Below are 55914 nucleotides of genomic sequence, written 5' to 3' on the forward strand. Positions count from 1 at the left end.
CAGCTTGCCATCCACCCCTCTCACCCCAGAGTTTATTCCCTTACTCAGACACAAGCGGGCTTGCTCGCGAAGGCGGTGAGTCAGGCAACGGAGATGTTGGCTGACAGGACGCTTTCGCGAGCAAGCCCGCTCCCACAGGGGGTAATGCGGCGGCTTCGTAGAGATTTTTGCGACCGGACCTCATCGCTGCAAAAAGCTCCCACAAGATTTGCACACGCCACAAAACCTGTGGGAGCGGGCTTGCTCGCGAAGACGTCGGTCCGGCCAACATCTTCATCGACTGACACGACCTCTTCGCGAGCAAGCCCGCTCCCACACTTTTGGCGTGGTCACATCTGGTTGAGGCGTTCGCGCAGGAATTCGACCAGTGCCTGCACCGGGCGCGACGCCTGGCGGTGTTGCGGGTACACCGCCGACAGGGTCAGCGGTTCAGGGCGGTAGTCGTCGAGCACTGGCATCAGCCGCCCGTCCTTCAGCGCCGCGCCGACGATGAACGTCGGCAGATAAGTAATCCCCATCCCCTGCACCGCCGCATCGCGCAACAGCTCGCCATTGTTCACCCGCATGCGTCCGGTGACATTGACCAGCAGCGGCTTGCCCTGCCCCGCATTGAAGCGCCATTGCACCGAACGACCATGGCCGTACGGCAGGCAGTCGTGGCTGTGCAGGTCTTCGGGATTGAGCGGCGTGCCGCGTTCGGCCAGATATGCCGGGCTGGCGCAGTACACCCGTTCGATGGCGGCGATGCGCCGCGCAATCAACGTCGAGTCCTCCAGCACACCAATGCGCAGCGCCAGATCATAACCTTCGCCAAGCAGGTCCACCGGGCGGTCGCTCAAATCCACCTCCACGGTGACATCGCGATAGCGCTGCAGAAACAGCGGCAGCAGACAGCCCAGATGCGCCACGGCAAACGACAGCGGCGCACTGACGCGAATGGTCCCGCGCGGCTCGGCAGTCTGCCCGGCGATGCCCTGCTCGACCTGTTCCACTTCGCCCAGCAGACGCAGCGCCGACTCGTAGTAGCTCTGGCCCAGTGGCGTGACGTCGAGGCGTCGGGTGGAACGGTTCAACAGCCGCACACCGAGGCGCTCTTCGAGCTGCATCAAACGGCGGCTGACGAACTGCTTGGACAGGCCCAACTGATCGGCCGCAGCAGTGAAACTGCCGGAGTCCATGACCTGGCAAAAAATACGCATGTCTTCGAACGGGTTCATTGTCACTCTCTGGTAGACAGTCAAACGCTTTATAGCCGCTTTTTCACTTTTCGACAGCTCATTAATCTGTGCTCACGGTTTGAAAACAGCCCGACACAACACCAATAACTTTCGAAAATGGAATTGAGCATGAACATCAAAAAGACCCTGACCGCATCCCTCCTCGCCCTGTCCATCGGTAACGCATTCGCCGCCGGCAGCTCGGGTGTCGAACACAACACCCAGGCGTTCCTCGAAGCCCTCGCCGCCGGCGGCGGCAAACCGCTGGAGCAACTCAGCCCGAAGGATGCCCGTGCGGTGCTGGCCGGTGCGCAAGCGTCGGTAAAGGTTGACCTGTCCGGGGTTGAAGTCAGTGACAAGGCAATCAAGGTCGATGGCCAGACGATCAACCTCAAAGTGGTGCGGCCGGCCAAGGTCAAAGGTGAATTGCCGGTGTTCATGTTCTTCCACGGCGGCGGTTGGGTGTTGGGCGATTACCCGACGCACCAGCGCCTGATTCGCGATCTGGTGGTCGGCTCTGGAGCGGTCGCGGTGTACGTCGATTACACGCCGTCGCCGGAAGCGCAGTATCCGACAGCGATCAACCAGGCCTACGCGGCGACCAAATGGGTGGCAGAGCATGGCAAGGACATTGGCGTCGACGGCAAGCGCCTGGCGGTGGCCGGCAACAGCGTCGGCGGCAACATGGCGGCGGTCGTGGCGCTGATGGCCAAAGAAAAGCAGAGCCCGGCCCTGCGCTTCCAACTGCTGATGTGGCCGGTGACCAACGCACAGTTCGACGACGGCTCGTACCAGCAATTCGCCGAGGGCCACTTCCTCACCAAGGGCATGATGCAATGGTTCTGGGACAACTACACCACCAACCCGGCCGAGCGCGCACAGATCCACGCCTCGCCACTGAACGCCAGTGCCGAGCAGCTCAAGGGCTTGCCCGCCGCGCTGGTGCAGACCGCCGAGTTCGACGTGTTGCGTGATGAAGGCGAAGGCTATGCGCGGCATCTGGATGCGGCCGGTGTGCCGGTGACGTCGGTGCGTTACAACGGGATGATTCATGACTTTGGCTTGCTCAACCCACTGAGCCAGATTCCCGAAGTGAAAGCGGCCGTGCGCCAGGCCGCGGCTGAGCTGAAGACGCATCTGAACTGAGACCCCCTCACTCGCCACACCTGACGGTGTGGCGAGTTTTTTGCCTGACCACATTCTGTGGCGAGGGGGGTTGGTCCCCCTGGGGTGCGGCGCGGCCCCCAAGGTTGTGTGAGCGCTGCGCACTCAAGCGGGAGCAAGCTCCCTCGCCACAACAGCGCTCATCATCGTGGAGCACATCATGTCCATCCTCCTCACCCATCCACTGTCCTGGAGCGCCGCCCTGCTGCTGCTCGATGCGCTGCTCTGGCACCTCGCCCCGTTCAAGCATCGCGCACCGAGAGTCGGCATTCGCCTGGCGCTGTTTCTGGCGTTCAGCGCATTGATCATCAACGCCGAGATCAGCCCGTTGCAGGCGCCGCTGTTCGCCGATGACCGGGTGATGCAACTGGGCGCAACGGCGTTGGGGATTGTCTGGTGGCTGTACGCCGCGCGGGTGCTCACCGAGGTGATCGGTCTGGCACTGATGCGGCGCATCGGCCACAGCGGTCGGCTGTTGCAGGACGTGATCGGCGCGCTGGTGTTTCTGGCGGCGATCGTCGCGGCCGCCGGCTATGTGCTGGAACTGCCGGTCAAAGGTTTGCTGGCGACTTCCGGGGTGGTGGCGATCGTCGTCGGTCTGGCGTTGCAAAGCACCTTGAGCGACGTGTTCTCGGGGATCGTGCTCAACACCACCAAGCCGTATCAGGTCGACGATTTCGTGGTGATCGACGGCGTCGAGGGCAAGGTCATCGACATCGACTGGCGCGCCACGCATCTGTTGACCAGCACCGGAACCCTGGCCGTGGTGCCGAACTCGGTGGCGGCCAAGGCGAAGATCGTCAATCTCAGTCGCCCGACCAACCTGCACGGGGTGTCGATCAGCATCAAGGTGCCGAATCACATTCGCCCGCGGCGGGTGCTCGACGCCCTCGACCGCACGCTGCAAGGCAGCAGCAGTCTGCTGCTCAATCCGCCGCCCAAAGCCGTGTTGAAAGAGGCCGGTGAGGTGATGTCGGAGTATGTCGCCAGCGGTTTCATCAGTGAACTGAGCAAGAAAGGCGAGGTGCGCAATCAACTGTTCGACCTCGCCCATCGGCATCTCGAAGCCGCAGGAATTTCCCGGCACCCCGATGGCGTGATCGAGCCCTCGACCCGCGCCCGGGCGTTGCTCGATGAAGTGAAAGTTTTCCGCTCGCTGAGCCATGAGGAACGTGATCGCCTCGCCGAATCGATGGTCGCGCAGCAATACGCGGCCGGTCAGGTGGTGCTGGGGCTGGATGAAGTGCCCGACAGTCTGTTTGTCATCGCCACTGGTGTGGTCAGTGCGACCGTGCCCGATGGCAACGGCCAGACCGAAGCCGGACGCATGGGGCCGAGCGAGGTCATGGGCGAACAGAGCATACTCGCCGATACCCCGTCGCAAGCCACGTTCACCGCGCTGACGTCGAGCATCATCTATCGCCTCGACAAAGCGCTGACCCGCCAATGCATGGAGCAGCGCAGCGAAGTCGGCCAGGCGCTGAACAAATTGCAGGCCGTGCGACAGCAGAACAGCCGGCTGGCGTTGATGGCCAAACCGGTGGCGGTGCGCAAGGGTGGGTTTCTCGGCTGGTTGCAAAAGCGCTAGCCCTGACAAACAGGTGGACGCCATACCTTGTGGTGAGGGAGCTTGCTCCCGCTTGAGTGCGCAGCGCTCACAGATTTCGGGGACTGCTGCGCAGACCAGCGGGAGCAAGCTCCCTCGCCACAGGAGGTGGTGGGTTGCGCCTCTTTTTTACTGCACATGAAAATGCCCGCAATCAAGCGGGCACTTTCAGTTCAAGCAATCACTTGGCCGTGAACTTGGTGTAGCTGTTGATCAGGTTGCGGTAGTTCGGCAGGCGTTCGGACAGCAGATGCGCCAGACCTTCCATGTCGTTGCGCCAGTCACCTTGCAGCTCGCACGCCACCGAGAACCAGTTCAGCAGGTGTGCACCGGCGGCCGACATGCGCGCCCACGCGGCTTGTTGCACGGTGGTGTTGAAGGTGCCGGAAGAATCGGTGACCACGAACACTTCGAAACCTTCAGCAATGGCCGACAGGGTCGGGAATGCCACGCAAACGTCCGTCACCACACCGGCGATGATCAGTTGCTTGCGGCCGGTGGCCTTGATCGCCTTGACGAAGTCTTCGTTGTCCCAGGCATTGATCTGGCCAGGGCGCTGAATGAACGGTGCATCAGGGAATTGCTCGCGCAGCTCAGGCACGATCGGACCGTTCGGGCCGGCGTCGAAACTGGTGGTGAGGATGGTCGGCAGCTTGAAGAACTTGGCGATGTCGCCCAGCGCCAGCACGTTGTTCTTGAACTCGTTGGGGGTGAAATCCTGTACCAGCGAGATCAGACCGGTCTGGTGGTCGACCAGCAGCACGACCGCATCATCTTTGTTCAGACGCTTGTAGGGAACGCTCATGGGAAACTCCTCGGTGGATGGTTGTTGCGTGAGGCGCCGACCGGATGGCCGGCGCTTTTTTGTAGTGATCAGAAAGCGAAACAGGAACAGCCGAACGCGCCCCAGAAACCGGCGAAGTCGCTGACCGGTGCGTTGGACAATCGGGCTTTTTCATGGCTGTGCGCGTGCACTGCGCAGGCACCGACGCACTGGTGCACTTGCGCCTGCAACGGCGAGTTCGGGCGCCAGTGGCCCGGCACCTTGACCACCGGCGACCAGTCCGGCAGCACGGGGATCGAGCGTGGGCCGAGGTCTTCGAAATCGCCGGCGGCGTAAACGATCTTGCCGCCGACCACGGTCAATACCGACTCGATCCACTTGATCGCTTCTTCCTCGACGTGGAAGAAGTCCGCGCTCAGCGCCGCCAGATCCGCCAGTTGCCCGACCTTGATCTGGCCCTTCTTGCCCTGTTCCGACGAGAACCAGGCGCTGCCGTGGGTGAACAGTTCCAGTGCGGTAGTGCGTGGCAGACCTTCTTCGTACAAGGCCAGACCGCCGACGGTGCGACCGCTGACCATCCAGTACAGAGATGTCCACGGGTTGTAGCTGGAAACCCGCGTGGCATCGGTGCCGGCGCCGACCGGTATGCCTTCGACGAGCATGCGTTTGATCGGCGGCGTGGCTTCGGCGGCTTTCGCGCCGTAACGGTCGACGAAGTATTCACCCTGGAACGCCATGCGATCCTGAATCGCAATGCCGCCGCCCAGCGCCCTCACCCGCTCAATGTTCTGCGGTGTGATGGTTTCGGCGTGGTCGAAGAACCACGGCAGACCGTTGAACGGAATATCGCGATTGACCTTCTCGAACACGTCGAGCATGCGGCTGATCGATTCGTTGTAAGTGGCGTGCAGACGGAACGGCCAGCGCTGCTCGACCAGATGGCGCACCACCGGTTCCAGCTCCTGCTCCATGGTCTGCGGCAGGTCCGGGCGCGGTTCGAGAAAGTCTTCGAAGTCGGCGGCGGAGAACACCAGCATCTCGCCAGCGCCGTTGTGCCGCAGGTAATCGTCGCCCTGGTGCAACTTGACGCTGCTGGTCCAGTTCTGGAAATCAGTCAGCTCTTCTTTGGGCTTCTGGGTGAACAGGTTGTAGGCGATGCGCACGGTCAACTGATCATCCTTGGCCAGTTGCTCGATCACCTGATAGTCATCTGGATAGTTCTGGAAACCACCGCCGGCATCGATCGCGCTGGTCAGGCCGAGGCGATTGAGTTCGCGCATGAACTGCCGGGTCGAGTTGACCTGATAGTCCAGCGGCAGCTTCGGCCCCTTGGCCAGCGTCGAGTACAGAATCATCGCATTGGGTTTTGCCACCAGCATGCCGGTCGGGTTGCCGTTGGCATCGCGCACGATCTCGCCACCCGGTGGGTTCGGCGTGTCGCGGGTGTAACCGGCAACGCGCAGTGCGGCGCGGTTGAGCAGCGCGCGGTCGTACAGGTGCAGGACGAATACCGGAGTGTCCGGTGCGGCCTGGTTGAGTTCCTCAAGAGTCGGCATGCGTTTTTCGGCGAACTGGAATTCGTTCCAGCCACCAACCACGCGCACCCATTGCGGAGTCGGCGTACGGTCGGCCTGCTCCTTGAGCATGCGCAACGCATCGGCCAGCGACGGTACGCCTTCCCAACGCAGTTCGAGGTTGTAGTTGAGGCCGCCACGGATCAGGTGCAGGTGCGAGTCGTTGAGACCGGGGATCACGCAGCGCCCGTGCATGTCGATCACTTGCGTGGCCGAACCACGCAGGGCCATGGCCTGGGTGTCGTTGCCAACGACGACAAAGCGGCCGTCCTTGATCGCCACGGCACTGGCCAGCGGCTTGCTGCGGTCTACGGTATGAAATTGGCCATTGAACAGAATCAGATCGGCGTTCATCGCAGTTCCTTTCGAGTAGATGAATGGGTGTCAGCGTGACGGCTGTTTCGCCGGCTCGACGTGAGCATGGGCCTGACCGGCTTCCAGCCACGGCGCGAACAACCGGGTCACGCGGGGCATGAACACGTACACCACCGACAGGACGATGGTCAGGGTGATCAGGAACGTGGCGACCACGTAGTTGGAAAGCAGCGGATGCAGCTTGAGCAGCGGCCCCCAGATCAGCGGCACCAGCAGCGTGTGCGGCAGAATCACCAGCAGGGTGATCACCGCTTGCTTCCAGCGCGGCGGCGGCTTCGCGGCATCGGCCAGCGGCGCGAACCAGAATTCGTTGACCGGTGCGACTTCGGTCTGGTCGCCATCGGCGAGCATCGGCGCCGCTTCATCCACCAGCGCCTGACGCTGCGGCGACTCCAGCCACAGTTGCATGGCCTCGGTGGAGGAAAAGCGCAGGACGCAGGTGTAGGTGTCGAGACCGGCCAACTTGCCGCGCACCACGTCGACCCCGAGGTGACCGTCGCGCTGCCCGGCGACCCGGACGATGTTGCGCAACCACGCCTCGTATGGCTGTTCAAACCCGGCCTTGACCCGGTGCTTGACGATCAGGGTCACGGTTTCACCGACCCCCGGTGCTTTTGGACTCAGGGCTTCAGGCATAACGCAGCACTCCGGGCAGACGAACATTGAGCGCCAGGCGTCCCGGCCCGGCGATAAACACAGTGGCGAACAGGATCAACAGCAACCAGCCGAATTGCCCCTCGGCCACACTCCATTGCGGATGCACGACCAGCAGCGCCACCAGCAGAACAAAAAGAATAGGCAAGCAGGCCAATCGCGCCAGCACCCCGGCGACGATCAGTAGCGGACAGAGGACTTCAGCGAAAATCGCCAGGCAGAGTGTGAGGTGCGCGCCGAGGTGGAACGGATCTTCGATCTGCTGCAATTGCGCGTTGAAGTCCAGCAGCTTGGGCAAACCGTGGACCCACAGCAGGAACAGCCCGCCGCTGACCCGCAGAAACAGCAGACCGATATCCTGTGCCTGCTCATCGTGTTGTGATGCGCTCATGACCCTACCCTTAAATCCTTATCGGGTTGAATCATGCTCGGTGCGGGCGAGGGAAAATTGAATGGATGTGCTCTCTTTCAGGCGAGTCGGATTCCTGTGCGAGCGAGCCTGGTGCGGGCGGCGATCCGACAGTGGCGTCCGGTCAGCCAGCATCATTGTTGAATGACACACCGCTTTCGCGAGCAAGCCCGCTCCCACAGGGAAAGTTGGTGCGTCAGGAATGCGGGATATCCAGCGGCGCCGCCATGAACTGGCTGATCCGCGAGCGCAGCCAGCGCTCGGCCGGGTCGTTGTCGTGCACCCCGCTCCAGGCCATCGACAGCTGTGCGGCATCGATCGGGAACGGTGGATCTTCAGCGCGCAAGGCGCAGCCTTCGACCAGCGCACACGCGGCATAGTCCGGCACGGTAGCAATCATTTCAGTGCCGGCGAGCAACGCACGCAAACCGCTGAACTGCGGCACGCCGAGCACCACGCGCCGACGCCGGCCAACCTTGGCCAGGTCCAGGTCGATGTTGCCGCTCAGGTCACCGGAGAACGACACCATCGCGTGCGGGCGCTCGCAGTATTCGTCCAGCGTCAGCGGCCCCGGGCGATCATCGCCGCGTAGCACTTTGCAGGGAATGTCGCGCAGTTTCTTGCGCTTGGCGTTGGCCGGCAGATCGGTGGTGTAACTGACCCCGACCGAGATTTCCCCGGACGCCAGCAGCGCCGGCATCAACAGATAATTGGCACGGCGTACCACCACAACGATGCCCGGCGCCTCTTGCTGGAGCTGTCGCAGCAGCGGCGGAAACAGACCGAACTCGGCGTCGTCCGACAGGCCGATGCGGAACACGTCGCAACTGCTCGCCGGGTCGAACTCCTTGGCCCGGCTGACCGCGCCGGAGATCACGTCCATCGCCGGTTGCAGCTCCTGCAGAATCGCCAGCGCGCGGGCGGTCGGCTCCATGCTGCGGCCGTTGCGCAGCAGCAACGGATCATCGAACAGGTCGCGCAAACGCCCCAGCGCGGCACTCACCGCCGGTTGGCCCATGAACAGTTTTTCGGCGACGCGGGTCAGGTTCTTTTCGAACATCAGCGCTTCGAAAATCACCAGCAGGTTCATGTCGACGCGACGCAGATCGTTACGGTTCATGGGCTCGTGTTCCTTGCTTGAGAAGTCGTGTTCAGTCGGGTGCGATAGCGCCGTACTTTACTTGATCAACGGTACGCTGGCCGCACGTTTGTATGGGCCGTATTCCACCGGCAGCCATTGGAAGGTTTGTCGATGGCGGCGACTTGCAGCGATGTGCTGAGTTCAACGTTTTGCGGCGCAATTAACAACGTTTAACTCGTCAGTCTTCCGGCCCCGTCCAACAATGAAACCCTCTGCGAAACATTGTTTTTTTGACCAGAGGGAAACGTGCCGAGCGTGCGTTGCCCCCCGACACGGACATTGGCCATGGCTCACTTACAACAAACAGTCGCCCTCGCCCCCTCCAGCGAATCCCGCACACCGCGCATCGGCGGCCTCAGTCCGCAACGCGAACGGCGGGCCAAACAGTTGATCCTCGACCGCCTGGGTGAAAGCCTGGAAGTCACCGAACTGGCAGAGGCCTGTTCGTTGTCACGCAGTCATTTTTCCCGGGCGTTCAAATGCAGTACCGGACTCTCGCCACAGGACTGGATCCGCACCCAGCGCATCGCTCGTGCCAAGCAGTTGATCCGGCTCACCCACTTGAGCCTGACGCAGATCAGCCTGGAATGTGGCTTCTGCGATCAGGCACATTTCTGCCATATCTTCACCCGCAGCGAAGGGATCAGCCCTTTCGCCTGGCGGTGTCGTGAGGTGCCGGGCATGAAGGCCGAAAAGCCACCAGCGTCGGCCGCGCCTGTCGGCATACGCCTGGCGGTCTAGACGCTGTCGCGCGCCAAGCTCATTTCCCTGCGCTTCATTGCTGCCTCAAGCGCTGCGCCACTTGCGCCACCCGCTCGCCCAGGTGTGCCGCCGTGCGCCGGTCTTCGAGCGGCGGCGCCTGCTCGGGGGGCTGTTCGACATTGGATTGGGACATGGCCCCGAGCGCGCTGCCCAGACGATTCAACTGACCATCGAAGCAGCCCGCCACCGAGCGCGCCGGGAGCAGGTCGAGACCCACCCAGATCATCGAATGCTGCGCGGCGAACACCGCCATTTGCAGCAATGTATTGAGCTTGTCCCCGCACAGGCTTCCGGAATTGGTGAACCCGGCGGCAACCTTGTTGCGCCATGGTTTTGCCAGATAGAACGCCGCGCTGGCCTCCATGAAATGCTTGAAGCCCGCCGACGCGCTGCCCATGTAAGTCGGCGCACCGAAAATGATCGCGTCGGCGCGGTGCAACTCATCCCAATAGAACTCGACCTCTTCTACCGCCACCAACCGGCAGGTACTGCCCAAGTGCCGTTCGACGCCCTGCGCCACGGCTTCTGCCATGACGCGAGTGTGGCCATAGCCGCTGTGATAGACCACCACCACGTTGCTCATTGCGCCGTCCTCCGCACGCGTGCACTCCATTGCAGCCGTCAGGTCCAGGCCTGCTTCATCGGATTTTTGGGCTTGAAGCGAACACAGACGAGTTAATCGTTGTTAATTGTCCGCGAGACAAAGCGCTGGTCTGAACATTGCAGCGGGCAAAAATGCCGATCGCTGCATCACTTTCGAGCATTGCCGGCAATCTGCACGTTGCACTGACGCCAGAACCTGCGGAATATGTCGGCAAAACTGCGGATTAGAAGGCTTGCGTGCCGCTGACGCTGATCCGCACTGCCCTTCACGGAGGCTTCACACGCCGTGGGCAGGATTATAAAAATTTCGCAGGAGTGAGCTGTTGAGTCTTCCCCCGAATCAGGCCCTCGGTTTCGGCCCCTATCGGATTCAGCCCGGCAAACGGCTGCTGCTTGAGGGCGAGCAGCCGTTACGCCTGGGCCGACGTGCCATGGATATTCTGCTGATCCTGCTGGCGCATGCCGGCGATGTCGTGAGCAAGCAGCAACTGATTGCCGGCGTGTGGCCGGACAGCGTCGTCGAAGACATCAATCTGCGGGTGCACATGGCGGCGTTGCGCAAAGCCCTGGGCGATGGTCAGGGCGGGCAGCGATACATCGTCACGGTGGCGCAGCGCGGCTACAGCTTTGTCGCACCGATCAGGCTGCAATCGATCGAACAGCACACCTGCGCAGAGACCGGCACCCGGCATAACCTGCCACTGCGCCGCACGCGAATGATCGGCCGCCAGCCGCTGGTCGACAGCCTGATCAGGCAGTTGCCACGCCAGCGCTGCATCACGCTGGTCGGCCCCGGCGGCATCGGCAAAACCACCGTGGCCCTGCGCGTTGCCGAGCAGATGATCGGCCACTATCGGGACGGTATCCGGCTGCTGGATCTTTCGCCGATCAACGACGCACGAATGATCTGCTCGCACTTGGCGGCCCTGCTGGACGTGGTGCCGCATGACAACGATCCGCTGACCCACCTCGTCAATGCGCTGCGCGAGCGCCAGATGCTGCTGGTAATCGACAATTGCGAACACCTGATCGACGCCATGGCACTGCTCAGCGAGAGCATTTTGCGCGGTGCGCCGCAGGTTCACATTCTGGCCACCAGCCGCGAGAGCCTGCGTGCCGAAGGCGAGTATGTGCAACGTCTCGAATCCCTCGATTACCCGCCGCCGATTGCCGTGCTTGATCGTGCGCAGGCGTTGAGTTTTTCGGCACTGCAACTGTTTGCCGAACGCGCCCTGGCCGCGCACGAGGGCTTTGAATTGAGCGACGCCGAGTTGCCCGATGCGCTTGAAATCTGTCGGCGTCTGGATGGCATTCCACTGGCGCTGGAGCTGGCGGCGGCGCAGGTCGGAGAACTCGGCCTGCAGGGTTTGCTCAGCCAGCTGCAAGGGCGTCTGCCGGTATCGGCTGCCGGCAATCAGAGCAGCGTGGAGCGCCACCAGACGCTGCGTGCCACGCTGGACTGGAGCTTCAACCTGCTGACCGATTGCGAACAGACCTGCCTGCGTCGACTCGGTGTGTTTCGGGGTGGCTTCACGCTGGAGTCCGCCGCTGCGGTGATCGGTGGACAGCACATCCAGCCCGGCGAGGTGTTCGGTTCAATCACACAACTGGTCGCCAAATCGTTGCTCAACGTCGAAGTCGGTGACGAAGAAGTGTTCTATCGGTTGCTCGACACCACGCGTCGCTATGCCCTGGAAAAACTCGAGCAAGGCGCCGAACTCGCCGAAACCCGCGAACGCCACGCTGAACGTTGTCTGGCGCTGATGTATCAGGCGCAGACCGATTGGGAAACGACCTCAACCGCCCTGTGGATCGAACGCTACGCACGCGGTCTGGAAGACCTGCGCGCGGCGCTCGACTGGAGTCTGAACGGTGCAGGCCCCAATGATGTGGGGATTTATCTGGCCGCGACCTCGGCGCCCCTGTGGCAAGAGTTGTCGCTGCTCAAGGAATACGGCGGTTACGTGCGTCAGGCGCTGGCCCTGCTGGAAAACGCTGCCGAACCTTGCCCTCGGGTGAAGATCTCGCTGAAACTGGCGCTCGGCAGCGCCTGCTACCACACCTGGGGTGGTACCCCGGAAACCATCGCCGCATTCGTCGATGCCCATGCGCTGGCGCAAGAGTACGACGACGTGGCCGGCCAGCTGCGTGCGGTGTCCGGGCACATGGCGGTCAACCTCAGCTGTGGCCACTATCGGTCGGCGCTGGAACAGAGCGAACAGTTCGATCGACTCGGCCTGCACGGCGACCCGCAGTTGTCGCTGAGTACACATCGCCTGCGGGTGTTGGCGCTGCATTACGCCGGCGACCAGCAGCAGGCACGCCTGCATGCCGAGCAAGTGATTCAGCACATGGCGCAAAACGGCAATCCCAACCGTTTCACCCATGGCTTCGGCGTGCAGTACGACCAGAGCGTCGCCTCGCTGACGGTGCTGGCCCGGGTGTTGTGGCTGCAAGGTTTCCCTGAACAGGCCTGGCGTACGGCCAGGCAGGCACTGGACATCGCCGTGCAAATCAACCACGGCACCTCGATCTGCTACACCCTGGCGCTGGCCAGTTGCCTGATTGCTCATTACAACGGTGACGCGCAAAACGCCCGTGCTTTGCTGCAGCTGTTGCTGGAGCAGGCGCAGAAGCATTCCGTATTGCTGTTCTATCGCTGGGCATGCCAGTACGCGCAGGTTCTCGACGCCGATGCCGCCGTGCCGATAGCGACCGAAGACAGCGGCCTGATCAGGGAAATCATGGTCACCCTGGACAGCAGTTTTGTTGATGACGCGTTGCTTGAGCGGGCACACAACGGAGCGGCAGGCTGGAGCACGGCGGAGATTCTGCGGGCTCGGGCCGATCAGATGTTGATTAAAGATTCGGCTTGCCCCGACAGCAACACCCGGCAAGCCGAAAAGGTCTTGCTCCAGGCACTGTCGATTGCGCAAACCCAAGGCGCCCTGGCCTGGGAACTGCGCAGCGCCACTTCGCTGGCGCAGTTGTGGCAACGGCAGAACCGCTACCGCGAAGCGCTGGAATTATTGAGCCCGATCTATCAACGCTTCACTGAGGGCTACGCCACCCCGGACTTGCGCAAGGTGCGCTGGTTACTCGACGAGTTGAGCCGCCAACTGCGAGCCTGACACCCAACGACTGCGGCTGACGAACCGCGCATGCCGACGCTCGTACTCGTTGTATTCACCGCTGCGTTCCAGTTGTTCGCGGGCGTAACGACGGGTGGTGTTGAGCATGCGATAGCGCAACCCGGCACTGCCCCGCTCCACCGCCAGCAAAGACTTCTGCGCCAACCGATCAATCATCAGGGCCAACGTCGACGGGGGTAATAGCGCGCAACTGATGACACCCATCGCCGCATCGATGGCAAACGCCGTTTTGAAGACCGACAGGCGTTGCAGCACCCGCTGTTCCTGCTCACTCAGGTGCTGATAGCTCCAGTCCAGCGCGGCTTTCAGGGTTTGATGGCGTGGCACGGCAGTACGCCGACCATGGCTGAGCAGCTGCAAACAATTGTCGAGTTGAGACTGCAAGCCGACCAACGCCAGCGCATCAATGTGCGCCGCCGCCAGTTCAATCGCCAGTGGCAGCCCATCGAGCCGCCGACAGATGTCGCGCACAGCATTGAGATCCTGTTCACGCAGGGTAAAACCCTGCTGCCGGGCTCGGGCACGACTGACAAACAATTGCACGGCCGAATAGCTCATGGTCTCTTCGACACTGCCCAACGCTGAGGACTTGGGAATGGCCAGTGGCGGCAGGGTTTGCACGGTCTCCAGACTGGCCTGCAATGCTTCGCGACTGGTCGCAAGAATCGACAACCGTGGCGCGGCCTCCAGTAAACGTTCAACCAGAGCCTTGCAGGCTTCACGCAGATGCTCGCAGTTATCCAGCACCAGCAAGCTGTGACGCGCTGCCAGCGTGACGAGATCGGTTTCGAGGGTGTGCAACAGATAATCGAGCAGTGGCGTGGCGTCGTTGACTACCGCCAGGTCCACCAGCCAGACCCCGTCGCGAAAATGCTGTAACAGCAACTCTGCAGCACGCAACGCCACCGTGGTTTTGCCGACACCCGCAGGCCCCGTCACGGTCATCAATCGGCACAGTGGCAATTGCCGCACCATCGAGCCCACCACGGAGTCGCGACCGGTCACCGGCGTCAGCCGCACAGGCAAGTTGTGTTGTGGCGCTTGCAGGTGTTCCAGGGCCACGTGCTCGAAATTGTCGCCATGCACCGGAGCAACAAAGCTGTAGCCACATTGCGGCACATTGACGATGTAGCGTTGGCCGTTCTCACCGTCACCGAGCGCCCGGCGCAGGGCGGCAATGTGGACGCGAAGATTGATCTCTTCGACCACCGAAGTGGGCCAGACCCGTGCAATCAACTCTTCCTTTCTGACCACTCGGCCTGCACGCTCGACCAGCACCTGCAGAATGTCCAGCGCCCGCCCGCCCATGCGCAGTTGCCGATCCCCGTCGAGGATCAGCCGTTGGCGCAAATGAAAGGCGTAAGGGCCGAAATACAGGACTGACGCCGAGTGCAAATCGTTGAGGCTGTTCATGCCAACTATCTTGGCAGCCTGCGATGACGGCACAACCTTCACACAGGGCGCAGCACGGACATCCGGGTGCGCACAACGGACAGAACCGCTCTAGCTGAACTGTTCGCGGTATTGCACAGGGGTAAGGCCGAGTTTTTCCGCGAACAACAGACGCATGTGCCGAACGCTGCCAAAACCACTCTTGTAGGCCACGGTTTTCAAAGGCAGGTCAGTGGTTTCCAAAAGATTTCGTGCGCAGTCGATACGCGCACTTTGCAGGAACTCCATCGGCGTCATATTGATGTCGCGGACAAACGTCCGCGCGAAGTGCCGTGCACTCATGTTGGCCAATCCTGCCATGCGCTCGACAGTGAACACTTCGTCGAGATGGTCCAGGACGTAATTCTGTACTCGGGTGATCGGTGTTTCCTGAGGCGCCACCGCCGCCATCAATGGGCTGAACTGCGCCTGTCCACCTTGACGTTTCATCACGACAAGCAGCACTTTGGCGACGTCCTGGGCCAACTTCTTGCCGTGATCCTGCGCCACCAGCGCCAGCGCCAGGTCGATGCCGGCCGTGACCCCGCCAGAGGTGATCAGATTGCGATCCTCAATGAAAATCTGGTCGGTGGCGACGCTCGCCTTTGGAAAGGCCTTGATCAGGCGTTCGGTGTAGTTCCAATGAGTGGTCACCCGATAGCCGTCGAGCAACCCGGCATGGCCGAGCACGAAGGCGCCGGTGCAGATCGAACCATATCGCTCGGCACAGGGCACGGCCGCTTTCAGCCAGGCCAGCAACGCCGGGTGTTTTTCGTTGTAAGCCCCCGGCCCTCCTGGCACCAGCAGCAAATCGTAGCGCTCAAGGGCTTGTTCGATATGCCGGTCGGTGTGTACCAGCACACCGTTGGAAGCACGCAACGGCCCGCGCTCGGTGCCAAGGGTCGTCAGCTGATAGTGCGACTCCGGTTTCAAATAGCGATTGGCCACCGAAAACACTTCCAGCGGCCCGGCCATGTCGAGCAGCAGAAAGTCGGGGAATAACACCATGGCCACGGTTTTCATGGGGTACACATCACTGATAATGAAAAATGGACGGACAAGACTGGCTGAGCATTATGGCCAACTGCGACACAATCGTCGGAAAAAAATACGTGATCAAGCGCACACAACTGTCAACCAGAAAGGGACAGTATTTCAATTTCCATCTACTTATTACCCCGAAGAGTAAACAGTAACCTTCTCCTCACTCGGACGAATTCACGTCCCCACAGGAGATTTCATCATGCTGACTCTTCGCAAAGCCTCCGATCGTGGCCTCGCCAATCATGGCTGGTTGAAGTCGTTCCACACCTTTTCCTTTGCCAGCTACCGCGACCCACGTGAACAGGGTTTTTCCGACCTGCTGGTGATCAACGATGACCGCGTTGCCGCCGGAAAAGGTTTCGGCCAGCACCCGCATCGCGACATGGAGATCTTTTCCTACGTGCTCGAAGGTGCGCTGGAACATAAAGACACGTTGGGCACCGGCTCTGTGATCCGCCCTGGCGACGTACAACTGATGAGCGCCGGCAGCGGCGTGGCGCACAGCGAGTTCAACCATTCGGCCACCAAACCCGTGCACTTTTTGCAAATCTGGATTGTGCCGGAGATCAGCGGCGCCAAACCGCGCTATCAGCAGGAGCACTTCAGCGCGCAGAAAAAACGCGGTCGTCTGCAACTGATCATCTCGCCGGACGGCAGCGATGGTTCACTGACAGTGCGCCAGGATGCGCGGGTTTACGCCGGGTTGTTCGACGGCAAGGAAAGCGCCACCCTGAAACTGTCCACCAACCGTTACGCCTACGTGCATGTCGCTCGCGGCAGTGTTGAACTCAATGGCCAGTTGCTGCAGGAAGGTGACGGCGTGCGGGTTCGCGAGGAACAGGCATTGACCCTGAGCAATGGCGTGGATGCCGAAGTCCTGGTGTTTGACCTGCGTCCGCAAGAGCTGCCGCAAATGCCATGAGGCATGGGTTTCCAAAGCCAACAAAAACGGCCTTCGATTGAAGGCCGTTTTTTTATTTTGGCAACACCGATGATGGCAACTCGGCAGGCTTGGCAGCACCGACATCTTTGCCCGCCTGAACCGCCGCCAAGGTTGTTTGTATCGCTGCATACAGGTTGGCCTGACTGGCGAAATAGCCACCTACGACGATGCTGACCACACCAAACAGATGCACAGCCGTTGCCATCCAGACGTTGGCATTTACGGAACCCGCCTTTTTGAGCGCCTCTTTGGACTCGATGGCAATGCCTTGAATCATCGAGTCGTAGCGTTTATCTCGCTCACACTGGATGCGCTCATTAGCCTTGTCTCGCTCTGCCTGCGAGCAAAGGAACTCTCTGATATCGGCGTGCACTCGCTCTACCCGAGCATCCATCCTTGCCTCGATGGTCTCGATCCTGGCGTTGAATTCTTCACGGCTGATAGCGTTCATGGCTTGTGTGTTACGACCTTTGCTCAATATGTCGGTGGTTTGATATTGCTCGAATTCCCTGGCTTTCAATCCGATCCCCTTCCCTGGGTTAGCGATACCTTCTCTGGCGCACCGATTTCCTGGCGCTGCGAGTTGCATCAACCTTAGGACTGGCGCTCCAAGCCCACAAGCCGGCAGATTCTGCTGTGGATGTAGGGCGTTTCGTCAGACGCTGTAGCTTGTCCAAAACGCTTTGAGCCGTCACTCATTCTCCAGTGCAAACGCCTCGACAATCTGCTCAATCACCGCCCTGACCCGTGCGGTGTGGCGCAAGTCCGCGTGGGTCACCAGCCAGACCTCATACGGTTGCGGGCGATTGCGCTCAGGCCAAAGCCTGACCAGGCCATCGCGCTCGCCCATGTACACCGGGATTTCTCCTACGCCCAGGCCAGCCGCAATCGAGCGGCGTACCAACAGACTTGAACTCAGGCTGGCGACAATCCGTCCGCGATGCAGCGGCTCGCAAACCAGCGTCATGTCCTTGTGCGTCTGCAAATACGGCTGGTAGACCACCAGGTCATGGCCTTCGAACGCCGTACCCGGCAGCGGGATGCCATGGGCGTCGATATACGCCTGTGAAGCGAACAATCCCACGGGCCAGCGTGCAATCCGCCGCGCGATCAGATCGGGATTGTCAGGCCGGGTATTGCGCACAGCGATGTCCGCCTCGCGCTTGGCCAGGCTAAGAATCTGCGTGGAGGCGTCCAGTTGCACACGCACGTCCGGGTGCTGCGCGTGCAGGCGGCTAATGGCCGGGATCAGGAAGTCGATGGCCAGCGAGTCGGTGGTGCTGACGCGTACGGTGCCGGTCAGACGATCATCCAGGCCCTGAATCTGCCGCTCAAGTTCCAGCGCCGACTGCTCCATTTTCTCCACGCTTTTGAGCGCGGCTTCGCCGACTGCGGTCAGTGCGTAGCCGTCGGAAGTGCGCAGGAACAAGGTCGCGCTCAGGGACTTTTCCAGCGCCGTGATCCGTCGCCCGACGGTCGCCTGATCCACCCCCAGAACCCGCGCTGCGCCGCGTAATGTCGACTCTCTGCATACCGCGAGAAATACCCGCGCATCATCCCAGTTCATGCTGCCCGCCCCATGCAAATTTGCATCACTATAAAGCCAAATCGCTGCATTACCGCAGCAAAGATAGCCGATATTCTGAGCGCCATAGACCTTCCTCAGGATCGCTGTCATGCGTACATCAACCTCAGCCTTACCGATTTTCTCGGGACTCTGCGCCAGCCTGGTCGGCATTGGGCTGGCGCGTTTTGCCTACACACCGCTTATTCCCTCGCTGATTCAGGCGCAGTGGTTTTCTGCCAATGACGTGGTCTACCTCGGCGCAGCCAATCTGGTCGGCTATCTGATCGGCGCCCTGCTCGGCCGACCGATCGCACGGCAACTGGGCAATAAAAACGCCCTGCGACTGATGATGCTGCTGGTCACCGCAGCGTTTTTTGCCTGCGCATTTCCGTTGTCGGTGAGCTGGTTCTTTGGCTGGCGATTGCTGTCGGGGATTACCGGCGGCGCGATTATGGTGCTGGTGGCGGCGACTGTACTGCCCCACGTGCCGGCATCCCGCAAAGGACTGGCCAGCGGTGCGATTTTTCTCGGTATCGGCCTGGGCATCGCCGCCTCCGGAACCATCGTCCCGCCCTTGTTGAATATGGGCCTGCACGCCACCTGGCTGGGGCTGGGCGGATTGTCCTTGTTGCTGACCGCGATCAGCTGGTTTGGCTGGCCTGTTGATCTACCGCACCCGACCGCCACTCACACAGGCGCGGCGGTTGAGCCAACGCCCTCCGCCGTCTATTTGCTGTTCGGCCAATACGCCTTCATGGCCGCAGGTCTGGTGCCGGCCATGGTGTTCCTGGTGGATTACGTGGCTCGCGGGCTCGGTACCGGGGCGCAGATTGGCGCTCTGGTTTGGGTGATGTATGGCCTGGGCGCAATTGTCGGCCCGGTAAGTTACGGCTTTCTCGCGGACCGGCTTGGCGCGCGGATGGGCATTCGGCTGGTATTGGTGGTGCAGGCGATTGCGCTGGGACTGCTGGCGGTTTCCCACTCTTTCATCGCGTTAGCCGTGCTGGCAGTGATCATCGGTTCATTCCCGCCCGGCATCGTCCCGCTGGCCTTGGCCCGCGTGCATGAACTGGTGCCGGATCACCATCGTCAGCAAATCGCCTGGAGCCGCGCCACCGTATCGTTTGCCACGTTTCAGGCGCTGGCCGGATTTGCCTTTTCGGCGCTGTTCAATGCCACGGGCGGTCAGCACGCAATGCTCTTCGTGATCGCCGCAGGGGCGATTGTCGTGGCGATTTTGTTGGAGCACGCCCTGAAATGGCTGCCCTCAGCGACTGAACAACGTGTCTGTGAAAATTGAAGGGAATCATTGCCCGCGGGCTGCGCTCCCATCTTCAGAACCTCAAGCAACAGGAATCGACATGACTTTGCCCAACGAAATGACCCGGATCGAAATCACTCAACCCGGTGGCCCCGATGTTCTGCAAGCCAAACGCGTGCCGTTGCCGGTCGCTGCAGCCGGCGAAGTGCTGATCCGCGTGCATGCCGCCGGGATCAACCGCCCCGACGCCCTGCAACGCGCCGGCAAATACCCGATGAAGCCGGGCATGAACCCGATCCCCGGTCTGGAAGTGGCCGGCGAAGTGGTGGCGCTGGGTGCCGGTGTCAGTCAGTTTGCCGTGGGGGACAAGGTCTGCGCGCTGACCAACGGTGGCGGTTACGCCGAATACTGCAACGTCCCGGCCGGGCAAACCCTGCCGATCCCCGATGGACTGGATTGGGTGCAGGCCGCCGCTATCCCGGAAACCTTCTTTACCGTGTGGGCCAACCTGTTCGGCCTCGGCGACGTTCAGCGCGGTCAGCGCGTGCTGATTCACGGCGGCACCAGCGGCATCGGCACAACCGCGCTGATGCTCTGCCGCGAGTTCGGCATCGAAGCCTTCGCCACCGCCGGCAGTGCCGATAAATGCGCGGCAATCAGCAAACTGGGTGGGCAGCCGATCAATTATCGCGAGCAGGATTTCGCCACGGTCATCGCCGAAAAAACTGCTGGCCAAGGCGTTAACGCAATTCTGGACATCATGGGTGCCTCGTACCTCAACGGTAATGTCAGCGCGCTGGCGATGGATGGCCGATTGGTGATGCTGGGCTTTCTCGGCGGCGGCAAGGCCAACGACGTCGACCTGCTGGCGATCATGGCCAAGCGTGCGGTGATCACTGGCTCATTGCTGCGAGCGCGCACCGCAGAGGAAAAAGCCGAAATTGCCGAGCAATTGCGCGAACACGTGTGGCCGGCGCTAGCCGCCGGACGCTGCCTGCCGATCATCGACAAGGTTTATTCGCTGAACGATGCGGCCCAGGCGCATGCGCGCATGGAAGGTGGCGACCACATCGGCAAAATCGTTCTGCGCGTGGGCTGAGCCGCAGCATTTTGTAATCGTTGCGAGTAGACGGTGGTCGAAAAAGTCACGCGCAGACCGAGCCTTCTGGTAAAAAGCCTTCTTTGTCTGCGCTGTGGTGAACCGTTTAATGTTCCTGTCCTTCATGACCCGTTTGCGTCGTCGCCGTCTGGCGTTCGCCTGCATGGCTGCGCTGATCATTGGCGTGCCGACGAGTTGTGCGGTGCTCGAGCACACCGAGCGCAAACTGCTGTTTCGCATCGAACCGGGCACGGCCGGCTGGTATCACGGCTTGCCGGGCAGCGTGCAGGAACTCGACTTGCAGCCCAAGAGCTTCAAGGCCGGGCAGAATATTCATGCCTGGTGGTGGCCCGCGGAACGACCGAACGCTCCGGCGATTCTCTATCTGCATGGCGTGCGCTGGAACCTCACCGGACAGCTGTTCCGCATCGAGCAGTTGCGCGCGGCCGGCTACTCGGTACTGGCCATCGACTACCGTGGTTTCGGCCAGAGCAAGGGTGACCTGCCTTCGGAAAGCAGCGTGTACGAAGATGCCCGTGTGGCGTGGGAGCGCTTCAAACTGCTGCAACCCGACCCAAGCAAGCGCCTGATCTACGGTCACTCTCTGGGCGGCGCCGTGGCAATTGATCTGGCCGCCGAACTCGGCCAGGACGCTGCTCGGGACCATACCCCGCTGCCGGTCAAGGGCCTGGTGATCGAGTCGACCTTCACCTCTCTCGCCGATGTGGCGGCGGCAGTGGCCAACACTTCGCTGCCGGTGCGCTGGCTGCTGTCGCAGAAATTCGACTCCATCGACAAGATCGCCGAGATTCACATGCCATTGCTGGTGGTGCACGGCATGGCCGACGCGTTCGTGCCGCCACGCTTCAGCGAGCAACTGTTCAACGCCGCCCGACAACCGAAACGATTGCTTCTGGTGCCGGGTGCCACCCACAACAACAGCATGGCGCTGGGCGGTCAGAATTATCGCAAGGCGCTCGATGCGCTGATGCAGTCCAAACCCGCGCCGCGCGTGGCCGGCCCCGCACTGGTGCGCAGCGCGCAGGACTCCTAGCGATAGCCGCGCGCCTGCAGATCGAACAGTCTGGCGTAGTATCCGTTGGCGGCGATCAGGCTATCGTGATCGCCCTGCTCCAGTATCCGTCCAGCCTCCAGCACCATGATCTGATCGGCGTTGCGCACACTGGAAAAGCGGTGGGAGATCAGCAGGGTCATGCGCCCTTCGGTGTGCTGGCTGAAATGCTCGAACACTGCCGCTTCCGCTGCCGGATCCAGCGCCGAGGTCGGTTCGTCGAGAATCAGGATGTCGGCATCGCGGCGCATGTACGCCCGGGACAAGGCAATCTTCTGCCATTGCCCACCGGACAACTCCTGACCGCCGGCGAACCATCGGCCTAGTTGCGTTGCATAGCCACGGTCGAGGTTTTCAATGAACGGCGCGGCCATGCCTTCGGCCGCTGCGGCCTGCCAGCGCGATTCATCGTTGAACGCCGAGGTATCGCCCACGCCGATGTTTTCGCCCACGGTGAACTGGTAGCGAATGTAGTCCTGAAAAATCACCCCGATACGCCGCCGCAAGGTGTTCTCTTCCCAATCCTGCAAATCACTGCCATCGAGCAGAATGCGCCCCTGATCGGGCCGATACAGGCGCGTCAGCAATTTGATCAGCGTGGTTTTGCCTGAGCCGTTCTCTCCCACCAGCGCCACACTCTTGCCCGGCACCAGGTGCAGGTCAATGCCTTCCAGCGCCGCACGGTGGGCGCCCGGATACCGAAAACCGACGTTTTCAAAGCGCAGGCCATCGCCCGGTTGCGCGCCGACGGTGAGATGGCCGCAATCGGCGAGCACCGGTTCGGCCAGATATTCATACAAGTTGGACAGATACAGACCGTCTTCGTACAGGCCACTGATCGCGCTCAGACTGCTGCTGACCGCACTCTGCCCCTGCTTGAACAACACCAGATACATGGTCATCTGACCAAGACTGATATTGCCGTGCACGGCATCGATCACCACCCAGGCATAAGCCAGATAGAACGCCCCGGTGCCGAGCAAGCCGAGACCGAAACCCCAGCCATCACGACGCAATGTCAGGCGCCGATCCTCGGCGTAGAGCTTGGCAAAGGTGTCCCGATAACGCTGCAACAGCAACGGCGCAAAGCCGAACAGCTTGACCTCTTTGATATAGGCCTCATGGGACAGCAAGGTTTCGATGTAATTTTGCTGCCGACTCTCCGGGGCACGGCGGGTGAACAAGCGGAAAGCGTCGCCGGAGAAATGCGCCTCGGCAAAGAACACCGGCAACGCGCCGATCACCAGCAACAGCAGTGCCCACGGCGAAAAATGCACCAGCAGCACACCGAAGCTGATCAGCATGATCAGGTTCTGGATCAGCCCCAGCGACTTCATCACCAACGCCAGCGGCCGGGTCGAGGCTTCGCGGCGCACGCGCACCAGCTTGTCGTAGAACTCGGAGTTCTCGAACTGCACCAGCGACAGGGTCTGCGCCTTTTCCAGAATCAGCGTGTTGACCTTCTGCCCCAACTGCACCCGCAACAACGACTGCTGCACCGAGAGCGCCCGTTGCGTACCGGACAACAACGCCAGCACGCCCGCCTCCATCAGCACATAACGCAACACCGGCCACAGCGGTGCATCGCCCTTTTGCGCGTGCAACTGCATCGCCGTCACCACCGCATCGACAATGCGCTGACCCAGCCATGCGGCCAGCGCCGGCAGAACGCCGGCAATCAGGGTCGCCAGCACCAACCCCAAAAACAACCCGCGTGAAGTCGCCCAGACCAACAGCAAGGCGCGCCGGGCCTGATCGAACAGGGCGTTGAAGCGGGAAATCAAAGGCATGGCAGAACAAGCTCGATAGGTCGTACAGGGTGTCATGGTACTCCGCAGGTTTTATCCGTGCTGAAGCGCGGCGTTTTCAGAAGAAAAACATCTGGAAAAACTCTGGCCGTTGCGACGTCCAATGCTTTGCTATGGTTTAACCGCCTTTCGCGGAACCTGGCGAACATCGCCTCTCTCCGCGCCTACTGCCAGGAACGCCACCATGCGAATCAATCCCTACCTGATCTTCAACGGCAACTGCCGTGAAGCCTTCACCTTTTATGAGCAAGCGCTGCAAGGAAAACTCGAAGCAATCATGACCTTCGGCGAAACACCCGCCGCCGAACACGTACCGAAAGAGCACCACAACCTGGTCATCCATACCTGCCTGAAGGTTGGCGATCAGATGATCATGGCCTCGGACACCACACCTGATCGCCCGACCGGGGGCATGAGTGGTTGCTCGATTTCACTCAACGTCGACAGCATTGCCGAAGCCGAGCGGGTGTTTAATGCACTGGCCAAGGACGGTCGCGTCGATATGCCGCTGGAAACCACGTTCTGGGCCGCCCGGTTCGGCATGCTGGTCGATCGCTTTGGTGTGTCGTGGATGGTCAATTGCGAGACTGACAAGTGACGTCGACATTTCGTCAGGCATGAAAAAGCCCAACCTCTTCAGGTTGGGCTTTTTGATTTATCGTTGGGCCAGCTCATGCCGCACGCATTGTTCGTAATAGGTCTGCTTGACCGCTGCAGGTTTGAGCTTCGACGTGCTGTTGTAGGTCTGCTCGGTAATCCCCATTGCCGTCATGCGCATCCACGGTTGCTGGAACTTGCGCACCTGCAACTGCTTGCGCGCGCCGTACAACGAGATCCCCGAGAGCTTCGACTGCTGCGCCCCGGCGGCGATGTCCGAGCCCCAGGTACAGGCGAACCGGTGACTCTTGCTCAACTCCCTCGCTTCAATGGCCGAAGCGAAAGCAACCAAGGAAAGCGTTGCAACGGTTATGACAATCGTCCGCATATAGCCAACCTAACCTTTTGAAAAAAGGCGATTTTGCCGGGGAAGCCCAAGCCTGGGGGCCAGCAAATTGCCGCATTCGCGAGATTGATCCGGGCTTGCGACGTGGTCAGCGACCGTTGCGGACCTCAACCCGCAGACGCTCGGGGCCCGCTTCCGAGCATTCGATAGTGACCGGCAAGAAGCGCTCGATCACCGCGATGTTGCTGTGCAGATGCTCGGTCATTCTTGGGGTAGTGAATGATCCGCCACCGGCCAGCGCCATCGGCAGCAGCAACTGGTCGGCGAGGTGTTCCGCCACCGCAGCGTCACTGCGTAACCAGTCTGTCGCTTGATTGATTGCGCTATCAGCGACCTTCTCCGCCCGTAACAACACCTGGCCAAAGGCACTGAAGACTTCGGTGACCTGCTCGAACACGTACTCCAGTAACAGCACGTTACCGGGGCCACGCGCCGGGTCGAGCGTGATCGGATGCAAAGTTTCCGCTGCCCAGCGCATGCGTTTCGCCACCTGATTCAGTTCACGCTCGGCGACGCTCGGTGCGAGACCGGCCGTCAGCGCCAAGGCTTGCTGCGACAGCAGCGCCCCACGCTCACACAGGTCCAGCGGCGTCAGTTGCGACGGCTGCACCGTGACGTCGATCTCACCGCCACCGGCCGGGACAAAGCCGTGACGCAGCAGATCCAGCTCAATGCCGGCACCCATGCGCCGCATCAACGGCAACCAGCTGCGCGTAAGGAAATCGACAGGCGGCGCCAACGGATTATGCGTACCGCCGCTGATCCGTACGCGACTTGTGCCCGGCGCCTGCAACAGCGCCGGCAGCAATGTCTGCAACACCAACGTGCAACTACCGGCCGTGCCGATCGCAAACCGGTAATCACCCGAACGAATCGCTCCCGGCTCGAAGCGCAACTCCTGCGAGCCCAGTTCCGCTCCCGCGATCCGTGCGCCGCAGACTTCGGCGGCCGCCATCACTGCCGTCAAATGCTGGCGTAACAATCCCGGCCGACTGCGGCGGGCACGAATTTGTTTAATGCGAAACGCCTGGCCCGTCACCATCGATAGGCTCAGCGCGCTACGCAACACCTGACCGCCGCCAATCGCGCCGTCCAGTTCAATCACTTGCGGTTCCATTTCAATCCTTACGCATACAACCCGACGATGTCCCTGAGGTAGTCATCCAGTTTTCGCGAGTCTTCCTGAGTTCTGAGTAATGTGGGCACATCGCGTTCGAGTTCGGCAGTGATGAACCTGTGCAGCGCCGGACGACGCGGGCCGTAGGCGCGCTCGACGGCATTGCGTTTAAGTGCCAGCAGTTCGTCGACTTCAGCCAGCAGTGCGCGATCGTCGACCGTGGTCAGCAGGTCGGCGAAGGTCATCGGTGGACGCCCACGCCCCTGATCGATCCAGCGCACCGCCAGCAACGGCCGCAGCACGTAGAAGTACTTCTTGAACCGTACGCTGTCGCCTTGCAGGTACTGGCGAAAGTTGTTTTTCGCCATCGACAGATAGTGGTTGCGGGCTGCCGGCGGGCTGTAGAACGCTTCGGCCAGCTCCCGCAGTTGCGCAACCTGCGCGCTTTCGCTGCGGTACACCAATGGCGAGTCGAGCCACTCCAGCAGCGTCGGGTTGGACTTGCGCAATAACCCGAGGGTCTTGCGCAGTTCCCAGCCGCTGACGTCCAGCTCATCGTCCAATGGCCGCTCGATCACAGCGCGCGGCGTGTCGACCTGAACGAACCACTGCGGTTTTTCCACGTACACGAACCGTACGTCGTAGTCGCTGTCGGTCGAGGCAAAGCCCCAGGCCCGACTGCCGGACTCACAGGCGTACAACACCGTGACATTGCGCTCGCGCTCTATACGCGCCAACTCTTCCAGTACCCGCGCACGCATCGTGGCGCACAGCGGGTGGCGTTCTGCAAATTCCATGACTGCTGATCCTTTTATCCTTTGACGCACACCACTTGCCGCAGGGTGTGCAGCACTTCCACCAACTCGCGCTGGGCGTGCATGACTTTGTCGATGTCCTTGTAGGCCATCGGAATTTCGTCGATCACCGCTTCGTCCTTGCGGCACTCGACATGCGCCGTGGCGCGGATCTGGTCTTCGACGGTGAACGTATTCTTTGCCTTCGTTCGGCTCATGGTGCGGCCGGCGCCGTGGCTGCAGGAGCTGAACGACTCTTCGTTGCCCAGGCCGCGCACAATGAAACTCTTGGCGCCCATCGAACCCGGAATGATCCCGAGTTCACCTTTCTTCGCCGACACCGCGCCTTTGCGGGTGACCAGGATTTCTTCGCCGAAATGCCGCTCTTTCTGCACGTAGTTGTGGTGGCAGTTGACCGCTTCCAGCGCCACCTCGAACGGTTTGCGAATGATCTGGCGCGTGGCCTGAATCACCGCGCGCATCATCAATTCGCGGTTCTGTCTGGCGAAGTCCTGCGCCCAGCTCACCGCTTCCACGTAATCATCGAAGTGCTGGCTGCCTTCTTCGAAGTACGCCAGGTCACGATCCGGCAAGTTGGCGATGTGTTGCCGCATATCCGCCTGAGCCATCTGAATGAACAGGTTGCCAATGGCGTTGCCGACACCGCGAGAACCACTGTGCAACATGAACCAGACCCGGTTGGCTTCGTCCAGGCAGACTTCGATGAAGTGGTTGCCGCTGCCGAGCGTGCCCAAGTGCCCACGGTTGTTGGTGTTGGTCAGTTTCGGGTACTTGTCGGTGATCAGTTTGAAACGTGGCTGAAGCCCCGCCCAGGCCTGATCGGCTTGCTGCGGAATCTCGTCCCATGCGCCCTTGTCGCGCCGCGAACGGTTCGAACTGCGGCCATGGGGGACCGCTTGCTCGATGGCGCTGCGCAGGCCTTGCAGATTGTCCGGCAGGTCGGCTGCGGTCAGCGACGTGCGTGCGGCGATCATGCCGCAACCGATGTCCACGCCGACGGCCGCCGGGATGATCGCACCCACCGTCGGAATCACGCTGCCAATGGTCGAGCCCTTGCCCAGATGCACATCCGGCATCACCGCCAGATGCTTGAAGATGAATGGCATCTTTGCCGTGTTCATCAGTTGCTCGCGGGCCTCGTTTTCCACCGGGACGCCTTCGGTCCAGAGTTTGATCGGCTTGCCGTTGGCGACTTCGAGCAGTTGGTAAGTGTGTTCTTTCATTTCTCTATTCTTTATTCGTTGGCCGATGATTCGGCGTTGTTCCGTCATGTGCAGCGACAAAAAAACAGACACTGTGGCTCCGCCAGTCGAGCCCCCGTTGCCGGGGCGGGATTCGAACCCGCGTTCCGATGGAGTACCTGTTGCATTCGCTGCCCTCTTTTTCAATAAGGTGGCACGACAAAAGTTGATGACTGTTGCGCGTTGCCGCGCACCGGGGTTAACCGGTCTCAGATGTACAGCCATCAGGCATTCGTGCCGTCACACACGCTGACAAGGGTTTGATGAGACGTCTTGGATGTAGTCCCACCGGCATTCAGCGCCTGTGACAAATCAATTCATTGCATCTTCTCGATCGCTTCGACCCAGTGCTGGGCACCGTAACGACCGCTGGTGAACTGCTCGACCACATCGAACACCGCATCGCTGAAACCGCCGACATTCAGAATGTCATCGCGGTCGGCTGCCTGCGTTGCATAACCCGGCTGGATATCGATGCACACCAGCCGTGCCTGCGGGTTGATCCGCTTGATGCGCTCCCACTGGAGCATGGTCTCACTGGCACCACGGCGCCGCGTGTCGATCCAGGACTCGTTGTCCGATACCAGAATCAACGTATCGACCCTGGCCTTGCTGTCCGCCAGTTTCTTCAATGGCGCCGAGCAGTTGGTGCCGCCGCCAAAGGCCCTGGCCAGTTTCTCCGCGTTGCTGATCACGCTGTCCCGTGGGTTGAGCTTGATATCCACCACCTTCACTTCGAACGGCATCACCCGCGCCGCCGGCTGTTTGCGCAACACCGCCGCCGCGACCAGTGCCGCCACATCAATGCAACGCACTGCGGTGGTTGCACCCTGACGATAACCGGTCGCCGGGCTGCCCATTGAACCCGATACGTCCGGGCAAACCACCACCGCGCCTTCCAGCTTCGGCACGTTGGCCAACGACAACTCAAGTGCATCCTGCAACGCCTCGCGGATCTGCAGCGGTACGTTATCGCCAACCATCCGATAGGCCGCCAGCAACTGGTATGGATAAACCCGCGCCTTTGCCACTTCTTGCGGATCTGCAAGTCGCGCGGCCACGTAATCGACGCAACCCGGAACCTCGAACGCGCCATGCCGCGCCAGGGTGTTGAGGTTGATGCGCAACCCCTGCCAGCCCATGTTGCAGGCCTGCGCCGCCCATTGCTCTTTGCTCAGGGTTTCGTTGCCGAGCAGTTGAAACGGTACCGCGGGTACTTGGTGACTCGCACCGCTGCGAAATGCCAACAAATCGCGGGTCAGTTGAGGCAATGCCTGCACATCCACCGGTTTGCCGATCAACCACGCGAAGAACGCTTCACGCCAAGCCTCAGCCGGTTTCGGGTGAACCATCTTCACCACGTCCGCCAGCGATGGCTGGTTGCCAATCGACGCTTGTAGCAGTTGACGTTCGGTCGCGCCGTTCAGCCAGTTCTGCACCAGACGTTTGGGTTGCGAACCAAGGGATTTGCGCCCGGTGGCGCCACTGCGCAGGATCTGCACGTAGTTGCGCAACATCTTGCCGCTGTCGATCACTTGTTCAAACACCTCAGGCACCAGCGTCGAACGGTTTGCCGTTAACGCCGCGAGCAGCAATGCCGGCATGTCTTTCATGTGGCCCTTTTGGCGAGCGTAGACAGCAGCCTTCGCCACGAAACGGCTGTCGAGTTCAGCCACCAGCTTCAATACTTGATCCAGCTGGCTTTCAGCGCTGGCGTAAAACGTCTGGTTCAGGCAACCGGTGACCGCCAGCTGGGCCAGTTGATGCTTCGGCGTGTAGGCATATGCCGAGGCACCGGAGGCATTCAAAGTGTCGCAGGCTGGCAGCTGTTTCGATTGCGTGTTGAAGAGTTTGAAGTTGGCCATCGTGGCGTCTCGCTGTGTTGTCCTGTTCGTTGCGATAGATATTGCAGCGGCTGTGCCAGTTTTTGAGAGGCGCAAAATTTATTTTTTATCTTATTGATTTATATAGTTTTTTTATTTTTTATCGATTTCTTTGAGCTGAACCGAAGACAAACCCAGTGTGAGAAACCTATCATTTGATATCGTCATTTATCTTTTGAGATAGCCATGCCCAACAAACGCACCGTCGCCATCGGTTTTATCGGCGCCACCCTGGACCGCGTTGGCAAAGGCGCCAATCGCTGGAGCCACTGGCGACCGAGCGTTGGCCTGTGCCAGCAACCGGACGTGCTGATTCATCGTCTGGAACTGATTCACGGTATCGACGCGCGCGACATCAGCCTCGCTGAACGGGTTCGCGCCGATATCCAGCAGGTCTCGCCGGAAACCGAGGTACACCTGCACCCCGTGGCACTGCGCAATCCGTGGGATTTCGAAGAGGTCTACGGCGCACTGCATGACTTCACGACGGCCTACAGCTTCGATACCGAGCACGAGGACTATCTGGTTCACATCACCACCGGCACCCACGTCGCGCAGATTTGCTGGTTCCTGCTGACCGAAGCACGCTATCTGCCGGCGCGCCTGATCCAGACCTCCCCCGCCCGACGCAAAAGCGAAGATGAACAAGCCACCGGCACTCACGCGCTGATCGACCTCGACCTGTCGCGTTATGACCGCATTGCCTCGCGTTTCGCCAACAAACGCCTCGAGGGCCTGGAGTTCTTGAAGTCCGGCATCGCCACCCGTAACGCGGCGTTCAACCGCTCCATCGAACAGATTGAACGCGTGGCCGTGCGCTCCAAGGCGCCCATGCTGCTGATCGGCCCGACCGGCGCCGGCAAATCGTTTCTCGCCCGACGCATCTATGAACTCAAACGCAGCCGCCATCAAATGCAGGGCCGGTTTGTTGAGGTCAACTGCGCCACCCTGCGGGGCGACGGTGCGATGTCGGCTCTGTTCGGTCACGTCAAAGGCGCATTCACCGGAGCGCAGAACGCCCGCGACGGCCTGCTACGGGCAGCGGACGGCGGCATGTTGTTTCTCGATGAAATCGGGGAGCTGGGCGCGGACGAACAGGCGATGCTGCTCAAGGCGATCGAAGAAAAGCGCTTCTTTCCGCTTGGCTCCGACAAGGAGGTCGACAGCGACTTCCTGATCATCGCCGGCACTCACCGCGATCTGCGCAGCCGCGTCGCCGAAGGCCTGTTCCGCGAGGATCTGTACGCGCGCATCAACCTCTGGACATTTGATTTGCCCGGCCTGGCCGGCCGCCGCGAAGACATCGAGCCCAACATCGATTTCGAGCTCGAACGTCACGCTCGCGATCACGGCCAACTGGTGCGCTTCAACCTCGAAGCGCGCCGACGCTACCTCGCCTTCGCCAGCTCTCGGGAAGCGGCATGGCTGGGCAACTTTCGCGAATTGTCAGCGTCGATTACCCGGATGGCCACGCTGGCGGACAGCGGACGAATTGATGAGGCGCAAGTGCAGGAAGAAATTGATCGACTGCGTTATGCGTGGGGGCTGGCGCAAGCGGACGGCGTGTCGGATGACCTCCCGGGAGACGCCGCTAGCCTCGACCTGTTTGATCGACTGCAATTGAAAGCGGTAATTGACGTATGTCGGCAAGCGGACAGACTGTCGGATGCCGGACGCAGACTGTTCGGCGTATCGCGCAAGGCCAAGGCGCAGCCGAATGATGCAGATCGCTTGAGAAAATACCTGAGCCGCTTCGGGATTGAATGGGCCGACTTGCAAGGCCGCAAAATATAGCGCGGTGTTTTCGCGGCGCTTTGTCGCGGTCATGTTTGTGGTCGGCTTGATAGAAATCCTTCTACTTTCACATTGGGCCGGGTATCTGTGACTTTACCGCTCGTCCAACGGCCAGCACCTTAGGCCTGTTCATGCCTCCAAAGAGTTACCCACATCGCGCGGAAGACTCAGATCATGAACAAGTCGATTGCAACCCTGACGCTTGCAAGCCTGCTGTTGACTGGCTCGCTCTTCACGCAGACCAGTTCGGCAGCAACACCGACGGCCTCCTCCGGCACAAATCAGGCGCAAAGCTCAGAGTCCAACGAGGAAAAAGCCAATAAAAAAGGCGAAGAAGCGTCAGGCTCAAACTCCGGCGCCGAACCGCAAGAAACGCAGAAAGACGCCGCAACCTCCAGTGACTCGGAGGACATTAAGCAAGGTTCGAAACCTTAACACCTGGGCGACTGCCGTCGCCCCACTTGACTCACCTGACACGAATCACAATTGTTGACGCAAGCATGTCGCCCAGGCGTTTGCGCGAGCCAAAGAAGATGAAAATCCAGTCGAGGATGTTCAGAAACGGCGTTGTGATATTGCGTATGAACGATTGATACAGATTGCAGTTCAAGTAGCTACGCTCATCAATCACCGACATCCCCAGCAGCTTTTTACCCAGGCTTTGCCCGTTGGGCATTGCGTCGGAAAACAGGTAATACGCCACACCCGTACCAAGAGCCAGGACAGCCACCACATTTGGCGGCAAACCAATAAACTCCGCCAGCCGTCCTACGAAGAGGATCAAAAAGTAGGTGATCAACGTATCGATGATCTGCCCACCCCAGCGACGGCCCAGCCCTGCGAGATTTTTCGGCTTTTGATATTCACTGCTGGTATTGCTGATGTCCATGCGCCTTCGCTCGATCGGAATTTAGATGACTGAGTATCGGCACCCGATCGCCAATATTTAGTGGCGCTTCAGAGGCGAGCGCACTGACAGTACGGTCTATCAAACCCCGCAATACTGCTGCACATGGCTCGGCTCGCTGAAGGTAAAGAAGTAGAAGTAAATCAGCCCTGACAGGCAGAGTATCAACCCGACATCAGAGTAGCTGCGCAGAACCATTGCCGAGCTTGCGTGCCAACTCGACATTCATTTCGAACTGTTCGCTGACATCAATCGCCGTACGGCGACTCTTTTCGACTGAGCCTTCCCGAGTCCAGAGAAACGGGAAAAACGAAAAGCACTGATCCGCTTCCAGCGCCTGCAGGTCGCGAATCCAGCCGTTCCAGCGCAAACCGTCGTAGAAGGTCGCGAGCCGATTACTCAACGCCCAACCCAGAAAGTCGGTGTAAGCAATGTGCAATGGCTCCCACAACAGCGTGTCAGGCGCCCAGTAATACATCGCCCCAACTTCTTCACCCAAACCACCGCCATTGAGAGCAAAAAAACCTCCAGCGGCATCGTCGGCGACCAACATATAAGCATCAGCACGGCCGCCATTCCAATCCAGAAGATTTCGCGGTAATTGCAGATGCCCGGAGCCGAGCACACGTAACCAACCGTGATCAATCAACAGCCCACCCGTTTCGAAGGCGATCGCACCTAAAGTCGATTTAGTCGTGAGCTGAAGACCTGAAAGAACTCTGCCATTTTCGGTGGAGGGAGGGAGTAACTGATAGTTGAGTACGGCTTCCCCAGCATTTTTTCAATGATGGGCAGCGCCGGATCCCGCTTGTCTATCAAGTGATCCAAATTTTTCATCCAGCGACCTTTTTTTGCGCGAGCTTTGCGCAGGCACAAAAAAGCCGATCTAGATGATCGGCTTAAGTGTCTGATTTTACTCAGGAATAATGGTCGGGACGGAGTGATTCGAACACTCGACCCCTAGCACCCCATGCTAGTGCGCTACCGGACTGCGCTACGCCCCGACTGGTTTGAAACCCGCCCTTCGTCTCGAAGAGCGCTCAAGAATATATCGCAAGCTTTTGAAAACTGGAAGTATTCAAACGCAGCTTTTTATTTCTTGAGCACCACCAGTACATCTTCAAGCTCAGCGATCATCTGGCGGATCATTTGCTTGTATTGGGTGGTGTCGTCTTTGGCTTCATCGCCGGACAAACGCAAGCGTGCGCCGCCGATGGTGAACCCCTGATCGTAAAGGAGCGCGCGGATCTGCCGGATCATCAGCACATCCTGGCGCTGATAATACCGGCGGTTTCCGCGGCGTTTGACGGGGTTGAGCTGAGGAAACTCCTGCTCCCAGTAGCGCAGCACGTGTGGTTTTACCGCACACAGCTCGCTGACTTCACCAATGGTGAAGTAGCGTTTGCCCGGGATGACGGGTAGTTCGTCGTTATGACTTGGTTCCAGCATAAGCCTCAACTCGGGCCTTCAACTTCTGCCCTGGACGAAAGGTGACCACACGGCGAGCCGTGATCGGGATTTCTTCCCCCGTTTTCGGGTTGCGGCCAGGCCGCTGGCGTTTGTCCCGAAGGTCGAAATTGCCGAAACCGGACAATTTGACCTGCTCGTTGTCTTCAAGAGCGTGCCTGATTTCCTCGAAAAACAGTTCAACCAATTCCTTGGCTTCCCGCTTGTTCAGGCCCAGCTCTTCATACAGACGTTCCGCCATCTCAGCTTTCGTCAAAGCCCCCATACGTCACTTCCTTAACGTGGCGTTCAACCTTTGTTCGAGCGAGGTGAGGATATTTTGCGTCGTCGAATTCACCTCATCGTCATTAAGAGTGCGCGATGGATGCTGCCAGGTCAAGCCAACTGCAAGGCTTTTTCTATCAGGATCAATGCCTTTACCCTGATACACGTCAAACAGCCTGAGATCCGTGAGCCATTCGCCTGCATTTTCACGGATTACGTCCAGCACAGCCGAGGCCGCGACGTCTTTGTGCGCAATCAGTGCAAGGTCACGACGCACTTCAGGAAAACGCGACAACTCGTGGAATTGCGGCATTTTTCCGGAAGCGACTTCAGCCAGAACCAGCTCGAAGACGAAGACCGGACGATCCAGGCCCAGGGCTTTGGACAGCTCAGGGTGGATCGCACCGATAAAGCCGACTTCACGCCCGTCACGTTCGATGCGCGCGGTTTGCCCCGGGTGCAGCGCCGGGTGTTTACCCGGAGTGAAAGTGAAGGTATCCAGTGCACCGGCAAAGCCCAACACCGCTTCAACATCAGCCTTCACGTCGAAGAAATCGACGGTGTCGCGACCCTGCGCCCAACCTTCCGGCAGACGGCTGCCGCAAACAACACCCGACAGCATCGGTTCTTGCTTCAGACCTTCCAGCTGACCGACGAAGCGCAGACCGCTTTCGAACAGACGCACGCGATCCTGCTGGCGGTTCAGGTTGTGCTGCAACGCCTTGACCAGGCCCGGCCACAGCGAGGAACGCATGGCAGCCATATCATTGGAAATCGGGTTGGCCAGCAACAGCGGCTCAACGCCCGGGTTGAACAGTTCGAACTGTTTCGGATCGATGAAGCTGTAAGTGATCGCTTCCTGATAACCACGGGCTACCAGCAGACGACGCAGCTCAGGCAATTCGCTGCGTGCTTCAGCCTTCGCTTGCGGCGCCAGACGCGCTTGCGGGTAACGAACCGGCAAACGGTTATAGCCGTACAGACGCGCCAGCTCTTCGATCAGATCGACTTCCAGACTGATGTCGAAGCGGTGACTTGGCACTTCTACGCGCCACTGCCCTGCTCCGTCAGCGGAAATCTTCAGACCCAAGGCGCTGAGCAGACGCTCCACCTGAGCCGAATCCATTTCCATCCCCAGCATCTGGGTGATGCGCTGCGCACGCAGGGTGATCGGCGCGATCGACGGCAGGTGCTGTTCGCTGACGGTCTCGATGATCGGGCCGGCTTCACCACCGGTAATTTCCAGCAGCAGGCCGGTGGCGCGCTCCATGGCTTCACGGGCCAGCTGCCAATCCACGCCACGCTCGTAACGGTGCGAGGCGTCGGTGTGCAGGCCGTAGGAACGAGCCTTGCCCGCCACGGCAATCTGGTCGAAGAAGGCACTTTCCAGGAAAACGTCGCGAGTGGTTGCGGAGACACCGCTGTGCTCGCCACCCATTACGCCGGCAATTGCCAGAGCGCGGGTGTGGTCGGCAATCACCAGGGTATCGCTACGCAGGCTGACTTCCTGACCGTCGAGCAAAACCAGCTTCTCACCCTCTTCCGCCATACGCACGCGGATGCCGCCGTTGATTTCGGCGAGATCGAAAGCGTGCAGTGGCTGACCCAGCTCAAGCATCACGTAGTTGGTGATGTCGACGACAGCGTCGATGCTGCGCACATCGGCGCGGCGCAGACGTTCAACCATCCACAGCGGGGTTGGTTTGGACAGATCAACGTTACGGATGACACGACCCAGGTAACGCGGGCAGGCGGCAGGCGCCAGCACTTCTACCGGACGCACTTCGTCGTGCACAGCCGGAATGGTCATGACCACCGGGCGAGTGACCGGCGTGTCGTACAGCGCACCCACTTCACGGGCCAGACCGGCCAGCGACAGGCAGTCGCCACGGTTCGGGGTCAGGTCGACCTCGATGCTGGCATCTTCCAGATCCAGGTACACACGGAAATCTTCGCCCACCGGCGCATCGGCCGGCAGTTCCATCAGACCGTCGTTGCCTTCACCAACCTGCAGCTCGGCTTGCGAGCACAGCATGCCGTTGGACTCGACGCCACGCAGCTTGGCCTTCTTGATCTTGAAGTCGCCCGGCAGTTCGGCACCGATCATGGCGAACGGAATCTTCAGGCCCGGACGCACGTTTGGCGCACCGCACACGACCTGGAAGGTTTCCGCGCCATTGCTGACCTGGCACACACGCAACTTGTCGGCATCAGGGTGCTGCTCGGTGCTCAGCACCTCGCCCACGACCACGCCGCTGAATACACCGGCGGCCGGGGTCACGCTATCGACCTCCAGACCCGCCATCGACAGACGAGCAACCAGCTCGTCGCGACTTACCTGCGGGCTAACCCAGCCACGCAGCCATTGTTCACTGAATTTCATCCTGCTCTCCTAAGAATTCGTTACGACTAGCGAAATTGCGCGAGGAACCGCAAGTCGTTGTCGAAGAACAGACGCAAGTCGTTCACGCCGTAACGGAGCATTGCCAGACGCTCGACACCCATGCCGAAGGCAAAACCGGAGAACTCTTCCGGATCGATGCCGGACATGCGCAGCACGTTCGGGTGCACCATGCCGCAGCCCATGACTTCCAGCCAGCCGGTCTGCTTGCAGACGCGGCAGCCTTTACCGCTGCACATCACGCATTCCATGTCGACTTCAGCGGATGGCTCGGTGAACGGGAAGTACGAAGGACGGAAACGGACGGCCAGCTCTTTTTCGAAGAACACCCGCAGGAATTCTTCGATGGTGCCTTTGAGGTCGGCGAAATTGATGTCGCGATCGACCAGCAGGCCTTCGACCTGGTGGAACATCGGCGAGTGGGTGATATCGGAGTCGCTGCGATACACACGGCCTGGGCAGACGATGCGGATCGGCGGCTGCCTGGACTCCATGGTGCGGACCTGTACCGGCGAGGTATGGGTGCGCAGCAACATGTTGGCATTGAAATAGAAAGTGTCATGCATCGACCGGGCCGGGTGGTGGCCTGGGATGTTGAGCGCTTCGAAGTTGTGATAGTCGTCTTCGACCTCAGGGCCTTCGGCGATGCCGTAGCCGATGCGGGTGAAGAACTGCTCGACTCGTTCCAGAGTCCGGGTCACAGGATGCAGACCACCGGAGGTCTGGCCACGGCCCGGCAACGTCACGTCAATGGATTCGGCAGACAGTTTGGCAGCCAGTTCGGCTTCTTCAAACAGAGCCATGCGCGCATTGAGAACGCCTGTAACACGCTCCTTGGCAACGTTGATCAGGGCGCCGACTTGCGGACGCTCTTCTGCCGGCAAATTCCCCAGGGTCTTCATCACCTGAGTCAATTCACCCTTTTTGCCAAGGTATTGAACCCGGATTTGCTCCAGGGCATTGATATCTTCAGCGCTTTGCACAGCCTCTAGTGCTTGAGAGACCAGCGCATCCAGGTTTTCCATGTACAGACTCCAGATACAAAATAGGGGAAGAGCTTGAAGGCTCTTCCCCTATTTATGACGTTTAACACCTGGCCCCACAGAGGTGAGGCCGGGTGACTGTCGGGGGTACTTAAGCCAAGGTGGCTTTAGCTTTCTCGACAATCGCAGCAAACGCCGCTTTTTCGTTCACTGCCAGATCAGCCAGAACCTTACGGTCGATCTCGATGGACGCTTTTTTCAGGCCAGCGATGAAACGGCTGTAGGACAGACCATTAACACGAGCACCAGCGTTGATACGAGCGATCCACAGAGCGCGGAACTGACGTTTTTTCTGACGACGGTCACGGTAGGCGTATTGGCCTGCCTTGATTACCGCTTGCTTGGCAACACGGAATACGCGGGAGCGTGCGCCGTAGTAGCCTTTAGCAAGTTTCAGAATTTTTTTGTGACGCTTACGGGCAATGACGCCACGCTTTACACGAGCCATGAGTTACTTCCTCTATTCTTGACTAAAATTAACGAAGGCGCAGCATGCGCTCGACTTTTGCCACGTCAGACGGATGCAGCAAGCTGCTACCGCGCAGTTGACGCTTACGCTTGGTCGACATTTTGGTCAGGATGTGGCTCTTGAAAGCGTGCTTGTGCTTGATACCGTTAGCAGTTTTCAGAAACCGCTTAGCAGCACCACTTTTGGTTTTCATTTTTGGCATGTTCGGATACTCCGCATTCAGTTGATAAACATAATCAGAAGGCCTGCCGTGCCCTGTTGATTACTTCTTCTTTTTCGGGGCGATGACCATGATCAGCTGGCGTCCTTCCATCTTAGGATGCTGTTCGACCGAACCGTACTCGAGCAGGTCAGCTTCAACCCGCTTGAGGAGTTCCATCCCCAGCTCCTGGTGGGCCATCTCACGGCCGCGGAATCGCAAGGATACCTTGGCCCTGTCCCCGTCACTCAGGAAACGTACCAGGTTGCGCAGTTTTACCTGGTAATCCCCTTCCTCCGTCCCTGGACGAAACTTGATTTCTTTTACCTGAATCTGCTTCTGGTTTTTCTTCGCTGCTGCAATCTGCTTCTTCTTCTCGAAGATCGATTTGCCGTAGTCCATCACCCGGCAAACCGGTGGGACTGCGTCAGCAGAGATTTCTACCAGATCAAGCTTTGCTTCTTCAGCAATACGAAGCGCTTCATCAATCGAGACGATGCCAATCTGCTCGCCATCAGCGCCAATTAACCGAACCTCGCGTGCCGAGATATTCTCGTTGATCGGGGCTTTCGGTGCAGCTCGTTTATCTTGTCTCATTTCACGCTTAATAATAATTACTCCGAATCTGGGCGACCACGCCGGGAAACCGCTTGCGCGAGAAACTCAGCGAACTGGGCGACGGGCATCGAGCCCAGGTCAGCACCTTCACGAGTACGCACAGCGACAGTCTGCATCTCGACTTCCTTATCTCCGATAACCAAAAGATAGGGAACCTTGAGCAAAGTATGCTCGCGGATTTTAAAGCCGATCTTTTCATTTCTCAAGTCGGACTTGGCACGAAATCCGCTTTCGTTGAGAGTTTTTTCAACCTGAGCGACGAAATCTGCCTGTTTATCAGTGATATTCATGATCACTGCCTGGGTTGGCGCCAGCCACGCAGGGAATGCACCTTCGTAATGCTCGATCAGAATCCCGACGAAACGCTCGAACGAACCGAGGATCGCCCGGTGCAGCATCACTGGGTGTTTGCGGCTGTTGTCTTCGGAGACGTATTCGGCGCCCAGACGGACAGGCAGGTTGAAATCGAGCTGCAAGGTACCACACTGCCAGACGCGACCGAGGCAATCTTTCAGCGAGAACTCGATTTTCGGACCGTAGAACGCACCTTCACCCGGCTGCAGATCATATGGCAGACCCGCGGAATCAAGGGCTGCAGCCAGTGCCGCCTCGGCGCGATCCCACAGCTCGTCGGAACCCACGCGTTTTTCCGGACGAGTGGACAGTTTCATCTCGACGTCGGTGAAGCCGAAATCGCGGTAAACGTCCATGGTCAGCTTGATGAACGCCGCGGATTCGGCCTGCATCTGCTCTTCGGTGCAGAAAATGTGAGCGTCGTCCTGAGTGAATGCACGCACACGCATGATGCCGTGCAGCGCACCCGACGGCTCGTTACGGTGGCACGCACCGAACTCGGCCAGACGCATCGGCAGCTCGCGATAGCTCTTCAGGCCCTGGTTGAACACCTGCACGTGGCATGGGCAGTTCATCGGCTTGATGGCGTAGTCGCGGCTTTCCGACTCGGTGGTGAACATGTTGTCGGCGTAGTTGGCCCAGTGCCCGGATTTCTCCCAGAGGCTGCGATCGACCACTTGCGGGGTCTTGATCTCAAGGTAGCCGTTGTCACGCTGCACTTTGCGCATGTACTGCTCGAGCACTTGATACAGAGTCCAGCCGTTCGGGTGCCAGAACACCATGCCCGGTGCTTCTTCCTGGGTGTGGAACAGGCCCAGGCGCTTGCCGATCTTGCGGTGATCGCGCTTTTCCGCTTCTTCGATGCGCTGGATGTAAGCCGCCAGCTGCTTCTTGTCAGCCCAGGCTGTGCCGTAAACGCGCTGCAATTGCTCGTTCTTGGCATCGCCGCGCCAGTAGGCGCCGGACAACTTGGTCAGCTTGAAGGATTTCAGAAAACGCGTGTTCGGCACGTGCGGGCCGCGGCACATGTCGACGTATTCTTCGTGGTAGTACAGGCCCATGGACTGCTCGTTCGGCATGTCTTCGACCAGACGCAGCTTGTAGTCTTCGCCGCGGGCCTTGAACACTTCAATCACTTCGGCGCGCGGAGTGACTTTCTTGATGACGTCGTAATCCTTGTCGATCAGCTGATGCATGCGCTGTTCGATGGCGGCCATGTCGTCCGGCGTAAAAGGACGCTCGAAGGCGATGTCGTAATAGAAACCTTCGTCGATGACCGGCCCGATGACCATTTTCGCAGTCGGGTACAGCTGTTTGACCGCGTGGCCAACCAGGTGCGCGCAAGAGTGGCGAATGATCTCCAGCCCCTCTTCATCCTTTGGCGTGATGATTTGCAGCGTCGCGTCGCTGTCGATGATGTCGCAGGCGTCGACCAGCTTGCCGTTGACCTTGCCGGCCACAGTGGCCTTGGCCAGACCGGCACCAATGGATGCGGCGACCTCGGCTACGGAAACCGGGTGATCGAATGAACGTTGACTGCCGTCGGGAAGAGTAATAGTTGGCATGGCGCCTCCTCTCCTAGTGGTGACCCCTACCAAAGGTCACGTGGGTTGGGATGAGCCAGTACAAGATCCGATCCAGGCCATTCAATGACGAACGCCTGCCTTACAGCGGCAGGAGCCTTGCGGCCAACCGGAAAACCGAACCAGAGTGACTGGGATTCAAATCAGAATTTTCGCACGCTGACCGCTGCCGGGGCTGAAGGCCATCCGGAGCCTGAGAACGCTTGAGCCCGGCATGCTAGCACAGATGAGCGGTCATCGACGTCATCGAATTGAGGTGTTGCTGATTTGCGCATTTTTGCGGCGCGAAGTGAACTTGGGATATACGCTTTGCCTCAAATAGGCTGAGAATCGTCGCCGATATCAACCCAAGGAGTTTCCGACATGCGCCTTATCCGACTTTTTGCTTTCGCGGCCCCGCTGGCCCTGCTGCTGCCGCTGAGCGCCAACGCGGCCTGGCCTGCCGGCGTCAAAGCCCAATACATGAACGACTGCACCGCCGCAGCCAGCAAGAGCGTCAATCCGGCCGAAGCCAATAAACATTGCGCTTGCGGTGCCGACGTTCTGGAAAAGAAATTCACCACGCAAGAGATCGCGCAACTGATGGACAAGAACACCCCGCCAAGTGGTGAACTGGGTCAGCGCGCACTGAAAGAAATCTCGGTTTGCCGAGTGCAGAAATAAGCGCTGACGAATGTTTTTTCGGGCGTCCAGCAGGCTGAAAACCGCCAAAAAGACCCCGAAATCGATAATTTACGCAGGTTTTATAGCTTTTTTTACACCCTCTTCTTTCGGCTGAAAGCCACTGAAACCGGGGCTTGCAGACATTTCAGAGGTTGAAATCAATGCAATATGAAAGCAAACAGCACGTCCGGGGGGCTACCAAAGCGAACATTTCGACTATGATACTCCGGTGTGCCCAGTTGGCCTGAGCAGCACAGTACTACTGAAAATATATGTTTCTTGGAGATACACCATGTCTAATCGCCAAACCGGCACCGTTAAATGGTTCAACGATGAAAAAGGCTTCGGCTTCATCACTCCTCAAGGTGGCGGTGACGACCTGTTCGTACACTTCAAAGCTATCGAATCCGACGGTTTCAAAAGCCTGAAAGAAGGCCAGACCGTCTCTTTCGTGGCTGAGAAAGGCCAAAAGGGTATGCAAGCTGCACAAGTTCGCCCAGAGTAATTTCCCGGCGCACTAAAAAAACCCCGTCCATGTGACGGGGTTTTTTATGCCTGCAACAAAAGCGGTCTGCGATCAGCCGCAGTTGACGCGAGTGACCACCAGGTTGTTGTCGGTGTTCAGATTCAGGCGATCGGAACGGTACTCCAGAGTGATCATGTCAGTTGGCTTGAGGAAGCGGGCGTTTTGCGCGCCAGCCTTGGCACGAGCCTGATCGAGCAGTTCCGGCGAAGCCTTTTTACCGATGGCAAATTCCGCTGCCTTTGCTTCACAGCGGCTATGACCGGCATCGGTCGCCACAGGATCCTTTGCCGACTCGCTGGAGGTTGTGCTGCAACCGGCCAACATGGCAACGGCCATTAGTGCACCCAGAGACGCGAACTTCAAAGGCATGAAGCCTCCTTTTTTCAAATGGTTAAGCTGAGATCGTGCGACCGCCAATTCGGCGTTTGGTTTCACAGCCGGTGCCATCACCCTGCCCCACGACCCGGAAAAACGCTGAGTCTGCCTGAAGTGCGGGCACCGCATCCTCACGCAATCGTCACCGAATATTAACGAAGCTCAATAGATGTCGATGTAATCGAGCGGTGGATTCGGCCAGTTGTCTTTCAGCGCGTTGAAAATCTGCATCACCCAGACTTCATCGCTGGCCGCGACGTTGCCGACATAACCCGAGCCCTTGGCCCAGGTCTCTAGGCGAAACAGCAGGCCATCAATATCCTGCCCGCCGGTCACACCAGAGGAAATATAGGCAATCCCACCCTTGGTCACGCGCAGTTGCGTGTGCTCATCATCGCTGGCCGACGCCAGCAACTGGCGCACAGCGTCGAGTGTCAGGCCGTCGGGGGTGTTCAAATCGATCTGCACAGCACATTCCTTGGATCAGCCGGAAAAGACCAAGTGTCGCATAGCGCCGCGCTCATGCCTAAGTCGCAGTGCCAAACGCCCGCCAAAGTGGTTAACTCGCTTTCAGACATTTCCAACTTTTCGAGCGCACTCATGAACACTGTAAGCATCTCCGCCGACATCAAGGTTCATTGGCCGAAGGGGCACAGCTCGTACAGCCCGGGCAGTGCGGAGGAGCTGGCGTTGATCAGCATCGATCTGCTGGTCAAGACGATGGGAACCCAGGGCGCACAAACGTTTATCGCCCAGGTGTTCGAGCGGTACCAGCATGACGGCGAGAACACGCAGGACACCGAGAGAAAATAAAAACCCGCAGGCTGGCACCTGCGGGTCCAGGCCTTACTTCAAGCGCTTCAGACGCTCGGTCAGCAGATCGAAGAAGCCTTGAGCATCCCCATTTTCCACCCAGAAGGCGTTCTTCGGCGCCTTCAGACCGTCATACCAGTCAACGATGGTCTGGCCAAAAGTCGGACCTTCGCGACTATCCACCACAACGTTCACCGAACGACCGGTGAACAGCTCAGGCTTGAGCAGGTAAGCGATAACGGTAGCGTCGTGCACCGGGCCGCCCGGGATGCCGTAGTGCTCCATGTCACCCTTGATGTACTCGTTGAGGATGTCGCCAACGATCTTGCTTGCGTTGTTGTTCAGCGCGGCAATCTGCTTCAGGCGTGCGTCGCTGGTGAGGATCTTGTGGGTCACGTCCAGCGGCAGGTAGGTCAGTTTCACGCCGCTCTTGAGTACCACTTCCGCCGCTTGCGGGTCGGCGAACAGGTTGAATTCGGCCACCGGGGTGATGTTGCCGCCATTGAAGTGCGCACCGCCCATGATCACCACTTCCTTGATGCCATTGACGATCTCCGGCTCCTGGATCAGCGCCAGCGCCAGATTGGTTTGCGGGCCAAGCATGGCGATGGTGATGCTGTGCGGCTTGGCTTTTTTCAGGGTGTCGATGAGGTAGTTGACCGCATTGCCTTCGGCCAGGCCTTTTTTCGGCTCATGCACGGTGACACCCGACAGGCCTTCCTTGCCATGGATGTTCTCGGCGTAGATCGGCGTACGCATCAGCGGTTTCGGCGCACCGGCATACACCGGAACGTCTTCGCGCCCTGCCCATTCGCGAGCCAGGCGCGCGTTGCGCGATGTCTTGTCGAGGCGCACGTTGCCGGCCACGGTGGTCAAGGCGCGGATGTTCAGTTCATCCGGCGAAGCCAGGGCGAACAGCAAAGCGACCACGTCGTCGGCGCCAGGGTCGGTGTCGATGATCAGGTCGATCTTTTCAGCAGCCTGAGCGCCGGTGGCGGTAATAAAAGACAAAAGCAGCAGACTCCGAAGCAATTGGTGGAGTTTTTGAGCATAGCGGTGCATGGCGCATTCCTTGTGCTGATGAAAATGAAAGGGTCGGAACCCGATTAGAACGTTACCCCGGCCACCAGCACGATGTTGCAGTACGGCTGACATTCGCCTGTACGAACAATCGCCCGCGCCTGTCGGCTGAGAACCTTGAATTGCTCATGCGTCAGCAGATCGCGCCGACCGAGGGCACCCTCTTCTTGCAACTCGTCCAGCGCGACCAGGGCGGTCGGCTGCTTGTCGAGGATTTCGTTGGCCAGTACATGGCTTTCCACCTGCATTTCGCTGAGCACGACTTTCAGGGTACTGACAAAATCCGGAACGCCGTGGGTCAGCGCCAGATCAATCAATTCAACACCCGGTGGCACCGGCAGTCCGGCGTCACCGATGACCACCATGTCACCATGGCCCAGGGAGGCGATCAGCCGCGACAACGCGACGTTGAGCAGAGGAGTCTTTTTCATGCGGGTTTGAACGCCTGTACGTCGGACATGGTTGGAATGGAAGGTTGTGCGCCGGCCCGGGTCACAGACAGCGCTGCCGCGACTTGCCCGTACCGGATCGCCTCGGCCTCGGATTTGCCACTGGCGAGCGCCGCAGCAAAACCGCCGACGAAGGTATCGCCCGCGGCGGTGGTATCGACCGCCTGCACCTTTGGCGCCGGGAAGTGCTCGAAACCTTTGCCATTGGCAAACAGTGAACCTTGCGCACCGAGGGTAATGATGACCTTGCCCGCGCCCATTGCGATCAACTGGTTGGCAGCGCTTTCTGCGCTTTGCAGCGAATCGACCGGCAACCCGCTCAACGCGGATGCTTCACTTTCGTTGGGGATCAGGTAGTCGATGGCGGCAAACCAGTCTGCCGGTAGCGGACGACTGGCCGGCGCCGGATTGAGGATGACCGTTTTGCCCAGCGCACGTGCACGCTTGAGCGCATGCCCAACCGTTGCATCCGGGATCTCAAGCTGGCAGATAATCACGTCGGCCGCTTGCAGCACCGCATCAAAACGGTCGATCACGGCCGGGGTCATTGCACCGTTGGCGCCAGCAACGATCACGATGGCGTTCTGACTGTTGTCATCGACCACGATCAGCGCCACGCCACTGGAATCTTCGACCGTGCTCACCGCCTGACAATCGATTTGCTCGGCCAGCAATGCCTCACGCAATTGCACGCCGTAGTCATCGTTGCCAACACAGCCGACCATTGCCACCCGCGCACCCAGGCGCGCAGCAGCGACTGCCTGATTGGCGCCCTTGCCGCCGGACACGGTGGCAAAGGAATGACCGATCAGCGTTTCACCGCCCTTGGGCAGCCGTGGTGCCCGGGTGACCAGATCCATGTTCAGGCTGCCTATTACCACTACATTTGCTGGCATACATCACTACTCGTCAATTCGGTTTCAGCGGTACTCGGTGAATACGCCGGACAGCGGCGCAGTCGATTCGCGCAAGACAATACTCGGGGTCACGATCCGTTGATCGGTGACCAGACTCGGGGTAGCAATCCTTCGCAGCAACACTTCGGCAGCCATCTCGCCCAACTGCAGGATCGACTGGCCGACCGTGGTCAACGCCGGGTACACGTAGCGACTCATCTGGATATCGTCGAAGCCGATCACCGACAGCTCGCTTGGCACGCGCACATTGCGCTCGGCCGCCGCGCGCAGCACACCGATACCGATCATGTCGTTACCGGCGAAGATCGCACTCGGCGGATTGCTTTCAAGCAGGATCGCTGCCGCGTTGTAACCACCGGTGCTGGTGAAATCGCTTTCCAGCATGCGCTCGGCCCGTACCTTGATGCCCGCCTCCTGCAGCGCCCGACAAAAACCGGCCTGACGCATTTGCGCCACGCTGGTGCTCGACGGACCACCGATGGTGGCGATGTCACGATGGCCCAGCTCCAGCAGATGCCGCGTCGCCAGATAAGCGCCATACTCATGGTCGATGCGCACCAGGTCGGCGTCGACGCCATCCAGCCCGCGGTCGACGATGACCATTGGCGTCTTCACCCCGGCCAGCCCTTGCGCAAGTCCGATGTCACCACCGGCGGAGGCGACGATCAGTCCGTCGATGCGTTTTTCCAGCAGCACGCGCAAATAGCTGCGCTGTTTTTCCGGGTTGTCGTCAGAATTGCAGAGGATCACGCAGTAGCCGTTACGCTCGCAGTAATCCTCGATGCCCCGTGCCAACTCGGCAAAATACGGGTTGAGACTGTTGGGCACCAATAAGCCAATGGTCGCAGTGGTCTTGGCTTTCAGCGAACGCGCCACCGCACTCGGCACATAGTCGAGGCTTTTGATGGCCGCCTCGACCTTCAACCGCACTTCCTGGCTGACCGGGCGCGTCTTGTTCACCACGTGAGAAACCGTGGTGTAGGAAATCCCCGCGAGCGCCGCCACATCCTTGATCGTTGCCATCTGTTAGCCCCGTCGACTGGCGCGCTGGCTGCGATAGGTATCGAGCACTACCGCGATGACAATCACCGCGCCGGTGATGATGCGTTTGGTTGGCTCGGTCGCGCCGATCTGCGCCAGACCGGCGGCCAGTACCGAAATGATCAACACACCGAAAAAGGTGCTGATCACCGAACCACGGCCACCCATCAGACTGGTGCCACCGATCACCACGGCGGCGATCACTTGCAATTCGAGACCGGAGCCGGCATTCGGGTCTGCAGCTTCCAGACGGGAAATCTGGAACAGTGCGGCAATCCCGGCCAGCAGCCCCATCAGGCTGAACACCAGAATCTTGTACGGTTTTGGATTGATCCCGGCCAGCCGCACCGCTTCCTCGTTGGTGCCGATACCGATCAGGTAACGACCAAACACGGTGCGGGTCAGCACAGCTTGCGCAATGAATATCACCAGCAAGGCAATGATGAACGACGGCGAAATGCCGAACGCGATCGGGTTCGACAGCCAGGCAAACGAATCACCGATGTAGGCGGTGCGCGAACCGGTCATCTGGTACGCCAGGCCACGGGCCATTTCCAGCACACCGAGCGAAACGATGAACGACGGAATGCGCCACGCCACAGTGATCGAACCGGTCACCGTACCCGCCAGTGCCGCCACCGCCATACCCAGCAACGCGGCCGGCAACACGCTCCAGCCCCAGCCGAGAATCGCCACGCTGACTGTCGAAGCGGCAAGTGCCAGCACCGAACCGACCGACAGGTCGATGCCGCCGATGATCAGTACAAAGGTCATGCCCACCGCCAGCACCATCAGATCGGGAATCTGGTTGGCCAGCGTGCTGAAAGTGTCATAGGACAGAAAGTGGCTGCTCATCATCGAGAACAGCGCCACCATCGCCAACAAGGCCCCGGCCAGGCCCAGATAGGTGCCCAGACCGTAGAAATTGCCACTACGTTTGCCGGCGGAAGATGCAGTTTTCATGGGAGATCCCTAGGCGCCGCTTCATTGAGCAACGCATCACGTTTTTGGTAGCCGGCGAACGCGGCGGCAAGCAAATCATCCTGGGTCCAGCTGTCGCGCTCGAAGGTATCGATCAAACGCCCTGCCGACAGCACACCGATCCGGTCGCAGATCAGCATCAGCTCGCGCAGGTCACTGGACACCACCACCAGCGCCTTGCCCTGACGCGTCAACTCGCCCAGCAAGGCGTAGATATCGAACTTGGCACCGACATCGATGCCGCGGGTCGGCTCGTCGAACAACAGCACCGAGCAATCGCGCTCCAGCCAGCGGCCGATCACCACTTTCTGCTGGTTGCCGCCAGACAATTCCGACACCAACTGAGTTGGGCTGGAACTGCGGATGCGCATGGCGTTGATCTGACGCTGCGCCAGGGAAATTTCGTCGCTGGCATTGACGATTCCTGCCCTGGAAATCTCCGGCATGTTGCCCAGGGCGATGTTGGCGCTGATCGACTGACTGAGCAGCAAGCCTTCACCCTTTCGGTCTTCGGTGATCAAGGCAATGCCATGGTTCACCGCATCAACCGGCGAACGCACACTGACCACCTGTGCCGGCGAACCCAGCGCAATCGTGCCGCTGTCGGCCAGATCGGCGCCGAAGATCAGTCGCAGCAATTCGGTGCGCCCTGCCCCGATCAGCCCGGAAATCCCGAAGATCTCGCCGGCACGCACTTCGAAGGATACATCGCGCACCTTGTCGGAGCGGGTCAGGCCCTTGACCGTCAGGGCCGGGGCGCCGATCTTGCGCGGGCCCATGTCGATGTGTTCGCCCAGTTCGCGACCGACCATCAAGGTGACCAGTTGCTCACTGTTGTAGTTGGCCATCGGCTCGACGCAAACCAGATTACCGTCACGCAGCACGGCGATGCGTTGCGCGACGCGCGCCAGCTCTTCAAGGCGGTGCGAGATATAGATGATCGAGACGCCACGCGCCTGCAAGCGAGTGATCTGCTCGAAGAGCATTTCCACCTCGCGGGCGGTGAGCATCGCAGTCGGTTCATCAAGGATCAGCACATGGCAATCGCCGATCAGGTTGCGTGCGATTTCGACCATCTGTTGATGGCCAATGCCCAGTTCGCCGACCAGGGTGTCCGGGTCAATGGCATCGAGGCCGACCTGCGCCATGGCTTCGATCGCGGCTTTGCGCAATTGCTTGCGACTGATCCAGCCGCCGTTGCTCGGCAGATTGTCGAGAAACAGGTTTTCCGCCACCGACAGGGTCGGCAGCAGATTGAGTTCTTGCATGACCATGCGCACGCCAAGCTCTTCGGCCTGGGTGCGGCTGCCCGGACGGTAGTCCTTGCCCTGGAATTGCATCTGACCGGTGGTGGGCGTAACCAGACCACCAATGATCTTCGACAGCGTGCTTTTACCGGCGCCATTCTCACCGGTCAGCGCCAGCACTTCACCGCGCATCAGCGTCAAGTCGATGCCCGTGAGCACCGGTTGCGCATAGGTCTTACCGATACCGCTGACCGAGAGGACAGCGTTCGGGGCGGAAACTGACATAAAAAACTCTCCATGCGCTCGTCCGGACGGACGAGCGCCGTTGTGTCGCCGGAAGACTTACTTAGTGACCAGCTCGACTGGCGTTTCGATCACGCCATTGACGCCGCTGTCGACTTTTTCGCCCTTGAGGATTTTCAGCGCAGTCTCGATACCGAACACGGCCTGCTTGGCAGCGAACTGATCGGCCGTCGCCAGCACACGACCATCCTTGAGCATCGGCTTGATCGCATTGATGTTGTCGTAACCGACCACTTGGACCTTGCCCGCCTTGCCAGCAGCACGCACAGCGGAAACAGCGCCAACGGCCATGCTGTCGTTACCCGCCAGCAGCGCCTTCACATCCGGGTATTCGCTGAGAATCGACGCAGCAACCTTGTTGCCCTTGTCGATCTCCCAGTCACCGGATTGCAAGGAGACAACCTTGATCTGCGCCGCCTCCATCGCATCCTTGAAGCCTGCGGTGCGTTGCTGGGCGTTGGTGGTGGTGGACACGCCTTCGATGATGCCAACCTCGTCACCGGCCTTCAGTTGCTTGGCCAGGTATTCGCCGACCAGACGCGCACCTTTGCGGTTGTCCGGGCCTACGAAAGGCACGCTGATGTTTTTGCTTTTGACGATCTGCGGATCAAGCTGGTTGTCAATGTTGATCACAGTGATGCCGGCATCGACGGCTTTCTTGATCACCGGCACCATGGCTTTGGAATCGGACGGTGCGATGACCAGCGCGTTGACCTTGGCCAGAATCATCTGCTCGACGATGCGGGTCTGGCCGGCGGTATCGGTCTCGTCCTTGATGCCGTTGGAGATCAGGTCGAAGTCGGCGGAGTGTTCTTTCTGGTAGGCCTTGGCGCCATCTTCCATGGTCAGGAAGAATTCGTTGGCCAGGGATTTCATGACCAGTGCGACTTTGGGTTTTTCCGGGGACTCGGCGAAAGCCGAAGAGACAGGTAGTGCGGCGGCTGCGGCAGCCAGCATAGCGACAGCAAGAAGACGTCCAGCGAATGGCAGCTTCATGGGTTCACTCCGATCTTATGATTATTGTGAGCAACGCTCGCGCTGGCGTAAGCTTCAGCGCTCTCTTCCGGACAATAGTGCACCGGGGAAGCCGCGCAAACGTTTGCGTAGACCGAACTATGCGAATCCCGCCGACATTTGTCAACAATCAGAAATCGTCGTTGTATTGCGGGGCGCAATCGTCTGATTCACCCCTTACCGCTTAAGCCGTGGTGCTGACCAGGTTGCCGCTGGTGGAATCCTTGGACATTTCCTTGACCAGTGCCGCTGCGACTTCCATCAGCGCGCCGCTGGTTTGCGCGATCTGCCCCTGAACGGACATCACCGCCTGTGACTTGGCCTCGGGCGTCGGATAGCTCGCCGCCTGGGCCGCCGCCAGTTGCTGTTGCTGCTCTTGCAGTTGCTTCTGCAATTCCTGCATGCGCTTGAGCAACATTTTTACGGTCACGCTCAGACTGTCGCCGCTGTCAGCGCTATCCGCCTTGCTGGCTTCTTGCGCGGGACCACCGGTGCGAACTTGATTGCTCGGTTCTTTTTCAACGCCAAGCGCCTCGTCGGCCGCATCTGCTTCCGCCTGGTTCATTGCATTGATTGTCGCTGCGGTTTTACCGCCAATGGTGACTGAGCCGGGATTTGAAAAACCGATCGTCAGTGACATGTGAACTCCCTAAATAAACGTTTCCTTCCACAGCCATCGGCCTGCTGACGGGTTTCTTTAGCAGAAGACCTGAAACCAACAAGCCGTTGCGGTCGCCAGGAGGTGCAATCCCTTTCGGTGAACCGAACACGAAAGCTTCCTTTGTTCGGAAACCCGGATGAGCCATTCATTCAAGAATCCGAAAACTTACAAAATATTGATATAAATCATCAGGTTAAACATTTCTCTAAAGCAAAGTAGCACTGGTACAGATCCTGCTCCCTAGCCTGCACCCTGGGCATTCAGATCGGCTCGGGGCGCATCTAGATGAACCTGCATCAGCACCGTCTCACTACTAGAGAGAAAAATAATGAAATCTGCTTTCAACACCTTGGTTCCGGGCGCTTTGGCCCTCCTCCTGCTCCTGCCCACTGCCCTTCAGGCAAAAGAAGTCGAAACCCAGACCAAACTCGCCAACGTCGTAGTGCTTGCCACGGGCGGCACCATTGCCGGTGCCGGCGCCAGCGCAGCCAACAGCGCCACCTATCAAGCGGCCAAGGTCGGCATTGAACAACTGATCGCCGGCATACCCGAACTGAGCAAACTGGCGAACGTGCGTGGCGAACAAGTCATGCAGATCGCTTCGGAAAGCATCACCAACGACAACCTGCTGCAACTGGGTCGCCGCGTATCCGAGCTGGCCGACAGTAAAGACGTCGATGGCATCGTCATCACCCACGGCACCGACACCCTGGAAGAAACCGCGTACTTCCTGAACCTGGTGGAAAAAACCGACAAGCCGATCATCGTGGTCGGCTCGATGCGTCCGGGCACCGCCATGTCGGCGGACGGCATGCTCAACCTGTACAACGCCGTCGCCGTCGCCAGCAGCAAAGAAGCGCACGGCAAAGGCGTGCTGGTAACCATGAACGACGAGATCCAGTCCGGTCGCGACGTCAGCAAAATGATCAACATCAAGACCGAGGCGTTCAAAAGCCCTTGGGGTCCGCTGGGCATGGTGGTTGAAGGCAAATCCTACTGGTTCCGCTTGCCGGCCAAGCGTCACACCATGGATTCGGAATTCGACATCAAGAACATCAAGAGCCTGCCTGACGTAGAAATCGCCTACTCCTACGGCAACGTCGACGACACCGCTTACAAGGCTCTGGCCCAGGCCGGCGCCAAAGCGATCATCCATGCCGGTACCGGTAACGGTTCGGTGTCTTCGCGCGTAGTGCCATCCCTGCAAGCACTGCGTAAAGACGGCGTGCAGATCATCCGCTCGTCCCACGTCAACGCCGGCGGCTTCGTCCTGCGTAACGCCGAACAACCTGACGACAAGTACGACTGGGTGGTCGCTCACGACCTGAACCCGCAAAAGGCCCGCATCCTGGCCATGGTCGCCCTGACCAAAACCAACGACAGCAAAGAACTGCAGCGGATGTTCTGGGAATATTGATTGGCCCTCGCCTGACCCTTTCGGGTCGGGCAACCCGCTCACCACTCGCCCGCGCGGCGGGTGGTGCTGCCACTTACGCTGAGCGCGACTTTTTCGTACAAAATAATCGACCCGGCCTACACCAAAAGCGGAAAAGCGCTGTCAGAGGATTTTCTTGAATTTTAAGCAGTTGCGAAAATGCTTACAGTTAAATACTGTATGCACGTACAGCTTAATAAGGATAACCTCGTGGCCACCTCTCCTGATGCTCCTGACGCTTACGAACGCATGGGCATGCGCGTTCAGAAAATCATCAATTCCCCTACCGCACAAAAAGCCAAAGCCGCACTGATCTTCCGTCTGCCGGACGAGCCTGTGGATGCATGGGAGCAACTGCTCGAGGAAATCGACGAGAACGACAACGTCACACTCGCCTATCGCGACGATGGCGGCGTGCAGATTTTTTGGGTTGTGCCGAAGGAAGATTGATTCAATGAGTGTCCGCTGTTTTGCTTTGCTGCTGCTGTTCATCGCTTTTGGCGCCCAGGCTGGCGCGCCCCGCACTTTTACCGAGGCCAAAAAGGCCGCCTGGAAACTCTATGCACCGCAGTCCACCGAGTTTTACTGCGGGTGCAAGTACACCGGCAACAAGGTGGACTTGAAGGCATGCGGTTACGTGCCGCGCAAGAATGCCAAGCGTGCTTCACGCATCGAATGGGAGCACATCGTCCCGGCGTGGGAATTCGGTCACCAGCGTCAATGCTGGCAGTCGGGCGGGCGCAAGAACTGCACCCGCTATGACCCGAGTTATCAGAAAGCCGAAGCCGACCTGCACAACCTGGTGCCGAGCATTGGTGAGGTCAACGGTGACCGCAGCAACTTCAGTTATGGCTGGCTGCCGGTGCAATCCGGGCAGTACGGCTCGTGCCTGACCCAGGTCGACTTCAAGGCCAAGAAGGTCATGCCGCGCCCGTCGATTCGCGGCATGATCGCGCGAACCTATTTCTACATGAGCAAGCAGTACGGCTTGCGCCTGTCAAAACAGGATCGGCAACTGTACGAAGCGTGGGACAAAACTTATCCAGTGCAGGACTGGGAACGTCAACGCAATCAGAGCGTGGCTTGCGTGATGGGACGCGGCAATGAATTTGTCGGGCCGGTAAACCTGAAAGCCTGCGGCTGATTCTTCAGCGCAAAAGAAAAGGCCTCGAACGTGATGTTCGAGGCCTTTTTTGTTTTTAGCTGCCAGCCTTGTTGTAGCGCCAGTAGCCCATCAGATTGAGTGACTCGCGGGGGATACCGCACTCCCTGATCAGGTATTTGCGCAGACGCATGACCGCCGCGCTTTCTCCGGCAATCCAGCCATAAAACCCTTCAGGGGCCGTGTTGGCGATCTCCCAGAGTATGTCTTTGTCGATATCGACTTCGGCGAGTTCGGCAGCTTGCCCGACCGATGAATCCTCTGCCGGCAGGAACGCCTGCTGCACTGCCTTTACCATCAGCGCCCCAGCCACTACTTCTGGCGCCTGATCGCGAATCAGCCACTGCACCGACAGCCCAGGCCAATCCGGCACCGGGAGCATGTCTGGTGCGCTGTCCACTTCAAAGTAAGCCTGAGTCTGAGGCGGTTCAGCCATGGCAGCCAACTCGTCAAGAATGCCCATGGCGGCCGGCAATGCCGTGGCATCGGCCACCAGCAAAACCTCCTTGAGCAGCTGCGGCGGTTTCCATTCAAACCCTCCGGCGTCCTGTACCGAGAAATTAGTGTCGGGAGCAAGAATCTGCATCGACGCTCCCGGCTGCGCACGTAGCGCCCAGCGCGACGCGGGCCCGGTTTCGCCATGCAGAACAAAGTCGATGTCGACCTCGCCTTGCTCGGCGCGCAAATGACGAATGGTGTAGGTACGCATTGCTGGCCGCCGGCTCGCCAGCATCGAACGAAAACGCGCGTACCAGCCCTCCTCCTGCGCAAGACTTGCAGGCGATCCATCTTCAGCAGGGAAGAACAATTTGACCCGCTGATCCGGCGCCCAAGTGGCCATGCCACCTATCGAAGGGTCGGCGAGCGTGATCCGCATCATGTGCGGACTCACCAGCGTCTTGCGGTGCAAAACCGCATTGAAGAGTTTGTAGGGAGCGGCGGAGGCCATGCGGAGCTCCTTCGAGAAATCGTGATTGACTCGTATAAGACGAGTCACCGGCGATATCCTTTAGGCCGCTCCGCTGAAAGTGCTGCTTACGGCGCGAGCGGATGCTCGACGATCACCGACTCGACGTTCTGCTTCTTGGCCTTCACCAATGCCGCATCCACCTCTACCTTGCGCGCTTGCGCGTCGGCCTGGGAGTTGAACGGACCAATCAGGATCCGCGTCTTGCCACTGCTGTCCTTGATCACGGTCGGCACGAACGCATGCTCGATCAACCAGCCACTCAGGTCACTGACAGCCTGAGGCGTTTCGCCGCGTACTTCGAGGTCCCATTGCGGGGCGGACGCTGCCGCAGGTGCGGCCGCGACGGCCGTTTTCGGCTTCTGCACGTCTACACTCTTGCCTTCACCACATCCCGCCAATGCCAGTGCCGCGACCATCCAGACCAATTTGCGCACAACGCTTTCCTCGAAAATCACAAAGCGGCGATCTTAACATTCATAAATACTTCGCGAGGCCCGCAAAATGGGCACAAAACAACGAGATTGATGATTGCAGCCTCTGTATAGTTACGCCCTGGGAATTAATGCCGCATCTGCGCGTCAGAAAGAGGCACCCAAACCGTGAGACTTCGCACTAATCTATACGTACCACCGACCTCTGCACTGTCTGAATCAGGTGCCCTACAAAGCAATCAAGGAGAAGACCATGCTGATACTCACCCGCAAAGTCGGTGAAAGCATAAATATTGGTGATGACATTACGATCACCATCCTCGGCGTAAGCGGTCAGCAAGTCCGTATCGGCATCAACGCCCCGAAAAACGTTGCCGTGCACCGTGAAGAGATCTATCAGCGCATTCAGGCTGGCCTGACCGCCCCGGACAAGCCACAAACGCCCTGAGCCGCATTGCAGTCAGTAGCCAGTCCGTTTGCCTTCGCGTAAGACTGGCTAAAGATTCACGCGCCGTACTGCCATCCGCGCCCCACTCCGCTGGGCACGGCGCCTGACACTCTCCTCGCCTTTACCCCTTCTTCTGCTGCAGCGCGATACTACCTGCGACTACCCAGCCTGGCTGTCAGACATTTCCGAGAGGACACAGGGAATTGCTCCCTGCTAGCCGAACGTCACGCCGCGCGCCATGCCGGTAGCTGCAATCATCATCAGTACCAACAGCAGCGCCTCGACATGGCTGATCCGCGCGAACAGCTTTGCACGTCCGGTATCGAGCACCTTGCCCCGCGCCAATGCGATCCGCCATTTGACCAGCGTGATCATCGGCGCCAGCTCTGTCAGCAGAATCAGCACGAACAACGTCATCTTCAAATGAAACAGCGGCTGGTGCAGATAGTAGTCAGTGCCCTTTTCGAAGCCACCGAAGGCGCGCATGCCACCGGTCACCAGTAGCACCAGCGCAGCAATCCCCCACAGATTATCAGCGAGCAAAACCCGCCTGGCCTCACCGACGCCAGCGGCC

Annotated in this window: 57 protein-coding genes, 1 tRNA gene and 1 pseudogene (1 of these 59 only partly in view); 18 read left to right on the plus strand and 41 right to left on the minus strand. The window is 59.5% G+C overall.

The genetic code is table 11. The features are described from left to right. Positions 1 to 329 precede the first annotated feature (329 nt). Positions 330 to 1217 (minus strand): LysR family transcriptional regulator, encoded by an 888-nt coding sequence (locus LVD08_RS25060; RefSeq protein ID WP_096796201.1) that lies wholly within the window; start codon positions 1215 to 1217, stop codon positions 330 to 332. A 129-nt stretch (positions 1218 to 1346) separates the two neighbouring features. Between LVD08_RS25060 and LVD08_RS25065 the strand changes: the two genes are divergently transcribed. Together LVD08_RS25065 and LVD08_RS25070 are read left to right on the plus strand one after the other, a co-directional pair. Beyond that, complete coding sequence (locus tag LVD08_RS25065; RefSeq protein WP_247269504.1) at positions 1347 to 2363, plus strand: alpha/beta hydrolase; 1017 nt, start codon at positions 1347 to 1349, stop codon at positions 2361 to 2363. Between the two features lie 178 nt (positions 2364 to 2541). Continuing rightward, entirely contained in the window at positions 2542 to 3969 is a 1428-nt protein-coding gene (locus LVD08_RS25070; protein WP_247269505.1) for a mechanosensitive ion channel family protein, read from the plus strand. A gap of 199 nt (positions 3970 to 4168) precedes the next feature. On the opposite strand, the gene ycaC is transcribed toward LVD08_RS25070, so the two are convergent. The 5 genes from ycaC to LVD08_RS25095 all read right to left on the minus strand — a co-directional run bounded on the left by ycaC (position 4169) and on the right by LVD08_RS25095 (position 8903). Beyond that, positions 4169 to 4792, minus strand: a complete 624-nt coding sequence (gene ycaC, locus LVD08_RS25075) for an isochorismate family cysteine hydrolase YcaC (protein ID WP_007961287.1) — start codon at positions 4790 to 4792, stop codon at positions 4169 to 4171. A gap of 68 nt (positions 4793 to 4860) precedes the next feature. Then, positions 4861 to 6699, minus strand: coding sequence for an amidohydrolase (locus LVD08_RS25080; RefSeq protein WP_247269506.1), 1839 nt, complete (start codon positions 6697 to 6699; stop codon positions 4861 to 4863). Positions 6700 to 6729: 30 nt separating this feature from the next. Further along, on the minus strand, positions 6730 to 7356 hold the full coding sequence (locus LVD08_RS25085) for an antibiotic biosynthesis monooxygenase (protein WP_095136682.1): 627 nt from the start codon (positions 7354 to 7356) through the stop codon (positions 6730 to 6732). Next, positions 7349 to 7765 (minus strand): DoxX family protein, encoded by a 417-nt coding sequence (locus tag LVD08_RS25090; RefSeq protein ID WP_096796196.1) that lies wholly within the window; start codon positions 7763 to 7765, stop codon positions 7349 to 7351. Before LVD08_RS25090 ends, LVD08_RS25085 begins: the two co-directional genes overlap by 8 nt. A 214-nt stretch (positions 7766 to 7979) precedes the next feature. Continuing rightward, positions 7980 to 8903, minus strand: coding sequence for a LysR family transcriptional regulator (locus LVD08_RS25095; RefSeq protein WP_027611588.1), 924 nt, complete (start codon positions 8901 to 8903; stop codon positions 7980 to 7982). Between the two features lie 306 nt (positions 8904 to 9209). Between LVD08_RS25095 and LVD08_RS25100 the strand changes: the two genes are divergently transcribed. Further along, positions 9210 to 9665 (plus strand): helix-turn-helix domain-containing protein, encoded by a 456-nt coding sequence (locus LVD08_RS25100; protein WP_027611587.1) that lies wholly within the window; start codon positions 9210 to 9212, stop codon positions 9663 to 9665. Between the two features lie 34 nt (positions 9666 to 9699). On the opposite strand, the gene LVD08_RS25105 is transcribed toward LVD08_RS25100, so the two are convergent. After that, positions 9700 to 10269, minus strand: coding sequence for a flavodoxin family protein (locus LVD08_RS25105; RefSeq protein ID WP_027611586.1), 570 nt, complete (start codon positions 10267 to 10269; stop codon positions 9700 to 9702). Between the two features lie 343 nt (positions 10270 to 10612). Between LVD08_RS25105 and LVD08_RS25110 the strand changes: the two genes are divergently transcribed. Beyond that, positions 10613 to 13420, plus strand: coding sequence for an ATP-binding protein (locus tag LVD08_RS25110; RefSeq protein ID WP_247269507.1), 2808 nt, complete (start codon positions 10613 to 10615; stop codon positions 13418 to 13420). Here LVD08_RS25110 and LVD08_RS25115 read toward each other — a convergent pair. Continuing rightward, positions 13385 to 14854 carry an ATP-binding protein gene (locus LVD08_RS25115; RefSeq protein WP_247269508.1) on the minus strand — a complete coding sequence of 490 codons (1470 nt, stop codon included), beginning with the start codon at positions 14852 to 14854 and terminating at the stop codon, positions 13385 to 13387. The two genes, LVD08_RS25110 and LVD08_RS25115, sit on opposite strands and share 36 nt — an antisense overlap. A 90-nt stretch (positions 14855 to 14944) precedes the next feature. Next, entirely contained in the window at positions 14945 to 15895 is a 951-nt protein-coding gene (locus LVD08_RS25120) for a GlxA family transcriptional regulator (RefSeq protein ID WP_103367636.1), read from the minus strand. Between the two features lie 220 nt (positions 15896 to 16115). On the opposite strand from LVD08_RS25120, the gene LVD08_RS25125 reads away from it, so the two are divergent. After that, on the plus strand, positions 16116 to 16838 hold the full coding sequence (locus LVD08_RS25125; RefSeq protein WP_096796189.1) for a pirin family protein: 723 nt from the start codon (positions 16116 to 16118) through the stop codon (positions 16836 to 16838). Positions 16839 to 16890: 52 nt separating this feature from the next. On the opposite strand, the gene LVD08_RS25130 is transcribed toward LVD08_RS25125, so the two are convergent. Then, positions 16891 to 17379, minus strand: coding sequence for a hypothetical protein (locus LVD08_RS25130; RefSeq protein ID WP_247269509.1), 489 nt, complete (start codon positions 17377 to 17379; stop codon positions 16891 to 16893). 171 nt (positions 17380 to 17550) lie between these two features. Continuing rightward, the gene (locus LVD08_RS25135) at positions 17551 to 18426 is read right to left on the minus strand and encodes a LysR family transcriptional regulator (RefSeq protein WP_247269510.1); all 876 of its coding nucleotides are present in this window, start codon (positions 18424 to 18426) and stop codon (positions 17551 to 17553) included. 109 nt (positions 18427 to 18535) lie between these two features. Between LVD08_RS25135 and LVD08_RS25140 the strand changes: the two genes are divergently transcribed. The 3 genes from LVD08_RS25140 (at position 18536) to LVD08_RS25150 (ending at position 21840) form a co-directional block, all read left to right on the plus strand. Beyond that, positions 18536 to 19726 carry a YbfB/YjiJ family MFS transporter gene (locus LVD08_RS25140; protein WP_247269511.1) on the plus strand — a complete coding sequence of 397 codons (1191 nt, stop codon included), beginning with the start codon at positions 18536 to 18538 and terminating at the stop codon, positions 19724 to 19726. A gap of 61 nt (positions 19727 to 19787) precedes the next feature. After that, positions 19788 to 20786, plus strand: coding sequence for an NAD(P)H-quinone oxidoreductase (locus LVD08_RS25145; protein ID WP_247269512.1), 999 nt, complete (start codon positions 19788 to 19790; stop codon positions 20784 to 20786). Between the two features lie 109 nt (positions 20787 to 20895). Beyond that, entirely contained in the window at positions 20896 to 21840 is a 945-nt protein-coding gene (locus tag LVD08_RS25150; protein ID WP_247269513.1) for an alpha/beta hydrolase, read from the plus strand. Here the strand turns inward: LVD08_RS25150 and LVD08_RS25155 are convergent. Next, positions 21837 to 23648, minus strand: a complete 1812-nt coding sequence (locus LVD08_RS25155; RefSeq protein ID WP_247269514.1) for an ABC transporter ATP-binding protein — start codon at positions 23646 to 23648, stop codon at positions 21837 to 21839. The two genes, LVD08_RS25150 and LVD08_RS25155, sit on opposite strands and share 4 nt — an antisense overlap. Positions 23649 to 23850: 202 nt before the next feature. On the opposite strand from LVD08_RS25155, the gene LVD08_RS25160 reads away from it, so the two are divergent. Continuing rightward, positions 23851 to 24264: a VOC family protein gene (locus LVD08_RS25160; protein WP_103367630.1), complete on the plus strand. Its 414-nt coding sequence runs from the start codon at positions 23851 to 23853 to the stop codon at positions 24262 to 24264. 57 nt (positions 24265 to 24321) lie between these two features. Here LVD08_RS25160 and LVD08_RS25165 read toward each other — a convergent pair whose 3' ends face one another. The 5 genes from LVD08_RS25165 to LVD08_RS25185 form a co-directional block, all read right to left on the minus strand. Beyond that, on the minus strand, positions 24322 to 24651 hold the full coding sequence (locus LVD08_RS25165; RefSeq protein WP_247269515.1) for a hypothetical protein: 330 nt from the start codon (positions 24649 to 24651) through the stop codon (positions 24322 to 24324). A 106-nt stretch (positions 24652 to 24757) separates the two neighbouring features. Next, positions 24758 to 25786 (minus strand): RNA 3'-terminal phosphate cyclase, encoded by a 1029-nt coding sequence (rtcA, locus tag LVD08_RS25170; RefSeq protein ID WP_247269516.1) that lies wholly within the window; start codon positions 25784 to 25786, stop codon positions 24758 to 24760. 8 nt (positions 25787 to 25794) lie between these two features. Next, positions 25795 to 26583: a nucleotidyltransferase domain-containing protein gene (locus LVD08_RS25175; protein WP_247269517.1), complete on the minus strand. Its 789-nt coding sequence runs from the start codon at positions 26581 to 26583 to the stop codon at positions 25795 to 25797. Between the two features lie 14 nt (positions 26584 to 26597). After that, positions 26598 to 27824 (minus strand): RtcB family protein, encoded by a 1227-nt coding sequence (locus tag LVD08_RS25180; RefSeq protein WP_247269518.1) that lies wholly within the window; start codon positions 27822 to 27824, stop codon positions 26598 to 26600. Positions 27825 to 28159: 335 nt separating this feature from the next. Beyond that, the gene (locus tag LVD08_RS25185; RefSeq protein WP_247269519.1) at positions 28160 to 29707 is read right to left on the minus strand and encodes an RNA-binding protein; all 1548 of its coding nucleotides are present in this window, start codon (positions 29705 to 29707) and stop codon (positions 28160 to 28162) included. Between the two features lie 204 nt (positions 29708 to 29911). On the opposite strand from LVD08_RS25185, the gene rtcR reads away from it, so the two are divergent. Both rtcR and LVD08_RS25195 read left to right on the plus strand, forming a co-directional pair. Further along, on the plus strand, positions 29912 to 31519 hold the full coding sequence (rtcR, locus tag LVD08_RS25190; RefSeq protein ID WP_247269520.1) for an RNA repair transcriptional activator RtcR: 1608 nt from the start codon (positions 29912 to 29914) through the stop codon (positions 31517 to 31519). Between the two features lie 174 nt (positions 31520 to 31693). Next, positions 31694 to 31954 (plus strand): hypothetical protein, encoded by a 261-nt coding sequence (locus LVD08_RS25195; protein ID WP_247269521.1) that lies wholly within the window; start codon positions 31694 to 31696, stop codon positions 31952 to 31954. A gap of 31 nt (positions 31955 to 31985) precedes the next feature. Here the strand turns inward: LVD08_RS25195 and LVD08_RS25200 are convergent, their stop codons facing one another. The 11 genes and pseudogenes from LVD08_RS25200 to thrS form a co-directional block, all read right to left on the minus strand. Continuing rightward, positions 31986 to 32408 (minus strand): RDD family protein, encoded by a 423-nt coding sequence (locus tag LVD08_RS25200; protein ID WP_097088693.1) that lies wholly within the window; start codon positions 32406 to 32408, stop codon positions 31986 to 31988. 193 nt (positions 32409 to 32601) lie between these two features. Further along, positions 32602 to 33263: pseudogene (locus LVD08_RS25205) on the minus strand (DUF2625 family protein). Positions 33264 to 33353: 90 nt separating this feature from the next. Then, a tRNA-Pro gene (locus LVD08_RS25210) sits at positions 33354 to 33430 on the minus strand. Between the two features lie 88 nt (positions 33431 to 33518). Further along, positions 33519 to 33875 (minus strand): MerR family transcriptional regulator, encoded by a 357-nt coding sequence (locus LVD08_RS25215; protein ID WP_003179985.1) that lies wholly within the window; start codon positions 33873 to 33875, stop codon positions 33519 to 33521. Beyond that, the gene (gene ihfA / locus LVD08_RS25220) at positions 33856 to 34158 is read right to left on the minus strand and encodes an integration host factor subunit alpha (RefSeq protein WP_002553164.1); all 303 of its coding nucleotides are present in this window, start codon (positions 34156 to 34158) and stop codon (positions 33856 to 33858) included. The genes LVD08_RS25215 and ihfA overlap by 20 nt, the downstream gene beginning before the upstream one ends. A 3-nt stretch (positions 34159 to 34161) precedes the next feature. After that, a complete protein-coding gene (gene pheT / locus LVD08_RS25225) occupies positions 34162 to 36540 on the minus strand; it encodes a phenylalanine--tRNA ligase subunit beta (protein WP_247269522.1) in 2379 nt (792 codons plus the stop codon). 26 nt (positions 36541 to 36566) lie between these two features. After that, positions 36567 to 37583 (minus strand): phenylalanine--tRNA ligase subunit alpha, encoded by a 1017-nt coding sequence (gene pheS, locus LVD08_RS25230; RefSeq protein WP_047597387.1) that lies wholly within the window; start codon positions 37581 to 37583, stop codon positions 36567 to 36569. Between the two features lie 109 nt (positions 37584 to 37692). Next, on the minus strand, positions 37693 to 38049 hold the full coding sequence (rplT, locus tag LVD08_RS25235; RefSeq protein WP_002553161.1) for a 50S ribosomal protein L20: 357 nt from the start codon (positions 38047 to 38049) through the stop codon (positions 37693 to 37695). Between the two features lie 28 nt (positions 38050 to 38077). Continuing rightward, positions 38078 to 38272 (minus strand): 50S ribosomal protein L35, encoded by a 195-nt coding sequence (gene rpmI, locus LVD08_RS25240; RefSeq protein WP_002553160.1) that lies wholly within the window; start codon positions 38270 to 38272, stop codon positions 38078 to 38080. A gap of 60 nt (positions 38273 to 38332) precedes the next feature. Then, entirely contained in the window at positions 38333 to 38884 is a 552-nt protein-coding gene (gene infC, locus LVD08_RS25245; RefSeq protein ID WP_170929410.1) for a translation initiation factor IF-3, read from the minus strand. After that, entirely contained in the window at positions 38884 to 40806 is a 1923-nt protein-coding gene (gene thrS, locus LVD08_RS25250) for a threonine--tRNA ligase (protein ID WP_247269523.1), read from the minus strand. Before thrS ends, infC begins: the two co-directional genes overlap by 1 nt. Before the next feature lie 381 nt (positions 40807 to 41187). Between thrS and LVD08_RS25255 the strand changes: the two genes are divergently transcribed. Next, a complete protein-coding gene (locus tag LVD08_RS25255) occupies positions 41188 to 41487 on the plus strand; it encodes a hypothetical protein (protein ID WP_003226370.1) in 300 nt (99 codons plus the stop codon). Between the two features lie 292 nt (positions 41488 to 41779). Beyond that, complete coding sequence (locus LVD08_RS25260) at positions 41780 to 41992, plus strand: cold-shock protein (RefSeq protein ID WP_003179963.1); 213 nt, start codon at positions 41780 to 41782, stop codon at positions 41990 to 41992. 72 nt (positions 41993 to 42064) lie between these two features. On the opposite strand, the gene LVD08_RS25265 is transcribed toward LVD08_RS25260, so the two are convergent. Further along, complete coding sequence (locus tag LVD08_RS25265) at positions 42065 to 42382, minus strand: I78 family peptidase inhibitor (RefSeq protein WP_007961248.1); 318 nt, start codon at positions 42380 to 42382, stop codon at positions 42065 to 42067. Positions 42383 to 42550: 168 nt separating this feature from the next. Then, positions 42551 to 42856 carry a hypothetical protein gene (locus LVD08_RS25270; RefSeq protein WP_247269524.1) on the minus strand — a complete coding sequence of 102 codons (306 nt, stop codon included), beginning with the start codon at positions 42854 to 42856 and terminating at the stop codon, positions 42551 to 42553. Between the two features lie 132 nt (positions 42857 to 42988). On the opposite strand from LVD08_RS25270, the gene LVD08_RS25275 reads away from it, so the two are divergent. After that, positions 42989 to 43201 (plus strand): hypothetical protein, encoded by a 213-nt coding sequence (locus tag LVD08_RS25275; RefSeq protein ID WP_096796226.1) that lies wholly within the window; start codon positions 42989 to 42991, stop codon positions 43199 to 43201. Positions 43202 to 43234: 33 nt separating this feature from the next. On the opposite strand, the gene LVD08_RS25280 is transcribed toward LVD08_RS25275, so the two are convergent. The 8 genes from LVD08_RS25280 to LVD08_RS25315 form a co-directional block, all read right to left on the minus strand. Next, the gene (locus LVD08_RS25280) at positions 43235 to 44263 is read right to left on the minus strand and encodes a nucleoside hydrolase (RefSeq protein ID WP_096796176.1); all 1029 of its coding nucleotides are present in this window, start codon (positions 44261 to 44263) and stop codon (positions 43235 to 43237) included. Positions 44264 to 44307: 44 nt separating this feature from the next. Further along, on the minus strand, positions 44308 to 44712 hold the full coding sequence (gene rbsD, locus LVD08_RS25285; RefSeq protein WP_027611553.1) for a D-ribose pyranase: 405 nt from the start codon (positions 44710 to 44712) through the stop codon (positions 44308 to 44310). After that, positions 44709 to 45626, minus strand: coding sequence for a ribokinase (gene rbsK / locus LVD08_RS25290; RefSeq protein ID WP_027611552.1), 918 nt, complete (start codon positions 45624 to 45626; stop codon positions 44709 to 44711). The genes rbsD and rbsK overlap by 4 nt, the downstream gene beginning before the upstream one ends. A 24-nt stretch (positions 45627 to 45650) precedes the next feature. Then, on the minus strand, positions 45651 to 46670 hold the full coding sequence (locus LVD08_RS25295; RefSeq protein WP_027611551.1) for a LacI family DNA-binding transcriptional regulator: 1020 nt from the start codon (positions 46668 to 46670) through the stop codon (positions 45651 to 45653). 3 nt (positions 46671 to 46673) lie between these two features. Continuing rightward, on the minus strand, positions 46674 to 47651 hold the full coding sequence (locus tag LVD08_RS25300) for an ABC transporter permease (protein ID WP_007961238.1): 978 nt from the start codon (positions 47649 to 47651) through the stop codon (positions 46674 to 46676). Then, positions 47648 to 49201 (minus strand): sugar ABC transporter ATP-binding protein, encoded by a 1554-nt coding sequence (locus LVD08_RS25305; RefSeq protein ID WP_027611550.1) that lies wholly within the window; start codon positions 49199 to 49201, stop codon positions 47648 to 47650. Before LVD08_RS25305 ends, LVD08_RS25300 begins: the two co-directional genes overlap by 4 nt. A 57-nt stretch (positions 49202 to 49258) precedes the next feature. Continuing rightward, positions 49259 to 50215 (minus strand): sugar ABC transporter substrate-binding protein, encoded by a 957-nt coding sequence (locus LVD08_RS25310; protein ID WP_003226388.1) that lies wholly within the window; start codon positions 50213 to 50215, stop codon positions 49259 to 49261. Positions 50216 to 50417: 202 nt separating this feature from the next. Beyond that, a complete protein-coding gene (locus LVD08_RS25315; protein WP_027611549.1) occupies positions 50418 to 50873 on the minus strand; it encodes a hypothetical protein in 456 nt (151 codons plus the stop codon). A 349-nt stretch (positions 50874 to 51222) separates the two neighbouring features. On the opposite strand from LVD08_RS25315, the gene LVD08_RS25320 reads away from it, so the two are divergent. The 3 genes from LVD08_RS25320 to LVD08_RS25330 all read left to right on the plus strand — a co-directional run bounded on the left by LVD08_RS25320 (position 51223) and on the right by LVD08_RS25330 (position 53473). After that, positions 51223 to 52311: an asparaginase gene (locus LVD08_RS25320; protein ID WP_027611548.1), complete on the plus strand. Its 1089-nt coding sequence runs from the start codon at positions 51223 to 51225 to the stop codon at positions 52309 to 52311. 177 nt (positions 52312 to 52488) lie between these two features. Continuing rightward, on the plus strand, positions 52489 to 52779 hold the full coding sequence (locus LVD08_RS25325) for a DUF1654 domain-containing protein (protein WP_003226395.1): 291 nt from the start codon (positions 52489 to 52491) through the stop codon (positions 52777 to 52779). A 4-nt stretch (positions 52780 to 52783) separates the two neighbouring features. Beyond that, on the plus strand, positions 52784 to 53473 hold the full coding sequence (locus LVD08_RS25330) for an endonuclease (protein ID WP_003226397.1): 690 nt from the start codon (positions 52784 to 52786) through the stop codon (positions 53471 to 53473). Between the two features lie 55 nt (positions 53474 to 53528). Here the strand turns inward: LVD08_RS25330 and LVD08_RS25335 are convergent, their stop codons facing one another. Beyond that, a complete protein-coding gene (locus LVD08_RS25335) occupies positions 53529 to 54440 on the minus strand; it encodes a siderophore-interacting protein (RefSeq protein ID WP_247269525.1) in 912 nt (303 codons plus the stop codon). Positions 54441 to 54526: 86 nt separating this feature from the next. Further along, positions 54527 to 54895, minus strand: a complete 369-nt coding sequence (locus LVD08_RS25340) for a sporulation protein (RefSeq protein WP_047293271.1) — start codon at positions 54893 to 54895, stop codon at positions 54527 to 54529. Positions 54896 to 55145: 250 nt separating this feature from the next. Here LVD08_RS25340 and csrA point away from each other — a divergent pair, with 250 nt between their 5' ends. Continuing rightward, positions 55146 to 55340, plus strand: a complete 195-nt coding sequence (gene csrA / locus LVD08_RS25345) for a carbon storage regulator CsrA (protein WP_003179932.1) — start codon at positions 55146 to 55148, stop codon at positions 55338 to 55340. 213 nt (positions 55341 to 55553) lie between these two features. On the opposite strand, the gene LVD08_RS25350 is transcribed toward csrA, so the two are convergent. Next, on the minus strand, positions 55554 to 55914 hold the 3' portion of the coding sequence (locus tag LVD08_RS25350; protein ID WP_183781335.1) for a DUF2214 family protein. It continues 95 nt past the right edge of the window; 361 of the gene's 456 nt are visible here — the last part of the coding sequence; its start codon lies off the right edge, out of view — the gene reads right to left on this strand; it ends in the stop codon at positions 55554 to 55556.

This window comes from Pseudomonas sp. YL2, assembly GCF_023063025.1.
Taxonomy (GTDB): domain Bacteria; phylum Pseudomonadota; class Gammaproteobacteria; order Pseudomonadales; family Pseudomonadaceae; genus Aquipseudomonas; species Aquipseudomonas putida_A.

Coding starts and splice junctions, on each gene's coding strand:
- ihfA (WP_002553164.1), bottom strand. CDS start 34,158: ATGGGGGCTTTGACGAAAGCTGAGATGGCGGAACGTCTGTATGAAGAG.
- thrS (WP_247269523.1), bottom strand. CDS start 40,806: ATGCCAACTATTACTCTTCCCGACGGCAGTCAACGTTCATTCGATCAC.
- LVD08_RS25315 (WP_027611549.1), bottom strand. CDS start 50,873: ATGTCACTGACGATCGGTTTTTCAAATCCCGGCTCAGTCACCATTGGC.
- csrA (WP_003179932.1), top strand. CDS start 55,146: ATGCTGATACTCACCCGCAAAGTCGGTGAAAGCATAAATATTGGTGAT.
- pheS (WP_047597387.1), bottom strand. CDS start 37,583: ATGGAAAACCTGGATGCGCTGGTCTCTCAAGCACTAGAGGCTGTGCAA.
- LVD08_RS25335 (WP_247269525.1), bottom strand. CDS start 54,440: ATGGCCTCCGCCGCTCCCTACAAACTCTTCAATGCGGTTTTGCACCGC.
- LVD08_RS25165 (WP_247269515.1), bottom strand. CDS start 24,651: ATGCGGACGATTGTCATAACCGTTGCAACGCTTTCCTTGGTTGCTTTC.
- LVD08_RS25265 (WP_007961248.1), bottom strand. CDS start 42,382: ATGCCTTTGAAGTTCGCGTCTCTGGGTGCACTAATGGCCGTTGCCATG.
- pheT (WP_247269522.1), bottom strand. CDS start 36,540: ATGAAATTCAGTGAACAATGGCTGCGTGGCTGGGTTAGCCCGCAGGTA.
- LVD08_RS25280 (WP_096796176.1), bottom strand. CDS start 44,263: ATGCACCGCTATGCTCAAAAACTCCACCAATTGCTTCGGAGTCTGCTG.
- LVD08_RS25325 (WP_003226395.1), top strand. CDS start 52,489: ATGCTTACAGTTAAATACTGTATGCACGTACAGCTTAATAAGGATAAC.
- LVD08_RS25070 (WP_247269505.1), top strand. CDS start 2,542: ATGTCCATCCTCCTCACCCATCCACTGTCCTGGAGCGCCGCCCTGCTG.
- LVD08_RS25300 (WP_007961238.1), bottom strand. CDS start 47,651: ATGAAAACTGCATCTTCCGCCGGCAAACGTAGTGGCAATTTCTACGGT.
- LVD08_RS25295 (WP_027611551.1), bottom strand. CDS start 46,670: ATGGCAACGATCAAGGATGTGGCGGCGCTCGCGGGGATTTCCTACACC.
- LVD08_RS25090 (WP_096796196.1), bottom strand. CDS start 7,765: ATGAGCGCATCACAACACGATGAGCAGGCACAGGATATCGGTCTGCTG.
- LVD08_RS25150 (WP_247269513.1), top strand. CDS start 20,896: ATGTTCCTGTCCTTCATGACCCGTTTGCGTCGTCGCCGTCTGGCGTTC.
- LVD08_RS25065 (WP_247269504.1), top strand. CDS start 1,347: ATGAACATCAAAAAGACCCTGACCGCATCCCTCCTCGCCCTGTCCATC.
- LVD08_RS25095 (WP_027611588.1), bottom strand. CDS start 8,903: ATGAACCGTAACGATCTGCGTCGCGTCGACATGAACCTGCTGGTGATT.
- LVD08_RS25160 (WP_103367630.1), top strand. CDS start 23,851: ATGCGAATCAATCCCTACCTGATCTTCAACGGCAACTGCCGTGAAGCC.
- ycaC (WP_007961287.1), bottom strand. CDS start 4,792: ATGAGCGTTCCCTACAAGCGTCTGAACAAAGATGATGCGGTCGTGCTG.
- LVD08_RS25175 (WP_247269517.1), bottom strand. CDS start 26,583: ATGGAATTTGCAGAACGCCACCCGCTGTGCGCCACGATGCGTGCGCGG.
- LVD08_RS25215 (WP_003179985.1), bottom strand. CDS start 33,875: ATGCTGGAACCAAGTCATAACGACGAACTACCCGTCATCCCGGGCAAA.
- LVD08_RS25180 (WP_247269518.1), bottom strand. CDS start 27,824: ATGAAAGAACACACTTACCAACTGCTCGAAGTCGCCAACGGCAAGCCG.
- LVD08_RS25140 (WP_247269511.1), top strand. CDS start 18,536: ATGCGTACATCAACCTCAGCCTTACCGATTTTCTCGGGACTCTGCGCC.
- LVD08_RS25310 (WP_003226388.1), bottom strand. CDS start 50,215: ATGAAGCTGCCATTCGCTGGACGTCTTCTTGCTGTCGCTATGCTGGCT.
- LVD08_RS25080 (WP_247269506.1), bottom strand. CDS start 6,699: ATGAACGCCGATCTGATTCTGTTCAATGGCCAATTTCATACCGTAGAC.
- LVD08_RS25195 (WP_247269521.1), top strand. CDS start 31,694: ATGAACAAGTCGATTGCAACCCTGACGCTTGCAAGCCTGCTGTTGACT.
- LVD08_RS25200 (WP_097088693.1), bottom strand. CDS start 32,408: ATGGACATCAGCAATACCAGCAGTGAATATCAAAAGCCGAAAAATCTC.
- rbsK (WP_027611552.1), bottom strand. CDS start 45,626: ATGCCAGCAAATGTAGTGGTAATAGGCAGCCTGAACATGGATCTGGTC.
- LVD08_RS25155 (WP_247269514.1), bottom strand. CDS start 23,648: ATGCCTTTGATTTCCCGCTTCAACGCCCTGTTCGATCAGGCCCGGCGC.
- LVD08_RS25330 (WP_003226397.1), top strand. CDS start 52,784: ATGAGTGTCCGCTGTTTTGCTTTGCTGCTGCTGTTCATCGCTTTTGGC.
- LVD08_RS25275 (WP_096796226.1), top strand. CDS start 42,989: ATGAACACTGTAAGCATCTCCGCCGACATCAAGGTTCATTGGCCGAAG.
- LVD08_RS25305 (WP_027611550.1), bottom strand. CDS start 49,201: ATGTCAGTTTCCGCCCCGAACGCTGTCCTCTCGGTCAGCGGTATCGGT.
- LVD08_RS25060 (WP_096796201.1), bottom strand. CDS start 1,217: ATGAACCCGTTCGAAGACATGCGTATTTTTTGCCAGGTCATGGACTCC.
- LVD08_RS25125 (WP_096796189.1), top strand. CDS start 16,116: ATGCTGACTCTTCGCAAAGCCTCCGATCGTGGCCTCGCCAATCATGGC.
- LVD08_RS25115 (WP_247269508.1), bottom strand. CDS start 14,854: ATGAACAGCCTCAACGATTTGCACTCGGCGTCAGTCCTGTATTTCGGC.
- rtcR (WP_247269520.1), top strand. CDS start 29,912: ATGCCCAACAAACGCACCGTCGCCATCGGTTTTATCGGCGCCACCCTG.
- LVD08_RS25185 (WP_247269519.1), bottom strand. CDS start 29,707: ATGGCCAACTTCAAACTCTTCAACACGCAATCGAAACAGCTGCCAGCC.
- LVD08_RS25085 (WP_095136682.1), bottom strand. CDS start 7,356: ATGCCTGAAGCCCTGAGTCCAAAAGCACCGGGGGTCGGTGAAACCGTG.
- LVD08_RS25260 (WP_003179963.1), top strand. CDS start 41,780: ATGTCTAATCGCCAAACCGGCACCGTTAAATGGTTCAACGATGAAAAA.
- rplT (WP_002553161.1), bottom strand. CDS start 38,049: ATGGCTCGTGTAAAGCGTGGCGTCATTGCCCGTAAGCGTCACAAAAAA.
- LVD08_RS25135 (WP_247269510.1), bottom strand. CDS start 18,426: ATGAACTGGGATGATGCGCGGGTATTTCTCGCGGTATGCAGAGAGTCG.
- rbsD (WP_027611553.1), bottom strand. CDS start 44,712: ATGAAAAAGACTCCTCTGCTCAACGTCGCGTTGTCGCGGCTGATCGCC.
- rtcA (WP_247269516.1), bottom strand. CDS start 25,786: ATGGAACCGCAAGTGATTGAACTGGACGGCGCGATTGGCGGCGGTCAG.
- LVD08_RS25320 (WP_027611548.1), top strand. CDS start 51,223: ATGAAATCTGCTTTCAACACCTTGGTTCCGGGCGCTTTGGCCCTCCTC.
- LVD08_RS25120 (WP_103367636.1), bottom strand. CDS start 15,895: ATGAAAACCGTGGCCATGGTGTTATTCCCCGACTTTCTGCTGCTCGAC.
- LVD08_RS25255 (WP_003226370.1), top strand. CDS start 41,188: ATGCGCCTTATCCGACTTTTTGCTTTCGCGGCCCCGCTGGCCCTGCTG.
- rpmI (WP_002553160.1), bottom strand. CDS start 38,272: ATGCCAAAAATGAAAACCAAAAGTGGTGCTGCTAAGCGGTTTCTGAAA.
- LVD08_RS25145 (WP_247269512.1), top strand. CDS start 19,788: ATGACTTTGCCCAACGAAATGACCCGGATCGAAATCACTCAACCCGGT.
- LVD08_RS25105 (WP_027611586.1), bottom strand. CDS start 10,269: ATGAGCAACGTGGTGGTGGTCTATCACAGCGGCTATGGCCACACTCGC.
- LVD08_RS25100 (WP_027611587.1), top strand. CDS start 9,210: ATGGCTCACTTACAACAAACAGTCGCCCTCGCCCCCTCCAGCGAATCC.